Source organism: Methylocystis sp., from assembly GCF_051061225.1.
Classification (GTDB): domain Bacteria; phylum Pseudomonadota; class Alphaproteobacteria; order Rhizobiales; family Beijerinckiaceae; genus Methylocystis.
The window spans coordinates 1-56,145 of sequence record NZ_JBPFEB010000152.1 but is presented as its reverse complement, the minus strand read 5'-3'; the positions used below and the strand labels follow the sequence as shown (position 1 = coordinate 56,145).

Annotated in this window: 53 protein-coding genes, 1 other RNA gene and 1 pseudogene (1 of these 55 only partly in view); 39 read left to right on the top strand and 16 right to left on the bottom strand. The window is 65.9% G+C overall.

Annotated features, from left to right (window positions below):
- The 7 genes from lpxB to ACR652_RS26505 all read left to right on the top strand — a co-directional run.
- On the top strand, positions 1 to 464 hold the 3' end of the coding sequence (lpxB, locus tag ACR652_RS26535; protein WP_434509481.1) for a lipid-A-disaccharide synthase. The gene continues 706 nt to the left of window position 1, outside the view; 464 of the gene's 1,170 nt are visible here — the last part of the coding sequence; its start codon lies beyond the left edge, outside the window; the stop codon is at positions 462 to 464.
- Between the two features lie 163 nt (positions 465 to 627).
- Complete coding sequence (locus ACR652_RS26530) at positions 628 to 2,058, top strand: amino acid permease (RefSeq protein WP_434509480.1); 1,431 nt, start codon at positions 628 to 630, stop codon at positions 2,056 to 2,058.
- A 13-nt stretch (positions 2,059 to 2,071) separates the two neighbouring features.
- Positions 2,072 to 3,502 carry a cryptochrome/photolyase family protein gene (locus ACR652_RS26525; RefSeq protein ID WP_434509479.1) on the top strand — a complete coding sequence of 477 codons (1,431 nt, stop codon included), beginning with the start codon at positions 2,072 to 2,074 and terminating at the stop codon, positions 3,500 to 3,502.
- A gap of 136 nt (positions 3,503 to 3,638) precedes the next feature.
- Complete coding sequence (gene mnmA, locus ACR652_RS26520; RefSeq protein WP_434509478.1) at positions 3,639 to 4,880, top strand: tRNA 2-thiouridine(34) synthase MnmA; 1,242 nt, start codon at positions 3,639 to 3,641, stop codon at positions 4,878 to 4,880.
- Positions 4,877 to 5,599, top strand: coding sequence for a class I SAM-dependent methyltransferase (locus ACR652_RS26515; RefSeq protein ID WP_434509477.1), 723 nt, complete (start codon positions 4,877 to 4,879; stop codon positions 5,597 to 5,599). The genes mnmA and ACR652_RS26515 overlap by 4 nt, the downstream gene beginning before the upstream one ends.
- 41 nt (positions 5,600 to 5,640) lie before the next feature.
- Positions 5,641 to 5,795, top strand: a non-coding RNA gene (ssrS, locus tag ACR652_RS26510) — 6S RNA.
- Positions 5,796 to 5,828: 33 nt separating this feature from the next.
- On the top strand, positions 5,829 to 6,413 hold the full coding sequence (locus ACR652_RS26505) for a 5-formyltetrahydrofolate cyclo-ligase (RefSeq protein WP_434509476.1): 585 nt from the start codon (positions 5,829 to 5,831) through the stop codon (positions 6,411 to 6,413).
- On the opposite strand, the gene ACR652_RS26500 is transcribed toward ACR652_RS26505, so the two are convergent.
- Both ACR652_RS26500 and cobT read right to left on the bottom strand, forming a co-directional pair.
- The gene (locus tag ACR652_RS26500; protein ID WP_434509475.1) at positions 6,400 to 7,311 is read right to left on the bottom strand and encodes a LysM peptidoglycan-binding domain-containing protein; all 912 of its coding nucleotides are present in this window, start codon (positions 7,309 to 7,311) and stop codon (positions 6,400 to 6,402) included. The two genes, ACR652_RS26505 and ACR652_RS26500, sit on opposite strands and share 14 nt — an antisense overlap.
- Before the next feature lie 64 nt (positions 7,312 to 7,375).
- Positions 7,376 to 8,407, bottom strand: coding sequence for a nicotinate-nucleotide--dimethylbenzimidazole phosphoribosyltransferase (cobT, locus tag ACR652_RS26495; RefSeq protein WP_434509474.1), 1,032 nt, complete (start codon positions 8,405 to 8,407; stop codon positions 7,376 to 7,378).
- A 241-nt stretch (positions 8,408 to 8,648) separates the two neighbouring features.
- Between cobT and ACR652_RS26490 the strand changes: the two genes are divergently transcribed.
- The 4 genes from ACR652_RS26490 (at position 8,649) to ACR652_RS26475 (ending at position 13,717) form a co-directional block, all read left to right on the top strand.
- The gene (locus ACR652_RS26490) at positions 8,649 to 9,590 is read left to right on the top strand and encodes a ribose-phosphate pyrophosphokinase (RefSeq protein WP_434509473.1); all 942 of its coding nucleotides are present in this window, start codon (positions 8,649 to 8,651) and stop codon (positions 9,588 to 9,590) included.
- Positions 9,591 to 9,790: 200 nt separating this feature from the next.
- Entirely contained in the window at positions 9,791 to 11,647 is a 1,857-nt protein-coding gene (locus tag ACR652_RS26485) for a GmrSD restriction endonuclease domain-containing protein (RefSeq protein ID WP_434509472.1), read from the top strand.
- 70 nt (positions 11,648 to 11,717) lie between these two features.
- Positions 11,718 to 13,241, top strand: a complete 1,524-nt coding sequence (locus tag ACR652_RS26480) for a class I adenylate-forming enzyme family protein (RefSeq protein ID WP_434509471.1) — start codon at positions 11,718 to 11,720, stop codon at positions 13,239 to 13,241.
- Positions 13,242 to 13,375: 134 nt separating this feature from the next.
- Positions 13,376 to 13,717, top strand: a complete 342-nt coding sequence (locus ACR652_RS26475; protein ID WP_434509470.1) for a hypothetical protein — start codon at positions 13,376 to 13,378, stop codon at positions 13,715 to 13,717.
- Positions 13,718 to 13,847: 130 nt separating this feature from the next.
- On the opposite strand, the gene ACR652_RS26470 is transcribed toward ACR652_RS26475, so the two are convergent.
- Positions 13,848 to 14,213, bottom strand: coding sequence for an AprI/Inh family metalloprotease inhibitor (locus ACR652_RS26470; RefSeq protein ID WP_434509469.1), 366 nt, complete (start codon positions 14,211 to 14,213; stop codon positions 13,848 to 13,850).
- Positions 14,214 to 14,373: 160 nt separating this feature from the next.
- On the opposite strand from ACR652_RS26470, the gene hemN reads away from it, so the two are divergent.
- Positions 14,374 to 15,720 (top strand): oxygen-independent coproporphyrinogen III oxidase, encoded by a 1,347-nt coding sequence (hemN, locus tag ACR652_RS26465; protein WP_434509468.1) that lies wholly within the window; start codon positions 14,374 to 14,376, stop codon positions 15,718 to 15,720.
- Positions 15,721 to 15,750: 30 nt separating this feature from the next.
- On the top strand, positions 15,751 to 16,140 hold the full coding sequence (locus ACR652_RS26460) for a hypothetical protein (protein WP_434509467.1): 390 nt from the start codon (positions 15,751 to 15,753) through the stop codon (positions 16,138 to 16,140).
- On the opposite strand, the gene ACR652_RS26455 is transcribed toward ACR652_RS26460, so the two are convergent.
- A complete protein-coding gene (locus ACR652_RS26455) occupies positions 16,080 to 17,108 on the bottom strand; it encodes a sterol desaturase family protein (protein WP_434509466.1) in 1,029 nt (342 codons plus the stop codon). The genes ACR652_RS26460 and ACR652_RS26455 overlap by 61 nt on opposite strands.
- 129 nt (positions 17,109 to 17,237) lie before the next feature.
- Between ACR652_RS26455 and ACR652_RS26450 the strand changes: the two genes are divergently transcribed.
- From ACR652_RS26450 to ACR652_RS26435, 4 genes are all read left to right on the top strand, one after another.
- Entirely contained in the window at positions 17,238 to 17,366 is a 129-nt protein-coding gene (locus ACR652_RS26450; protein ID WP_434509465.1) for a hypothetical protein, read from the top strand.
- Positions 17,367 to 17,453: 87 nt separating this feature from the next.
- Positions 17,454 to 18,551 (top strand): ATP-dependent DNA helicase, encoded by a 1,098-nt coding sequence (locus tag ACR652_RS26445; protein ID WP_434509464.1) that lies wholly within the window; start codon positions 17,454 to 17,456, stop codon positions 18,549 to 18,551.
- A 24-nt stretch (positions 18,552 to 18,575) separates the two neighbouring features.
- Complete coding sequence (locus ACR652_RS26440) at positions 18,576 to 18,863, top strand: hypothetical protein (RefSeq protein ID WP_434509463.1); 288 nt, start codon at positions 18,576 to 18,578, stop codon at positions 18,861 to 18,863.
- A 386-nt stretch (positions 18,864 to 19,249) separates the two neighbouring features.
- Complete coding sequence (locus ACR652_RS26435; RefSeq protein WP_434509462.1) at positions 19,250 to 20,734, top strand: outer membrane protein; 1,485 nt, start codon at positions 19,250 to 19,252, stop codon at positions 20,732 to 20,734.
- 232 nt (positions 20,735 to 20,966) lie between these two features.
- Here ACR652_RS26435 and ACR652_RS26430 read toward each other — a convergent pair whose 3' ends face one another.
- The 4 genes from ACR652_RS26430 to ACR652_RS26415 all read right to left on the bottom strand — a co-directional run bounded on the left by ACR652_RS26430 (position 20,967) and on the right by ACR652_RS26415 (position 27,419).
- A complete protein-coding gene (locus ACR652_RS26430; protein ID WP_434509461.1) occupies positions 20,967 to 21,917 on the bottom strand; it encodes a DUF3037 domain-containing protein in 951 nt (316 codons plus the stop codon).
- Complete coding sequence (locus ACR652_RS26425) at positions 21,838 to 22,674, bottom strand: HipA family kinase (RefSeq protein WP_434509460.1); 837 nt, start codon at positions 22,672 to 22,674, stop codon at positions 21,838 to 21,840. The genes ACR652_RS26430 and ACR652_RS26425 overlap by 80 nt, the downstream gene beginning before the upstream one ends.
- A gap of 38 nt (positions 22,675 to 22,712) precedes the next feature.
- Entirely contained in the window at positions 22,713 to 26,426 is a 3,714-nt protein-coding gene (locus ACR652_RS26420) for an adenosylcobalamin-dependent ribonucleoside-diphosphate reductase (protein ID WP_434509459.1), read from the bottom strand.
- A gap of 441 nt (positions 26,427 to 26,867) precedes the next feature.
- Entirely contained in the window at positions 26,868 to 27,419 is a 552-nt protein-coding gene (locus ACR652_RS26415; protein ID WP_434509458.1) for a hypothetical protein, read from the bottom strand.
- 132 nt (positions 27,420 to 27,551) lie between these two features.
- Between ACR652_RS26415 and ACR652_RS26410 the strand changes: the two genes are divergently transcribed.
- Positions 27,552 to 28,439, top strand: coding sequence for a GNAT family N-acetyltransferase (locus ACR652_RS26410; RefSeq protein WP_434509457.1), 888 nt, complete (start codon positions 27,552 to 27,554; stop codon positions 28,437 to 28,439).
- Positions 28,440 to 28,442: 3 nt separating this feature from the next.
- Here ACR652_RS26410 and ACR652_RS26405 read toward each other — a convergent pair whose 3' ends face one another.
- A complete protein-coding gene (locus ACR652_RS26405; RefSeq protein WP_434509456.1) occupies positions 28,443 to 29,207 on the bottom strand; it encodes a lysophospholipid acyltransferase family protein in 765 nt (254 codons plus the stop codon).
- 134 nt (positions 29,208 to 29,341) lie between these two features.
- Between ACR652_RS26405 and ACR652_RS26400 the strand changes: the two genes are divergently transcribed.
- From ACR652_RS26400 to ACR652_RS26380, 5 genes are all read left to right on the top strand, one after another.
- Positions 29,342 to 29,893, top strand: coding sequence for an SRPBCC family protein (locus ACR652_RS26400; RefSeq protein ID WP_434509455.1), 552 nt, complete (start codon positions 29,342 to 29,344; stop codon positions 29,891 to 29,893).
- Positions 29,894 to 29,916: 23 nt separating this feature from the next.
- Complete coding sequence (locus ACR652_RS26395; protein ID WP_434509454.1) at positions 29,917 to 30,465, top strand: SRPBCC family protein; 549 nt, start codon at positions 29,917 to 29,919, stop codon at positions 30,463 to 30,465.
- A 56-nt stretch (positions 30,466 to 30,521) separates the two neighbouring features.
- A complete protein-coding gene (locus ACR652_RS26390; RefSeq protein WP_434509453.1) occupies positions 30,522 to 31,529 on the top strand; it encodes a YncE family protein in 1,008 nt (335 codons plus the stop codon).
- Between the two features lie 92 nt (positions 31,530 to 31,621).
- Positions 31,622 to 32,029, top strand: a complete 408-nt coding sequence (locus ACR652_RS26385; protein WP_434509452.1) for an NADH:ubiquinone oxidoreductase subunit NDUFA12 — start codon at positions 31,622 to 31,624, stop codon at positions 32,027 to 32,029.
- A gap of 145 nt (positions 32,030 to 32,174) precedes the next feature.
- Positions 32,175 to 32,951: a DUF2155 domain-containing protein gene (locus ACR652_RS26380; protein WP_434509451.1), complete on the top strand. Its 777-nt coding sequence runs from the start codon at positions 32,175 to 32,177 to the stop codon at positions 32,949 to 32,951.
- Between the two features lie 144 nt (positions 32,952 to 33,095).
- Here ACR652_RS26380 and aat read toward each other — a convergent pair whose 3' ends face one another.
- Positions 33,096 to 33,764, bottom strand: a complete 669-nt coding sequence (aat, locus tag ACR652_RS26375; RefSeq protein ID WP_434509450.1) for a leucyl/phenylalanyl-tRNA--protein transferase — start codon at positions 33,762 to 33,764, stop codon at positions 33,096 to 33,098.
- A gap of 287 nt (positions 33,765 to 34,051) precedes the next feature.
- Here aat and ACR652_RS26370 point away from each other — a divergent pair, with 287 nt between their 5' ends.
- On the top strand, positions 34,052 to 35,206 hold the full coding sequence (locus ACR652_RS26370; protein WP_434509449.1) for a hypothetical protein: 1,155 nt from the start codon (positions 34,052 to 34,054) through the stop codon (positions 35,204 to 35,206).
- 195 nt (positions 35,207 to 35,401) lie between these two features.
- Here ACR652_RS26370 and accC read toward each other — a convergent pair whose 3' ends face one another.
- The 6 genes from accC to lptG all read right to left on the bottom strand — a co-directional run bounded on the left by accC (position 35,402) and on the right by lptG (position 42,567).
- Positions 35,402 to 36,760 carry an acetyl-CoA carboxylase biotin carboxylase subunit gene (gene accC, locus ACR652_RS26365; RefSeq protein ID WP_434509448.1) on the bottom strand — a complete coding sequence of 453 codons (1,359 nt, stop codon included), beginning with the start codon at positions 36,758 to 36,760 and terminating at the stop codon, positions 35,402 to 35,404.
- Positions 36,761 to 36,769: 9 nt separating this feature from the next.
- A complete protein-coding gene (accB, locus tag ACR652_RS26360) occupies positions 36,770 to 37,384 on the bottom strand; it encodes an acetyl-CoA carboxylase biotin carboxyl carrier protein (RefSeq protein ID WP_434509447.1) in 615 nt (204 codons plus the stop codon).
- A 19-nt stretch (positions 37,385 to 37,403) separates the two neighbouring features.
- Positions 37,404 to 37,835 carry a type II 3-dehydroquinate dehydratase gene (aroQ, locus tag ACR652_RS26355; RefSeq protein ID WP_434509446.1) on the bottom strand — a complete coding sequence of 144 codons (432 nt, stop codon included), beginning with the start codon at positions 37,833 to 37,835 and terminating at the stop codon, positions 37,404 to 37,406.
- A 137-nt stretch (positions 37,836 to 37,972) separates the two neighbouring features.
- Positions 37,973 to 38,770, bottom strand: coding sequence for a DsbA family protein (locus tag ACR652_RS26350; protein ID WP_434509445.1), 798 nt, complete (start codon positions 38,768 to 38,770; stop codon positions 37,973 to 37,975).
- 93 nt (positions 38,771 to 38,863) lie between these two features.
- On the bottom strand, positions 38,864 to 41,482 hold the full coding sequence (locus ACR652_RS26345) for an LPS-assembly protein LptD (RefSeq protein ID WP_434509444.1): 2,619 nt from the start codon (positions 41,480 to 41,482) through the stop codon (positions 38,864 to 38,866).
- The gene (lptG, locus tag ACR652_RS26340; protein ID WP_434509443.1) at positions 41,482 to 42,567 is read right to left on the bottom strand and encodes an LPS export ABC transporter permease LptG; all 1,086 of its coding nucleotides are present in this window, start codon (positions 42,565 to 42,567) and stop codon (positions 41,482 to 41,484) included. The genes ACR652_RS26345 and lptG overlap by 1 nt, the downstream gene beginning before the upstream one ends.
- 351 nt (positions 42,568 to 42,918) lie before the next feature.
- Here lptG and ACR652_RS26335 point away from each other — a divergent pair, with 351 nt between their 5' ends.
- The 15 genes and pseudogenes from ACR652_RS26335 to ACR652_RS26265 form a co-directional block, all read left to right on the top strand.
- Entirely contained in the window at positions 42,919 to 44,463 is a 1,545-nt protein-coding gene (locus ACR652_RS26335) for a leucyl aminopeptidase (RefSeq protein WP_434509442.1), read from the top strand.
- Between the two features lie 87 nt (positions 44,464 to 44,550).
- A complete protein-coding gene (gene surE / locus ACR652_RS26330; protein WP_434509441.1) occupies positions 44,551 to 45,324 on the top strand; it encodes a 5'/3'-nucleotidase SurE in 774 nt (257 codons plus the stop codon).
- On the top strand, positions 45,321 to 46,001 hold the full coding sequence (locus tag ACR652_RS26325; RefSeq protein ID WP_434509440.1) for a protein-L-isoaspartate O-methyltransferase family protein: 681 nt from the start codon (positions 45,321 to 45,323) through the stop codon (positions 45,999 to 46,001). Before surE ends, ACR652_RS26325 begins: the two co-directional genes overlap by 4 nt.
- 201 nt (positions 46,002 to 46,202) lie before the next feature.
- Positions 46,203 to 47,600 (top strand): peptidoglycan DD-metalloendopeptidase family protein, encoded by a 1,398-nt coding sequence (locus ACR652_RS26320; protein ID WP_434509439.1) that lies wholly within the window; start codon positions 46,203 to 46,205, stop codon positions 47,598 to 47,600.
- Positions 47,601 to 47,855: 255 nt separating this feature from the next.
- Positions 47,856 to 48,266, top strand: coding sequence for a DUF4383 domain-containing protein (locus ACR652_RS26315; protein WP_434509438.1), 411 nt, complete (start codon positions 47,856 to 47,858; stop codon positions 48,264 to 48,266).
- A 62-nt stretch (positions 48,267 to 48,328) separates the two neighbouring features.
- Entirely contained in the window at positions 48,329 to 48,640 is a 312-nt protein-coding gene (locus ACR652_RS26310) for a BON domain-containing protein (RefSeq protein ID WP_434509437.1), read from the top strand.
- A 108-nt stretch (positions 48,641 to 48,748) separates the two neighbouring features.
- Positions 48,749 to 49,234 carry a DNA polymerase III subunit chi gene (locus tag ACR652_RS26305; RefSeq protein ID WP_434509436.1) on the top strand — a complete coding sequence of 162 codons (486 nt, stop codon included), beginning with the start codon at positions 48,749 to 48,751 and terminating at the stop codon, positions 49,232 to 49,234.
- Positions 49,231 to 49,935: a class I SAM-dependent methyltransferase gene (locus tag ACR652_RS26300; RefSeq protein WP_434509435.1), complete on the top strand. Its 705-nt coding sequence runs from the start codon at positions 49,231 to 49,233 to the stop codon at positions 49,933 to 49,935. The genes ACR652_RS26305 and ACR652_RS26300 overlap by 4 nt, the downstream gene beginning before the upstream one ends.
- Positions 49,932 to 50,972 (top strand): ABC transporter ATP-binding protein, encoded by a 1,041-nt coding sequence (locus ACR652_RS26295; RefSeq protein ID WP_434509434.1) that lies wholly within the window; start codon positions 49,932 to 49,934, stop codon positions 50,970 to 50,972. The genes ACR652_RS26300 and ACR652_RS26295 overlap by 4 nt, the downstream gene beginning before the upstream one ends.
- Positions 50,969 to 51,883 carry an ABC transporter permease gene (locus ACR652_RS26290; RefSeq protein ID WP_434509433.1) on the top strand — a complete coding sequence of 305 codons (915 nt, stop codon included), beginning with the start codon at positions 50,969 to 50,971 and terminating at the stop codon, positions 51,881 to 51,883. The genes ACR652_RS26295 and ACR652_RS26290 overlap by 4 nt, the downstream gene beginning before the upstream one ends.
- Positions 51,880 to 52,671 carry an ABC transporter permease gene (locus tag ACR652_RS26285; RefSeq protein ID WP_434509432.1) on the top strand — a complete coding sequence of 264 codons (792 nt, stop codon included), beginning with the start codon at positions 51,880 to 51,882 and terminating at the stop codon, positions 52,669 to 52,671. The genes ACR652_RS26290 and ACR652_RS26285 overlap by 4 nt, the downstream gene beginning before the upstream one ends.
- Before the next feature lie 29 nt (positions 52,672 to 52,700).
- Positions 52,701 to 53,249, top strand: coding sequence for a CDP-alcohol phosphatidyltransferase family protein (locus ACR652_RS26280; protein WP_434509431.1), 549 nt, complete (start codon positions 52,701 to 52,703; stop codon positions 53,247 to 53,249).
- A gap of 3 nt (positions 53,250 to 53,252) precedes the next feature.
- The gene (locus ACR652_RS26275; protein WP_434509430.1) at positions 53,253 to 54,494 is read left to right on the top strand and encodes an AI-2E family transporter; all 1,242 of its coding nucleotides are present in this window, start codon (positions 53,253 to 53,255) and stop codon (positions 54,492 to 54,494) included.
- Between the two features lie 3 nt (positions 54,495 to 54,497).
- Positions 54,498 to 55,202 carry a hypothetical protein gene (locus ACR652_RS26270; protein ID WP_434509429.1) on the top strand — a complete coding sequence of 235 codons (705 nt, stop codon included), beginning with the start codon at positions 54,498 to 54,500 and terminating at the stop codon, positions 55,200 to 55,202.
- 70 nt (positions 55,203 to 55,272) lie between these two features.
- Positions 55,273 to 56,145: pseudogene (locus tag ACR652_RS26265) on the top strand (RNA degradosome polyphosphate kinase); the annotation flags it as partial.

Here is a 56,145-nt window from a genome sequence, read left to right as displayed (position 1 = left end):
CGAACATGGAGGCGGTGCTGCGGGAGGCGCTGCGCGGCTGGCCGATCACGCCGCGTCTTCTGTCGCAGGAAGAGAAGTATCCGGCGTTCCGGCGCGCGCGGGCGGCGCTCGCCACTTCCGGCGTCGCCACTCTGGAGCTGGCGCTCGCCGGGACGCCCATGGCGGTCGCCTACAGGGTCTCGGCGCCCGAGGCGCTCCTGCGCTTCATGGTGACGGTCCCGTCCATCGTGCTGCCGAATCTCATCGCCGGAGAGAACGCAATTCCCGAGTTCATCCAGGAGGCGGCGACGCCGCGGGCGCTTGCCCAAGCGCTCACGCCGCTTCTGGACGAGACCAGCAAGACCCGCGCCGCCCAGATCGCGGCTTTTGCCCGCATTCGCGCGCGGCTGCTCGGGGCGGGGAGCCATCCAAGCGCGCGGGTGGCGGCCATCGTGCTCGACCATGCGACGCGCGGGCGCATGTGAACCCGGTCTGGAGCCGGCCTGCGGGCGAGTGGGTGAGGTCAGTGACGGTCGAGCCTTTTCGGCTTGTATCTTTTTGCGCTGCAACCATAATCGCAACGTGTTTTCTCCCCGTGGCGGCGCCCCGGCGCGCGCCAAGCGAAAGGGCGATCCCTTGGCTGTCGTCATGGCAAAGAAAGTCTATCTCACCCGCAAATCCGTCCACGCCATCATCGAGGCGCATGAAGCCCGCAATGACGCGGATGGTCTGAAGCGCGCGCTCGGCTGGGCCTCGCTCATGTCGCTCGGCATCGGCGGAATCATCGGCGCGGGCATTTTCGTGCTCACCGGAACGGCGGCGGCGAATTACGCCGGGCCGGGCGTGATGATCTCTTTCGTCCTCTCGGGACTCGCCTGCGCCTTCGTGGCGCTGTGCTATGCGGAGCTTGCCGCGCTGATTCCGGTCTCGGGCAGCACCTACACTTATACTTACATTACGCTCGGCGAGATTTTCGCCTGGATCATCGGCTGGAACCTGATCCTGGAATATGCGGCGGGCGCGGCGACGGTGGCCGTCGGCTGGGGCGGCTATTTCAATCGCGTGATGCAGGGCTTCGGCATTCGCATTCCGCCGGAGTTCACCAACGCCTATTTCGGCACGGCGCAGGATACGCATGGGCTTTTCAATGTCCCGGCCGCGGCGATCATCCTGCTGCTGACGGCGCTGCTCGTTCGCGGCACCTCCGAGTCGAGCACGTTCAACAATGTCATCGTCGCCATCAAGGTGACCGTGGTGCTGATGGTGATCTTCTTCGGCGCCGCGCATGTCAATACGGCCAACTGGACGCCGCTGATTCCCGAGAACACCGGCGATTTCGGCGTCTATGGCTGGAGCGGCGTGGCGCGCGGCGCCTCGGTCGTGTTCTTCGCCTATGTCGGATTCGACTCGGTTTCGACCGCCGCGCAGGAGGCGCATTCGCCGCAACGCGACATTCCCATCGGGATCATCGGCTCGCTCATCATCTGCACGATCCTTTACGTCGCGGTCGCGGCGGTGGCGACAGGCGTCGTGAATTACAAGGAGCTCGGCGTGCCGGACCCGATGGCGCTGGTCATGGATCGCACCGGCGTGGCCTGGCTGGCCTGGGTGGTGAAATTCGGCGCGCTCGCCGGCCTCACCACGGCGATTCTCGTGCTGCTCTACGGGCAGACGCGCATCTTCTTCACCATGGCGCAGGACGGTTTGCTGCCCGCGATCTTCGGGCGCCTGCATCCGCGCTATCGCACGCCGGCCGTCAGCCAGATCCTTGTCGGCGTGGTCGTGGCGCTGGCGGCGGGCCTGTTCCCGATCGACATCCTCGGCGAGATGGTCAGCATCGGCACGCTGGCGGCCTTCGCGCTCGTCTGCCTCTCGGTGCTGTATCTGCGCCGGATGCATCCGGAGCTGGAGCGGCCCTTCCGCGCGCCGGGCATTCCCGTGATGCCGGCGCTCGGCATTCTCTCCTGCGTGGCGCTGATGCTGGCTCTGCCCCTTGACACCTGGCTGCGGCTGCTGATCTGGACGATTGTGGGGATCGCGATCTACGTTTTCTATGGAGTCCGTCACGCGCGGCGATAGCAGGACAGCCCGGATGGCCAGGCCGGTTATCGTCTGGTTTCGCAACGATCTTCGTCTCGACGACAATCCGGCGGTCGTGGCGGTGGCGCGTTCGGGCGCGCCGCTGGTCGCTCTCTACGCGCTCGACGACGACAGCCCCGGGCCGTGGCGCATGGGCGCGGCGAGCCGCTGGTGGCTGCACCATTCCCTGACCGCGCTCGGGGCCGATCTCGCGCGTCTCGGCGTTCCGCTGACGCTGCGGCGAGGCCGCGCGGAATTCGTGCTTGAGGGATTGATCGAGGAGACCGGCGCGGCGGGCGTCTACTGGAACAGGCTTTACGAGCCCTGGGCCATGCGCCGCGACAGCGAGATCAAGGCGAACCTTCGCGCGCGCGGGCTGACGGTCGAGAGTGACAATGGCGCGCTGCTCTTCGAGCCGTCGCGTCTGCGCAATGGGCAGGGCAACGCCTTCAAGGTCTTCTCGCCGTTCTGGCGGGCGTGTCTTGCGACGGGCGGCCCGGCCGCGCCCTTGCCGGCGCCGAAGGCGATGACGGCCGCGCCCGCGCCCGGCGGCGACGCGCTCGCGGACTGGCGGCTGCTGCCGACGAAGCCCGACTGGGCGCAGGGTCTCCGGGAAAGCTGGCGGCCGGGCGAAGCGGACGCGCGCCGGCGGCTCGTCGAATTCGCGGCGACGCGTGTGGGGGCCTACAAGGTCGCGCGCGACTTCCCGGCGGGGGAGGGCGTCTCGCGCCTGTCGCCGCATCTGCATTTCGGCGAGGTCTCGCCGCGTCGCGTCTGGGCGGAGGTCATGGCGGCGGCGGGCGAGGCGGGCCTGCCCTATCTTCGCGAACTCGGCTGGCGCGAGTTCTGCCATCATCTTCTCGTCGCCAACCCGGACATGCCCGAACGCGCGCTCGACAAGCGCTTCGGCGCCTTTCCGTGGCGCGACGATCCGGCCGCGCTCGCGGCCTGGCAAAGGGGCCAGACGGGCTATCCCCTCGTGGACGCCGCCATGCGCGAAGTGTGGCGCACGGGCTACATGCACAATCGCGCGCGCATGGTGGCGGCGAGCTTTCTGGTGAAGCATCTGCTGCTTCCCTGGCAGGTGGGCGAGCGCTGGTTCTGGGACACGCTCGTCGACGCCGATCTCGCCAACAACAGCGGCGGCTGGCAGTGGGTCGCCGGCTGCGGCGCCGACGCGGCTCCCTATTTTCGGGTGTTCAACCCGGTGTTGCAGGGCGAAAAATTCGACCCCGAGGGAGACTATGTCCGCCGCAACGTGCCGGAGCTCGCGAAGTTGGAGGCGCGGTGGATCCACCGACCCTGGGAGGCGCCGGCGGATGTCCTGCGCCGGGCGGGCGTGAGGCTGGGCGAAACCTATCCGGGGCCGATCGTCGACCATGCGCGGGCCCGCGCGCGGGCGCTCGCGGCCTTCGAGGAGATGCGGGCCGCGCCCCCGCCCTGAGGGATGCGCCGGGGTTGTTTCGCAGATGCGATTGCGTCGCGGACGCATCTTGCTCTAAATGTCAGTCTGCCGGCTATGGGGCCCCCCGGGCGGGACTGTCGGATTCGTGTCACTCAAAGGCGTATCCTCCTCGAAAATGACACTCTGCTCTCTAGCTTCGGACGAGTTGCCGACCCTGCCGGCGTCCCGCGGTGAGACGCGCGTCGTCGTCGCTATGTCGGGCGGCGTCGATTCGAGCGTGGTCGCCGCCCTGCTCAAGGAGCAGGGTTACGACGTCGTGGGCGTCACGCTCCAGCTTTACGACCATGGCGAGGCGACCCATCGCAAGGGCGCCTGCTGCGCCGGTCAGGACATTCAGGACGCCCGCGCGGTCGCGGCGCGGCTGGGAATTCCGCATTTCGTCCTCGATTACGAGCGCCAGTTCCAGGAGCGCGTGATCGACGAATTCGCCGCCTCCTACGCCAGCGGCGAGACGCCCGTTCCCTGTATCGCCTGCAACCAGTTCATCAAATTCGCCGACCTGTTCGAGACGGCGAAGGACCTCGGCGCGCATGTGCTCGCGACCGGGCATTACATCTCCTCGCGCGACGACGGGCAGGGCGGCCGCGCCCTCTACCGCGCCAGGGACGCCTCGCGCGACCAGAGCTACTTCCTCTTCGCCACCACGCGCGAACAGTTGAAAATGCTGCGCTTTCCGCTGGGCGACTACACCAAGGCGGAGGTGCGCGAGATGGCGCGCCGCTTCTCCCTGGAGGTCGCCGACAAGCCCGACAGCCAGGACATCTGCTTTGTCCCGAGCGGCCGCTACACGGACGTGGTCCAGAAGCTCGCTCCCGAGTCGGTCGTCCCCGGCGAGATCGTGCATGTCGACGGCCGCGTGCTCGGCCGCCATGCGGGCGTGGTCCATTACACCGTGGGCCAGCGGCGCGGGCTCGGCCTCGGCGCGGCCATCGCGGGCCGCGACGCCCAGCCGCTTTTCGTGGTGCGCATCGACGCCGCCCGCGCGCAGGTCGTGGTTGGCCCGCGCGAGGCGCTCGAAACGCGCGCCGTCGCGCTGCGCGATGTGAACTGGATCGGCCCCGGCGAGTTCTGCCAATTGCCGCCGCAGGGGATCGACATCATGGCCCGCGTCCGCTCGACCCGCCCGCCCGTGCCCGCCCGCCTCATCGCGCGCGAGGGCAGGGAGGCGACCGTGGTGTTCGCCGCAGGCGAGTTTGGCGTTTCGCCGGGGCAGGCCTGTGTGTTTTACGATCGGGCGGATGACCTCGCCCGCGTGCTCGGCGGCGGTTTCATCGCCGCTGTGGAGCCTGCCAGGCAAAGTGTTTCAGTCATGGCGCCGACGCCGCGCGCCGCAACCGCGCGAGGGGCGCCGAGATGAGCGAAGCGAGAGATTACACCCGCGACTCCGAAACGCTCGATAATTGCGATGTCGAGCAGGCCTATGCGCGCTGGGCCCCGATCTACGATCTGACCTTCACGGCGGTGTTCCGGCCTGGCCGCCGCGCCCTCGCCGAAGCGGCGTCGAAATTCGACGGGCCGATTCTGGACGTCGGCGTCGGCACCGGCCTCGAACTGCCGATGTTCGAGCCGCACACCCAGGTTTACGGCGTCGACCTCTCGGAACACATGTTGCGCCGCGCCGCCCAGCGCGTCGAGCGCTCCGGGCTGCGTCACGTCGTTGGCCTCTACAAGATGGACGCCACGCGCATGGGCTTCGCCGACGGCTCCTTCGCCTGCGCGGTTGCGCCCTATGTGCTGACCGTGGTGCCGGAGCCCGAAGCCATGCTCGACGAACTGGCGCGCGTGGTGCGGCCGGGCGGCGAGATCATCCTCGTCAACCATATCAGCCGCAAGGACGATCCCTTCGCCATTCTGGAAACCTGGCTCGACCGCCATGTCGCGCCGCGTCTGGGGTGGCGTCCGCAATTCCCGTGGTCGATCATCGGCGACTGGGTCGACCAGCGCGCGGACATGCAACTCGTCGAACGGCGCCTGCTTCCGCCCTTCGGCCTGTTCACGATGACCCGGATCAAGCGCATGCCGCTGGACATGCGGGCGCAGCCGGAGGAGACGCCGGCGGAGCTCGAATACGCCTGAGCGCGCTGGCGCAACGCCGCGCGCTGCGCTAAATAACGAATGCGGCGCTGCGGGGTGCGTGCAGGACTTTTTTCCCCGGGGCCTTATCGATCCTTAAGGGAGCTGTCCCTGGCCTTGCCCGTGGGCTTGGCCAAATGGCGCCCACCTACGTTGTAGGTTTCCCGGGATCGATGTCCCACGGCTCATGTGGCCCGCGCTTTCACATCTTTCGCTTTCTGGCTTGCTCTCAATGACCGATCCGAAAACCGATCTGCGCCGGCATGCGCTTGCGCGGCGCGATCTCGTGAGTCCGCACGAAGCCCATGAGGCCGCCGTCGCCGTGGCGACACGGGGCCTCGCATTGGTCGAGAGGCTTGCCGGGACGTCTGGCGCCGCGCCGATCGTCTCGGTCTACTGGCCGATTCGCAGCGAACTGAACACGCGCCCGCTGATCGAGGCGCTTGCGGCGCGCGGCTATCACGTGACCCTGCCGGTGATGCACAAGGTGCGGCATCCGCTGGTCTTCCGCGATTTCACGCCCGGCGATGATCTGGTCAAGGGGCCGTTCGGCCTGTCCGAGCCCGCCGAGGACAGGACGGCGCGCGACCCTGATATTCTGTTTTCGCCGCTGGCGGCGTTCGATCGCCATGGCTTCCGGCTCGGCTACGGCGGCGGCATCTATGACGCCACCCTCTCGCAGTTGCGCGCAAGGAAATCCATCGCCGCCATCGGCGTCGCCTATTCCTGCCAGGAGACCGACCGCGTTCCCACCGAGCCGCACGACCAGCGGCTCGATTTCTTGATGACGGAGCGCGAGACGATCACTCCGGCCTGACCTCCGGCGGCGGTGGCAGCTTGATGAGCTGGCCCGCCTTCAGTTTGGCGGACGGCTTCACGCCGGGATTGGCGGCGGCGAGCGTTCGCCAGTTTTCAGCCTTGCCAGAGAGCTTGCGGGCGATCGACCTCAGCGTTTCGCCTGCCGAGGCCGTGTAGGTTTTCGGCGGCGGGGGCGTTTCCGGCGCGGGTTGCGCGGCCGGGGGCGCCGGTTCGGGCTGGGCCTGTGTCGTCGCTTCGGCGCTCTGTTGCGCGTCAGCGGGCGCCGACTGTTCGACGGGCTGTTCAGCGGCGGGCTCGGCCGTGCTGGTCTGTTCCGGGGCAGGCGCGACAACCGGCTGTTTCGCCGTTCCCATCGCAAAGACATAGACCATGGCCGCCGCCGCCGCCGCGAGCGCGAATTCGCGCGCGCCGCGCACGCGCCTGGGCGGAAAGAGGGGCGGGCGGCCGCTCGGCTGGCCAGCGGCGTCTGCGACGACCGGCTCGGAGCCCTTGAGGCGCTGGAGCAGCTCCAGCAGGAAGAAGATCATCAGCAGCGCGGAAAGGGGCGGCTTCCAGAAACGGATAGGCGCGAAGATATAGGCCATCGCGGCCATCTCGATGAGCAGTCCGCGCCACGACGACTCCGCCGCGCGACGCCGCGCGCGCGCCATGAGCGCGGCGGCCGCGACGCCGACAAAGAGCGCCGCGAAAAAGATCATGAGCGCCTCGCGCGGGAGGAAGCTCCAGCCGAAGGCGTTCATGCCGAGCAGGCACAGCAAGCCGGCCGCGGTGGCCGCCTGCGCGAGATGGAGAAAACGGTTCGGCCCGGCGAACTGGCTCAGATGCGCGAGCAGCGCGGCGGCCAGAACGACCATCAAGGCCATGGAGACATTGGCGGACAGCAGGTCCGGATTCATACGGTTAGGCTCCCCCTTTGCGACAACTGGAGCGTGCGCAGGTTCATGTGACAGACGTTTGCAATCACGGCGCTTTTTCGGTCTTGCCGCTGACCCCGGCGCTTTCGAAGGTCGCCATGTCCCGATGGCAGGCGAGCGCGGTCTTGATGAGGGCGATGGCGAGTCCGGCGCCGGAGCCCTCGCCGAGGCGCATGCCGAGATCGAGCAGAGGCTTCTTGCCCATCCGCTCCAGCGCCGCCCCATGCGCGCCCTCGGCCGAGACATGGCCAGCGATGCAATGCGCGATGGCGTCGGGCGTGATGGCGTGGAGCAGGGCGGCCGCGGCGCAGACGACATAGCCATCGAGCACGACCGGCACGCGATTGAGCCGCGCCGCCGTGATCGCCCCCATCATCGCGGCGATCTCGCGCCCGCCGAGCCGCCGCAGAATCTCCAGCGGATCGGACAGGAACGGCCCGTGCAGGGCGAGCGCCGCCTCGATGGCGGCGTTCTTGCGGGCGAGGCCGACATCGTCGACTCCCGTGCCGCGCCCCGTCCAGCGCGAGGCCGGACCGCCATAGAGCGCCGCGTAGATGGCGGCGGCGCTGGTCGTGTTGCCAATGCCCATTTCGCCCGGCGCGAGCAGGTCGATCCCGCCTTCGATCGCCTCGAATCCATAGGCGAAGGTCGCCGCCGCCTCGCGCTCGTCCATGGCCGGCGCCTGGGTGAAGTCCTGGGTCGGCCGCTCCAGCGCGAGCTCGTAGACTTTCAGGCCGATATCGTGGGTCTTGCAGATCTGATTGATCGCCGCGCCGCCCGTCTTGAAGTTTTCGACCATCTGCGCGGTGACGCTCGCCGGGAAGGCGGAGACGCCCTGCGCCACGACCCCGTGATTGCCGGCGTAGACCGCCACGAGCGGCCGGGCGATGGCCGGCTGCGGAACACCCTGCCAGGCGGCGAGCCATTCCACGATCTCTTCGAGCCGGCCCAGCGCCCCCGGCGGCTTGGTGAGCTGCGCGTCCCGCGCCCGCACTGCCGCGACGCTCTTTGCGTCCGGACCCGGCAGGTCGGCGAACAGCATGCGAATTTCCTCGAAGGGTCTGATCTGCGCAGGCATCCAAATTTCCCGGTTTGACGGCCGTCCGTCTTGCGAGCTAAAGCGAGACAGGCGCAAGGACGAAGACATCGCGGCGGAAGGGTTCGCTTCCTCTATCAAAGCGCGGCCTCCCGCGCGAGACCCTGCCAGCCTGGCTGATGCGAAGCCGGTTCCCGATTGGATTACATCGCCATGTCATATTGTTCGCCGGGCGCATGGCTGCTAAGACGCCGCGGTCTGTAGCGGGGTGCGAGGAAAGTCCATGGGCGCGATGAAACTTCTGGCGGGCAACTCGAACCGGGCCCTCGCGGAGGCGATCGCGACGCATCTCAACGTGCCGCTGTGCCGCGCGCATGTGCGCCGCTTCGCCGATCAGGAAATCTGGGTCGAGGTTCTCGAAAACGTTCGCGGGCAGGACACGTTCGTCATTCAGTCGACGTCCTTCCCGGCCAATGACCACATGATGGAGCTGCTCATCATGACCGACGCGCTGCGCCGCGCGTCGGCCCGCCGCATCACGGCGGTGATTCCCTATTTCGGCTACGCGCGTCAGGACCGCAAACAGGGACCGCGCACGCCGATTTCGGCCAAGCTCGTGGCCAATCTGATCACCCGCGCGGGCGCCGACCGCGTGCTTACGGTCGATCTGCACGCCGGGCAGGTACAGGGCTTTTTCGATATCCCCACCGACAATCTCTTCGCCGCGCCGGTCATGGTTTCCGACATCAAGGCGCATCGGCAGCTCAAAAACGCGATGGTGGTTTCGCCCGACGTGGGTGGCGTGGTGCGCGCCCGCGCGCTGGCCAAGCGCATCGAGGCGCCGCTCGCCATCGTCGACAAGCGCCGCGAGCGCGCCGGCGAATCGGAAGTGATGAACATCATCGGCGACGTGCGCGGCCACAATTGCATTCTGGTCGACGACATCGTCGATTCCGGCGGCACGCTGTGCAACGCCGCCGAGGCGCTGCTCGCCGCCGGGGCCGAGTCGGTTCACGCCTACATCACCCACGGCGTGCTGTCCGGCGCCGCCGTCGACCGCATCGCCGCCTCCAAGCTCAAGGAGCTGGTGATCACGGACACCATCCGCGAGACGGAGGCCGTGAAGGCCGCGCACAATATTCGCGTGATTCCCATCGGCCCGCTGATCGGCGAAGCCATCGCCCGCACGGCGCGCGAGGAGAGCGTGTCGAGCCTGTTCGACTGACGCTGGGGTGGCGGCGCCGCCGTGCGCTTGGCGGTTTTTGCCACGATGCAGCCTATCCATAGCGCTGTTTCCTGACGAGGGTCCCGGACCATCGCCTACCACTTGGTCGTCGACATCTCAGCTTAAGCTTGGGATGATGGCTCGGGCGGTGAGGTGATTCTCTCCTAGCCGCAGCCCGTTCCAAAAGTAGATTTTTAGATATGAGCCGCGTCGAATTTGACAGCACGAAAAAGCCTTTGGACGATCTTCTGAAAAAGGCTCGCGATGGCCTGCTTCAGCTCCCGGACTTCCAGCGAGGCTGGGTGTGGGACGACGAGGGCCTCAAGGGATTGCTTGCGTCGATCTCCCGCTCTTTTCCCGTCGGCGCCATCATGACCTTGCAGACCGGCGGCGAGGTCCGGTTCAAGCCCCGCTTGGTCGAGGGGGCTCCAAACGAGAGCGCCAATGTCGTGCCGGAGTCGCTCATACTGGACGGCCAGCAACGCATAACGTCCCTCTATCAGACCACCATGCGCCGGGAGGTTGTCGAGACGAGCAATTCCAAAAAGCAGCGCATCAAACGCTTTTTTTACATCGACATGGCGAAGGCGCTGGATGACAGCGTCGATCGCGCCGAAGCGATTATCGGCATCCCGGAAAATAAAACGGAGACTCGTAATTTCGGCAAGGAGGTCGTGCGTGATCTTTCGACCGAAGAGCAGGAATACGACCAGTGCATGTTTCCCACGAACCGCATATTTGATCCTGATACGTGGCAAATGGGGTTCTACAATCACTGGAAGCACGACGCCGCCGCCAAGATGGATTTCTGGTTTAAGTTTCAAAACGAAATTTTAGGCGCGTTTCGACAATACCAGATGCCTGTCATCCAGCTCGGGAACAAGACCAGCCGGGAGGCCGTTTGCCTCGTCTTCGAAAAGGTCAATACCGGCGGGAAGAAGCTGGACGCTTTCGAACTGCTCACAGCCATCTATGCAGGCGAAAAGCCGGGATTCATGCTGCGTGAGCGTTGGGCAGAATGCGCCAGTAGGCTATCGGGCGCCATCGCGCTGAGGGACCATCCCCTGACCCGGCTCCAGCCGACCGAGTTCTTCCAGGCTTTGGCGCTGCTCTATACTCTCGACCGCCGGAGAGCGGTTATGGCGGCGCATCCTGCAACGGAGCCGCCGCCCGTGACATGCACGCGCGACACGGTTCTTTCTATTCCCCTCGCCGCCTATGAAAACCATGCGGCGCGCCTTGAGGAGGGCTTCAAGAAGGCCGGACAATTTCTTTTCAGCCAACACATCTACTGGTTCAAGGACGTTCCATACCAGTCCCAACTCGTCCCGCTCGCTGCGATCTTGGCCGAACTGGGCGATAAATGGGAGTTTGACGCCGTCCGGTCAAAACTGGCGAAGTGGTATTGGCGCGGCGTGTTCGGCGAACTCTACGGCGGCGCCATCGAGACCAGATTTGCCAAGGATCTAACTGAAGTGCTGGCGTGGATCGAGGGCGGGCCCGAGCCGACGACGATCAAGAGCGCCGCCTTCCGCGCGGAACGATTGGACACGATGACGTCGCGTCTGTCCGCCGCTTACAAGGGCGTGCATGCGCTGCTCATGAGAGAAGGGGCGCGCGACTTCCGTTCTGGCCAGCCCTTCAACCAGGCCAGCTACTTCGAGGAAGCTGTCGACATCCATCACATCTTCCCGCGAGCCTGGTGCGAGAAGGCTAAGCTCACACCGAAGCAATATGACACCGTCGTCAACAAGACACCGCTGAGTTACAAGACAAACCGCATGATCGGCGGCGACGCCCCTTCTCGCGATCTCGCGTATCTCTCGAAGCAGGGTAGCGTATCCGACGACGCGATAGACAGCCATCTCCAATCGCATCTGATCGACGCCGCGCGACTCAGGAGCGACGACTTTGACGCCTTCATCACGGCAAGGCGGGAGGCTTTGCTTGTCCTCATTGAGCGCGCCATGGGCGGGGCGGTCTATCGGGGAGAGCCGGCAGACGAACTCGAAGGCGAGATGGCAGTCGACGAATGGGATGCGGTCGAACTCGCCTAAACCGCGCGATCACGCCGGTCAGCGTCTGTAACTCTCTTGCCCATGCCGGGGCAGGATGCAAAAAGGGGCTGTGCTACAGTCTTCTTTTCGCGAACCCGTTCCCGCCCGTTTCAATCTCGCCCGCTATTGTCTGGCGGAAAACGCCCGGCTGCGCCCCAATGAGACGGCCCTCACCGTCGTCGGCGACGCGGGCGCGCTGCGCTGGTCGCATGCCGAGCTGGATCTCAGGGTGCGCCGCCTCGGCGCGGGGCTGCGCTCGCTTGGGCTCAAGCCCGGCGCGCGGGTGATGATCCGCATGGGCAATGAGGCCAATGCGGCGCTCGCCTATTTCGCCTCGATCGCCGCCGGCTTCGTGCCCCTGCTGGCCTCGTCCCAGCTCACCTTCGAGGAAGCGGATTTCCTGCTCAAGGATTGCGGCGCCGCCGTGCTGGCGCTGGGCGCGGCCTTCGAGGGCGAGGCGCATGGCGGCGACGCCGTCGTCCTGCGCGGGGCCGATCTGGCGCGGCTCGCGGAAAGCGCGCCGCTCGACGATTACGCCGATACGGCCGCCGACGATCCGGCCTATCTCGTCTACACTTCCGGCACGACGAGCCGCCCGAAAGGCGTGCTCCACGCCCATCGCGCCGCCTGGGCGCGCCGCCCGATGCGCGCGCATTGGACCGGCCTCGGGCCGGGCGACGTCATGCTGCACGCAGGGGCCATCAACTGGACCTATACGCTGGGCGTCGGCGTCGTCGATCCGCTGTCGGCGGGCGGGTCCGCCGTGCTCTACAACGGCCATCCGGACCCGAATGTGTGGCCGCGCCTGATCGCCGAGCATCGCGCGACGGTTTTCGCGGCCGTGCCCGGCGTCTACCGGCAAATACTGAAATATGCCGAGCCCGAGCAATATGATCTCTCGACTTTGCGGCACTGCCTCTCCGCCGGCGCCGCGTTGCCGCCGAGCCTGCTCTCCGAGTGGCGCGCCCGCACGGGCAAGGAGATTTACGAAGCGTTCGGCATGAGCGAATGCTCGACCTTCATCTCCAGCGGCCCCTCGACGCCGGTACATCCGGGATCGCCCGGCCGTCCGCAGCCGGGCAGGGTGGTCGCGGCGCTGCCGCCGGAGGGCGGCGAAACGCCGCTGCCGGCGGGCGAAACCGGCGTGCTTGCGGTGCGGCGCGACGAGCCGGGCCTCATGCTCGGTTACTGGAACAGGCCCGATGAGGAGCGCGAGGCCTTTCGCGGCGACTGGTTCGTCTCCGGCGATCTCGTGGAGTTCGACGCCGACGGCTACATGCACCACCACGGCCGCGCCGACGAGGTGATGAACGCCGGCGGTTATCGCGTCTCGCCGGCGGAGGTGGAGAAATGCCTGCTCGGCTTCGACCATGTCGCCGAGGCGGCGGCCGCCGAACGGCCCGGCCGCGACGCCGACACGACGATCATCAAGGCCTATGTCGTGATGCGCGACGGGGCCGCGCATGACGAAGCGGCGCTTCTCGCGCATTGCCACGCGCATCTCGCCGCCTACAAGCGCCCGCGCGGCGTGGTGTTTCTCGACGCGCTCCCGCGCAACGCCAACGGCAAGCTGAACCGGCGCGCCTTGCCCTGACGAGCGCCCCCTCGGCGGCTCCCGAAGCTGACGGGAAGATGAACGGCGTGGACATGTCCCGTTCAGGCGCGGCGCGCCATTATCGCGTCATGAGGCCGGATTGAGCGACGGCCTCCCGCGAATGGAGAGCCGCCATGCCCGTTCACTTCAGAAAGACAATCGCCATCGCCGTCGTGGCTGGCGTTCTGGGGTCCGGCCTCGCGCCCGCCATGGCCGCCGACTGGGACGACGCCGATTATGGCTGGGGCCAGCACGGCCGGGGTGATGGCCACTGGCGCCAGGGCGGCTGGAACCGTGGCGATTGGGATGATGACGGCCCTGCCGCCGCCGCTGCCGCCGTGGGTGGTTTTGCGCTCGGCGCGGCCGCCGGCGCCGCTTACCAGCCTCGCTACGGCGGCTGTTACGCCGTCACCCGGCCAATCTATGATTACTGGGGAAATGTCGTCGATTACCGCCGCGTCGAAGTCTGCGAGTAGCGCGCCCCGCATTCAGCTTTCCGCCGCCTCCTCCCCGCCCCTCTCTGGCGGCGGATAACGAGCCTCCCGGAGAAATCCGGGAGGCTCTATTTCTGTCGGGACGCTCAGATCGACGTCCCGGCCCCGGTTCTCAGGGGATCGGCTTGAACGCAAGCGCCGCCTTGCCGCCTTCCTTTGCGTCGCGGCGCCAGACGCCGGCGTCGTCCTTCTCGAAATGGGCCTTGTGCCCCTTGCGGGCGGTGAGCGCCAGACGGCCATGATCAATGGCCCATTTCACGGGATCGAACACGACGATGCCATTGTCCCGGCAGGCCGGGGCAAGCTGCGCGCTGCCGCCGCCCTTCAGGGTCAGCATGCAGCCCGTGTCCTTGTCGTCGCGCAGCACCGAGTAGCGTCCGGCGATCTCGCCGGCGGCGAACGCGCCCGCAAGCGGCGCAAGAACGAACGCCGCAGCCGCGCAGAGGCCAAGCCGCACGCTCGAAGGGGTTGTCGACATCGACGCTAGCTCCCTGGGACAGACAGAATCGAATCAAGTCTGCCCTTTTCGGGGCCGGGTTGCAAAACCCAAAGCTCGCGGGCGCGGTAATGTGAAGCAGTGCGCGGGAAAGGCCCGCGCGTTAAGGTCCCGCAACTCAGCCCCACAGGAACATTGGGTCATGGATCGGGCCTCTCTCGCTCTCGCCGAACGCTCCGCGCCGCGTTACACGAGCTATCCGACCGCGCCGCATTTCTCGAAGGAGATTGGCGACGCCGAGATGCGCGGCTGGCTGGGGGCGCTCGATCCGCACGCGTCGCTGTCGCTTTATTTCCACGTGCCCTTCTGCCGTGACATCTGCGCCTATTGCGCCTGCCACACCAAGGCCGTGCGCCAGGAGGCGCCGCTCACCGCCTATAAGGAAACGTTGCTGCGCGAAGTCGAGATGACCGCGCAGGCGACCCGCGCCCGCGGCGTCGTCAGCATTCACTGGGGCGGGGGCACGCCCAGCATTCTCGGCCCGTCGCGCTTCGGCGAAATCGTCGAGCGGCTGCGCGACCTGTTCGAGGTCACCCCCGAAACCGAACACGCCATCGAGCTCGATCCGCGTCTTCTCGACGCGCCGATGGTAGAGGCGCTGGCGAAGGCGGGGATCAACCGCGCCTCCTTCGGCGTGCAGGACCTCAACGAACATGTGCAGGAGGCGGCGGGCCGCATCCAGCCCTTCGAGGTCGTGGCGCGGGCCGTCGCCATGATGCGCGCCGCCGGCGTCACCGCGATCAATCTGGACCTCATGTATGGCTTGCCCGGCCAGAGCGTCGAGGACGTGTCGCGCACCGCGGCGATGGCCGCCTCCCTCGAGCCGCAGCGACTCGCCGTGTTCGGCTATGCCCATGTGCCGTGGTTCAAGGCCAACCAGAAGCTGATCGACGCCTCGGCGCTCCCCGGCGCCGCCGAGCGGCTCGCCCAGGCGGCGGCGGTGCGCCGCGCGCTGGAGCGCGAGAGCTATGAGGCAATCGGACTCGACCATTTCGCGCGGCCGCACGACCCGCTCGCCGTGGCGGCGCGCGAAGGCCGGATGCGGCGCAATTTCCAGGGCTATACGATCGACAGCGCCACGGCGTTGCTGCCGTTTGGCGTCTCCGCCATCGGACGCCTGCCGCAGGGCTTCGTCGGCAATGCGACCGATCTCGCCGGCTGGCGCCGCGCCATCGAGGCGGATCGCTTCCCTGTCACGCGGGGCCTTGCCTTTTCGGTCGAGGACCTCGCGCGCGGCGACGTGATCGAGCGGCTGATGTGCGATTTCTCGGTGGACTTCGGCGCCGTCGCGCAGGAGCATGGGTTCGCGGCGGACGCCTTCGACGACGCCCGCGTGGCGCTGCGCCATCTCGAGGCCGATGGGGTCGTGACCCTCGAGGCGCGGCGCGTCACGGTGACGGAGCGCGGCAGACCTTTCGTGCGCCTTGCCGCTGCGGCCTTCGACGCCTATCTGGAAGGCTCCGCCGCACGCCATTCCGCGGCGGTCTGATCGCCGGGCAGGGGGCGGACAGGAGGGCGCATGTCCCCGTCGACGCTCTATCTCGCCAAGCTCATGGGCGCCTATTCGCTTTTCGCGGCGGCGTGGATGTTCTGGCGCCGCGAGGCGGCGCTGGCGCTCGTCGACCGTATTTCCAACGATCCCGTTTTCGAGTCGATGATCGGCACGCTGCGGCTCGTGGTGGGGCTGGCCATCGTGATCGGCCACAATCGCTGGGATGGATGGGTCGAGGCGCTGGTGTCGCTCCTCGGCTGGATCGCCGTGGCCAGCGGGCTCGCGACCATGTTCCTCCCGACGGGGACTTTGCGGGATATGGTGGCCTGGTTGCGCTTCAAGGAAAAGCTGCCGCTCTACGCGCTGGTCTCGACGCTGCTCGGCGCGGCGCTGTTCATCGGCGGAGTCGCCGCCTGACGAGCGCCGCGCGCCGGCGCCAGGGCGCGGACGACATTCCCGAACGGCGCCAGGAACAGCTCGGTGAGGGCATGGGGGTCCGCCTCCTTTTCGAGCACGCCGAATGTCAGGCGCGGGGATTCGCGCTCGGGGAGGATCAGCGTCCCGAACAGCCAGTCGAACAGCGCCAGGCAATTCCCCAGATTGCTGTTGTAGTGCGCCGGATTGATCGAGTGGTGAAGCTGGTGATGCGCGGGGCTCATCAGCAGGCGGCCCGGAAGGCCGCGCAGGGGCAGCCAGACCTCCGAATGCTGGAGATTGGCGAACGTATAAAAGAATGCCGCCACAAGTATATTCGTGCCGGCGACGGAGAAGCTCTCCGGCGTTCCCCCCAGCGCGTATCGGGTCGCGCCCAGCGCCAGCCCGACGGAGAGCGCAACGATATTCGAGAACAGGAGCGAATCGAGCGGATGGACGCGCCAGACGGTGAAGGGCGTCAGCCGTTCGGCTGTGTGGTGCGTCTTGTGCGTCTCCCACAGGACGGGGATGCGATGCTTGAGGTAATGGTCGAGCCAGTAGCCGAATTCCATGGCGAGAAAGACGACCAGGGTGACGAGGCCGCGCGCCGCCCATTCGGGCGCGGCCGTCGCCGTGCGCGCGCCAAAGGCGCCGGTGAGCGCGTCCTGCACCGCGTCGACGACCTCCACGCTCGTCAGGCAGGCCCAGCCGATCAGGAAGACGGTCACGAACACATTGACGAAGAAATACAGGATGTCCGCGCGGGTGGAGCGGTGCGTGAGCAGCCGGCGCGAGAGAAAGGCCCGCGCCAGCGGCTTCAGCCCCACATGGCCGCGCCGGCGTTTCCGGCTCCAGGCGAGATAGCTGAAACCCAGCAGGAAGCCGGCGGCAAGCGCATAGACTGAAAAATGCGACCCGGGCGCCAGCAGTTGGGCCTGCAACTTCGCGGCGAGGTAGGCAGAAAGGTCCATATCCGCCGCTCATTGTCTGATTTCCGGCTTTTTCGAACCTAGGCGCGAAGCGTAAATTTCCGGCCAATGCGTCCGGGGGGCTGCCGGCGTTGCGAAAAGGCGGTGGGGGCCGCGCGCGGGAGATTGGCCATGGACGAAAAAGAACTCCTGAAAAACCCGCGCTTCGTCGCGATCTGGATCGCCATCTGGGTCGGCATGCTGCTCGCGATCGAGAACATCATCACCAAAATCAATCTGTTGATGCAGCTCGGAGACTGAGCCGCCCGAGTTTTCACGCCGTCTTGTGACGGCGGGCGGCCTCCGGCATCGTGCATGTTCACGATTCGATCCCTATCTCGAGGAACAATGCCCGTCTGGACCCCCGAGCAGGATAATGCGCTGAACGCCGTCGCCCGCTGGCTCGAGACGCCGCGCGGGCCGCAGGTGTTCCGCCTGTTCGGCTATGCGGGCACGGGCAAGTCGACGCTCGCGCTGCATCTCGCCGAACATGTGGACGGCGACGTGGCCTTCGCCGCCTTCACGGGCAAGGCCGCGCTGGTCATGCGCTCCAAGGGCTGCAAGGACGCGCGCACCATTCACAGCCTGATCTACCGCGCCACCGACACCGAAACGGAGGAGCCGTCCTTCGTGCTGAACGACGACAGCGACGCGGCCCACGCCAAACTCATCGTCATCGACGAATGTTCGATGGTCGACGAGGAACTCGGCCGCGATCTCCTCTCATTCGGCAAGAAGGTGCTGGTGCTCGGCGATCCGGCGCAGTTGCCGCCGGTGACGGGCGGCGGATTCTTCACCGAGGCCGAGCCGGACGTCATGCTCACGCACGTCCATCGACAGGCGGCGGACAACCCCATCATCCGCCTGTCCATGACGATCCGCGAGGGCGGGGTCCTCGCGCGCGGCGTTTATGGCGAGACGCGCGTCGTCGGCCGCGCCGACCTCGATCCGGCGCTCGTGACCGGCGCCGATCAGGTGCTCGTCGGCCGCAACAAGACGCGGCGCGCCTATAACGGCCGGCTGCGCGAGCTGCGCGGATTCACCGGCGTGTTTCCGCAATCCGGCGAGAAGCTCGTGTGCCTGCGGAACAATCGCAAGAAGGGCCTGCTCAACGGCGCGCTGTTCACCGTGAAAAGCGCCGGCGCGCTGCGGCGGGGCAAGATCAGAATGCTGGTGACGCCGGAGGAGGGTGAAGCGGGGAAATTCCAGCGCGTCTCGGTCATTCCGCAATTCTTCGAGGGCGGGGAGGGGGAGATTCCCTATGCGCTGCGCAAGGACTCGGATGAATTCGATTTCGGTTATGCGCTCACCGTGCACAAGGCGCAGGGGTCGCAATGGGACAGTGTCACGCTGTTTGACGAGTCGTTCGCCTTCCGTGAACATCGGGCGCGCTGGCTTTATACGGGCGTGACACGCGCTGCAAAGCAGTTGACTCTCGTTACATGAGATATTCCCTGACGGAGACGTCCGTTGCCCTGTATTGAAATGCATCGGTTGAGCGACGGCGCCGTCTATCGCTTCCTGCCACAGGCGCCCGCGGCCGATGGCTCCCCGCGCTATCGTCGGGCCGACAAGGACATCTGGATTTTGCGGGACCCCGATTTCGGCTGGATCGTCTGGGACGCCGGCGAACAGGCGCTCATGGGGCGGCCCTGGGCGGTTGCGCTTAAGGATCAGGGCGCCGCGCCGCCGGAATGCGTCTGGGTGAGCCGGAAGGACGCCAACGCCTTCGTGTATCGGCTGGTGAACGTGGCGTGACGCCCGGCGCGCGCCAGGAAGCTGGCGCGAGCGTGACAATTTCGTCAAATGCCGAATATCGAGCCCGTAATGGCGGCGAGACGCCCCAACAGCGCGTCCGCCGAGCGCAGAATCACTGGCTGATTCTCGCGCCCGACTGAGCCCTTCCTGTCAAATGGCAAGCGCGCGCCGCGTGTTTTTTCCACAGCGCGCCGCGTCCTGAACGCCGACCTTGCCCCGGTTTGGCTAATTTGAGGCCGAATTTGTGACTTTCGGATCACAGGTAACGGTCAATGCAAAATCATGGTTACATTTCTTTTGACTGTACGCACCGTTTTCAATCCTGATGTGTGACAGAAGCGCCGCATGGAGCTTCCGGCCCTCTTTCGAACCCGGTGCGTTCACCAATGAAAAAGCTTTTCTCATCGGTCGCCTCGCTGGCGATTCTCGCGAATTCCGCGTTTGCGGCGGATCTTCCCTACCGCAAGGCTCCCCCGCCGCCCCCGCCGCCGCCGCCGCCGCTCTGGAGCGGCCTGTATGGCGGTCTCAACGCCGGCTATAATTTCGGAACCAACGACGCCATCCGCAACACGGCCTATGGCGTTCCCGTCGGCGTGCCGGGCACGCCTTGCCCGCCCAAGCCCCCGGGCCCGCCGAAGCCCCAGGCCAGCAACGTGCTCGGCGGCGTGAGCGACCAGCTCGCCGCGATGGGCGTCGACGGCACGGCCAGCGCCCGTGTCCACACCGGAGAGCGCTACGCCGCGAACGACTTTTTCCAGAACGACGGCGACTCCCACTTCAAGTTCGGCAAGGGCTTCAAGAAGATTGGCGAGGAGCTCGGCGAGGTCATCGGCAAGACCGATCTCGGCCATGACGATTGGGGCATGGGCCACGACCACGGCGACAAGGATCACGGCCACGGCGATCACGATCATGATCACGGCGACAAGGATCACGGCCACGGCGATCATGATCACGACCACGGTGACAAGGATCACGGCCATGGCGACCATGACCATGATCACGGCCATGGCGATCACGATCACGGGCATGGCGACCATGACCACGGCCACGGCGATCACGATCACGATCATGGCCACGGCGATCACGATCACGGCCGTGGCGACCATGATCACGGCCACGGCGGCGGCGATCACGGCGGTGGCGGCGATCACGGCGGCGGCGGCTGCTCCAGCCTCGCGAACACGATCCTGTTCAACACCGCGGCTCTGTCGCAGACCAGCACGATCAACAACACGCAGTCCGGCTTCATGGGCGGCGGACAGATCGGCTACAACTATCAGTGGGGTCAGTTCGTCCTCGGTGTGGAGACCGACATTCAGGGTTCGGGGACCCGTGGCGGCGGCTTTGGCGCCGGAACCGGCTTGGCGTCCGGGACGGGCGTGCAGCAGGCCGCCATTGGCGGCGTGACGGTCAACGCGGGCGTCGATTATCTCGGAACCGTGCGTGGCCGCGTCGGCTACCTCGTGATGCCGACGATGCTCGTCTACGCGACCGGCGGTTACACCTACGGCGGCGTTTACGCCAATGTGAACACCTTCTCCAACGTCGCCTGGAATGTTGGGCCGCAGGGCTTCAACCAGAGCTTCTTCGGCGGCGGCCGGCAGAACCAGATCCTGTCCGGCTGGAACGTCGGCGGCGGTGTGGAATGGCTGTTCACGCCCAACTGGTCGGTCAAGGCGGAAGCGATCTACTGGAACCTCGGCAACCTGAATTGCCAGACGGCGTCCTGGGGCGCTTCGCCGACGGGCGGCGTGGGCAGCATGAATATCGGCTCCACCAACGTGAACTATCAGGGCGTGATTGCGCGCGTCGGCGTGAACTATCACCTCAACTGGGCGCCGATGGCGCCGGTGATGGCGAGCTACTGATCAGGCGCCGCCTGATCGGTTGACTGCCGAACATGAGAAAAGCCCGGCCGCACGCGGCCGGGCTTTTTTGTTTTGAGGAACGTAGTACGGCGGAGCCGCTCGGCCGTCGGTGGAGTGTGCGCGGGCGGTGTTCCGCGCGTTTTACAGGCGCCGAAGGCTATCCCCCGCGCACGGGCACGGGCACGGGCACGGAGTTGCAGCCCCGCTATGGTTGCACTCACATCAAGGGAGGTTAGTGGAAAAAACTCTCTCCAGGCGTAGAGAAAAACTTTGTCCTTCGCTTCGTTTCAATAGGCGTCGCCAATATGGAGAGGGCGTGCACGAATCGCAATCGGTCCTGCTCACTTGCCCAATTGACCAGCTCAGCTCCCTGATGGGCCGCAGCTTCAAGTGATGGCTTAGCAATGTTCTCAAGTGCAGCAGAAGCTGAATAAACCAAGCGTCCCTTAGTCTGTTCGCTGCCGAATCGCATCCGGGCGCGTTCGAGAACAAGTGCAGAAACCGCAATTTCAGAAACGGCCTTGCGAAACGCGTTTTCTCCACCGGAAGCGTCAACTGTTTCTACCACGTGATAAGATCCGTTTCGGAGGACCATATCGGCAATCAAACCTTCGTCGAGTTCGACGCCTGTAACAATACGATGAGATTCTAGATTTTCGCCCTTCTTGGCGAGGACGCGCTGCTTTTTGAACACGTTCCGAATCTGAGTTAACAGCTTCGATTTCTTGGGGCGGGCTCGCACATGACCGGGTTCCGGTTCCACAAAGCGTTGCAAGATCGAAGAAATACGGTCTTCGTAAGTGCCCGCATCTTCTGCTTGGAATGAGCCAAGCCGAGAAAACGAAAGCGTATCGGTTTTTGCTAGGAGGTCGAAACGTTGTTCAAAAGTCAGATTGCCTTGCCGACGATTGCTCTCGTCAACCCTTGTAAGGTTAATGAGCAAGTCGGAAAGTGCGTCTAAATCCAACGCTTGGGAAATGACCTTGACGCGCTCAAGTCGCTTGCAAGCGCGGATGTCAACACCAGAGTGACTCATCACTGCGACGCCAACATTCAAGCTCTCGCCACGGAACTCGTCGGGCGAGAATCGAATAATTGCGAAGTTATAAGAGTGAGCCATCGCATAAGCCGTTACGTAGCCGTTCCATTTTTCTGGCTCTCCCGCCATTGACCCACCAGTCAACGAACTGCTCCTTTTCTACTGGTGGCAGCCAATTATCGGGGGTGGAATCGAGAATCCGGGTTATCGATCCCCGAGCAACTCTTTCGAGCTTATCGACTAGCGCAAGAGCGGCAGGGAGATCAAATCCGTGCCGTTCTCGAATGCGGCGGGCTGTGAATATCGTCCCATATCCACCTACCGGGGGAAAAACGTCATATCCTCTTGAAAACAAAGCCCTTGCGTGGTCAATCAAGTAGAGCCGGTAGCGCCCATCGTGTCTGCAACACATGAAATTTTTTTCGTGGCGGTCCACGTTATTGATGAACAGGTCAAAGGCGTAAGATTCTGCTAACACCTGCCGAAGGCCCGGGATTGGAAAGCCAGAGGGAGGAAGTGACATCGAAGTTAGAATAGCGGCTGTATCAACTTTTTCGCCAATCGTAGCAATTTGGCGAGACCCGAAAACGAGGGTGCCCCTCTGCAGGCGCACGATTTTCGGAGTCGGCACGGGGAGGTTAATTAGCTCTGCAAGTTGCGCAGAAACTAATTCAGAGGCGGCGACGCGGGGTTCTGGATCGTTACCTTTCACAAAATAATAGTGCGTGTCATCTCCCTGCACTTCCGCGAGAATATCCGCGCCTTCCTCCGAAGCAGGAAGCTCCAGGACGGCGTTTATAGGGAAGAAAAAGGCGCGCTCACCATAAGGGTCACCCGAAACAATCGTCCGGGAGAGATATGGCGACGGAGCCTTTACGTGGTCGGTGTTGTGCTCATTCATGGAGACCACCACTGCGCCTTAGCATAGGGCTCGGTCTCTCAACTACACCCCGTCGTGCTCCCGCAGGTCTCGCACTTCAGACACGTCCCGTTCCGCACCAGCGTGAAATTCGCGCATTCGGGGCAGGCCTCGCCGACATAGCCCTTCATCCGCGCCTCGGCGCGCTTCTCCGCGACGCCCTGCACGCTCTTCGTCGGCTCGGTCCAGCCGAGCGTCGAAAGCGCGTCCTCCTCATGCACGACGTCAGGCGTCTCGCGCAGCGCCACCGCGCCGCCCTGCACCACCATCAGCTTGTCTGTCTTGGAGCGCAGCAGGCCGCGCGACACGATCGAATTCGCCTCCGGCGCCTTGCCCTCATGCTCGCCCTTGCCGAGCACGTCGTGGCCGATGTCGTCGGGCGACACATGCGCCAGATCGTTGCGGCCGAGATAGGACACGGCAAGCTCGCGGAACACATAGTCGAGGATCGACGTCGCGTTCTTGATCGCGTCATTGCCCTGGACCGGACCGGCGGGTTCGAAGCGGGTGAAGGTGAAGGCGTCGACATATTCCTCGAGCGGCACGCCATATTGCAGGCCGAGCGAAATCGCGATGGCGAAATTGTTCATCAAGGAGCGGAACGCCGCGCCTTCCTTGTGCATGTCGATGAAGATCTCGCCCAGACGCCCGTCGGCGTATTCGCCCGTGCGCAGATAGACCTTGTGGCCGCCGACGGCCGCCTTCTGCGTATAGCCCTTGCGGCGATCCGGCAGCTTCTCGCGCTCGCGCACCAACTGGTGAATGACGCGCTCGACGATGCGCTCGGACACGCTGGCGGCGCGCGCCGGCATGCTTTGCGCCACAAGCTCCTCGACCTTGTCCTCGTCCTCTTCGTCGCCCTGAATGAGCTGCGCGGAAAGCGGCTGCGACAGTTTCGAGCCGTCGCGATAGAGCGCATTGGCCTTGAGGCCGAGGCGCCAGGACAGGAGATAGGCCTGCTCGCAATCCTCCACGGTCGCGTCATTCGGCATGTTGATGGTCTTGGAGATCGCGCCCGTAATGAAGGGCTGCGCCGCCGCCATCATGCGGATGTGGGAGTCGACCGAGAGATAACGCTTGCCCGTGCGACCGCAGGGATTGGCGCAATCGAACACCGGATAATGTTCGCCCTTCAGGAACGGCGCGCCTTCGAGCGTCATCGCGCCGCAGACATGCACATTCGCCGCCTCGATCTCCTGCTTCGAAAAGCCGAGATGCGTCAGCAGATCGAAATTGCGGTCGTCGAGCTGCTCGGGCGAGACCTTCAGCGCGCCGGTGAGGAAGTCGGCGCCGAGCGTCCATTTGTTGAAGACGAACTTGATGTCGAAGGCCGAGGGCAAAGCGGCCTCGATCGCCGCGATCTTGTCGTCGGTAAAGCCCCTGGCGCGCAGGGACGCCGTGTTGATCGCCGGCGCATTGGCGAGCGACGCATGGCCGACGGCATAAGCCTCGATCTCGGCGATCTCGCTCTCACGATAGCCGAGCGCGCGCAGGCCCTCCGGCACGGCGCGGTTGACGATCTTCAGATAGCCGCCGCCCGCGAGCTTCTTGAACTTCACCAGGGCGAAGTCGGGCTCGATGCCGGTCGTGTCGCAATCCATCACGAGGCCGATGGTGCCGGTCGGCGCGACGACCGTGACCTGCGCGTTACGGAAGCCGTAAAGCTCGCCCTGCGCCAGCGCCTTGTCCCAGGCCGCCGCGGCGCGCTCCATCAGCAGCGGATCGGGGCAGGCCGGATAATCCAGCGGAACCGGGGGCACATGCAGGCCCTCGTAACCCGCGCGCTCGCCATGCGCGGCGCGACGATGGTTGCGGATCACGCGCAGCATCGCCTCGCGGTTTTCCATGAAGCGGGCGAAGGGGCCGCGCTCCTTCGCCATCTCGGCGGAGGTGGCGTAGCAGACGCCCGTCATGATCGCCGACAGCGCGCCCGCGATGGCGCGTCCGGCCTCGCTGTCATAGGCGACGCCGGACGACATCAGCAGGCCGCCGACATTGGCGTAGCCGAGGCCGAGCGTGCGGTAGTCATAGGAGAGCTGCGCAATTTCCTTCGAGGGGAACTGCGCCATCAGCACCGAGATTTCCAGCACGATGGTCCACAGCCGCACGGCGTGCTCGTAGGAGTCAACGTCGAAGCGGAAGCCGGACCCCCACCCTGACCCTCCCCCTTGCTGGGGGAGGGAATGGGCGCCGCCGTCTTTGCTCCCTCCCCCTGCAAGGGGGAGGGCCGGGGTGGGGGTTCTGAACTGCAACAGGTTCAGCGACGCCAGATTACAGGCCGTGTCGTCGAGGAACATATATTCCGAGCACGGATTGGAGGCGCGAATCTCGCCGCCGGCGGGGCAGGTGTGCCAGTCGTTGATCGTCGTGTGAAACTGGATGCCCGGATCGGCGGAGGCCCAGGCGGCGTAGCCGATCTTGTCCCACAGCGCGCGCGCCTTCACCGTGCGCGCGACCTTGCCGTCGAGACGCTTGATGAGGCTCCAGTCGCCGTCATTCTCCACAGCGTGCAGGAATTCATCCGTCACGCGCACGGAGTTGTTCGAGTTCTGGCCGGAAACGGTCAGATAGGCCTCGCTGTCCCAGTCCGTGTCATAGGTGTCGAACTGGATGTCCTTGTAGCCCTGCCTGGCGAACTGAATGACGCGCTTGATGTAGTTGTCCGCGACCTCATTGCGGCGCGCGAGCTTGATCTCGCGCTTGAGCGCGGGGTTCTTTTCCGGATTGAAGCAGTCGTCGCCGGGACCTTCGCAATTCACGCAGGCGCGCAGGATCGCCTTGAGATGCTTCTTGACGATCTTGGAGCCGGTGACGAGGGACGCGACCTTCTCCTCTTCCTTCACCTTCCAGCCGATGAAGGCTTCAATGTCGGGATGGTCGATATCGACGACCACCATCTTGGCCGCGCGGCGCGTGGTGCCGCCCGACTTGATCGCGCCCGCCGCGCGGTCGCCGATCTTGAGGAAGGACATCAGGCCCGAGGACGAACCGCCGCCGGAGAGCTTCTCCTTCTCGCCGCGCAGTTTCGAGAAATTCGTGCCGGTGCCGGAGCCGTATTTGAACAGCCGCGCCTCGCGCACCCATAGATCCATGATGCCGCCGTCGTTGACGAGATCGTCCTCGATCGACTGGATGAAGCAGGCGTGCGGCTGCGGATGCTCATAGGCCGACTTCGACTTCACCATCTTGCCATTGGCGTAGTCGACGTAGAAATGGCCCTGGCTCGGCCCGTCGACGCCATAGGCCCAGTGCAGGCCGGTGTTGAACCACTGCGGCGAATTGGGCGCCGCCATCTGCGTCGCCAGCATGTAGCGCAGCTCGTCGCTGAAAGCCTGCGCGTCATCCTCGCTGTCGAAATAGCCGCCCTTCCAGCCCCAATAGGTCCAGGCGCCGGCGAGGCGGTCGAAGACCTGCCGCGCGGAAATCTCAGAGGTGTAGCGCTCCGCTTTCGGCAGTTCGGCGAGCGCCTCCGTATCGGCGATGGAGCGCCACAGGAAGGAGGGGAGGCTCGTCTCCTCGACCTTTTTCAGCCGAGCCGGTACGCCCGCCTTGCGGAAATATTTCTGCGCGAGCACATCGGCCGCGACCTGGCTCCACTGGGCGGGAACCTCGATGTTGTCGAGCGAAAACACGACGGACCCGTCGGGATTGCGGATCTCGCTCTTCGTCGTCTTGAACTCGATAGACGCGTAAGGAGACTCGCCCGCCGTGGTGTAACGCCGCTCGATCTTCATCTCATCAATCTCCTCAAGGCGCGGGACCAAAAACCCGCGCGAAGCCGTTCGCCGGCCAAGCGACGCCGTGATCGCCGAAAATCAAACTCGAAGGAGGCGCGCCGTCCACGCGCGAACCAGAGGGACGCGCGACGGGTACGCCGAAACCGAGGATTACACGCAGGAAAAGCGACGCTCACGTCCGGCTCACGCCCCAGACGGCCGCACGTCCCTAAGAACGTCCGCCGTTGCGCCATTTCCTGTTCCTCCAAACTGCGCGAGTCTCGACCCAGCGTCAAGATATTGTGTCGGATATTAACAGGCAGACAATATGTGGAGAAACTAGTGGATATTGGGGACAAGTCCAGCCATCGGCTCGCGCCATGCCCTCAAGGGAGGCTCAACCAGAGAGCGAGATTCGGCAAGCCGCCTTTTGCGGCGAAAGGCGCCTCTTTCAAGGGCTTACCGGCAGGCGGCGTCCGGCGCCGGCTGGAGCAGGAAGCTGCGGTTCTCGGCGTTGTCCGGGCTCAGATAGAGAAAGGTCCGTCCGTCGGTCGGGCCGGGCAGCTCCAGCCGCTCCCTGACCGTCAGCATGAGGCCGGCGCTTTTCTGGGCGATTTCAAAGGCGCCGGGGTCCGTCTGCGACAGGCGGCAGGCGCGCGGGCCGTCCTCGCCGCTTTTGCACAGGGGCGCCTTGACCGCCGAGAGCGAGGCGTTGCAGGCGAGCCCGATCTTGTCCCAATAGCAGGCGCCGATGGTGCTGAAGGCCGTTTCGTCCGCCCACATGACCAGCAGGGCGTCGGCGAGAACGGGCCGCTGTTCGCCCGGCGTTTCGGGCACGTTGGTCTTGGTCACGAGCAGGGTGGCGCGGCGCACGATCTGCCCGCGATGGGCCTTCAGCCAGCCGGCGTCATAGACGCGCTCATAGCAGCCGGCGAGGGGAACAATCTCCTCGGCGCCGGCGGGCGGCGCCAGAAACGCCAGACAAGCCGCCGCAAGGACCATACGCCGCAAATTCATCATCGCCTCCGGAATCGGCGCGAAACTAGTGGCTTGCCGCCACGCTGTCGACCGCGCGCCGCGTCACAAAAGTTTTGCCCAGACGTGGTGAATGCTTATCCAGCAGCGCGGGAGAGAGAATTGCGGATGTGGACCAGCTCGGGCATGAACCGGACGATCGCCGCCTTGACGAATCTGCAACCGCCGTCGCCGCAAACCGCGTTTCTCGACGAAACGCTCGGCCGCATGGGCTCGCTCGAGGCGCGCCTGGCGCGCGGCAAGAAGGAAATCCGCAAGGCGCAGCGCCTCCGCTATGACGTCTTCTACAAGGAAGGCGGCGCGATCCCCGACCCCAAAACCGCCTTCACGCGGCGCGACGCGGATCGCTTCGACAAATATTGCGAACATCTGATCGTCATCGACCATGCCTGGACAAACAGATTCGGCAAGGTGAAGCCGAAGATCGTCGGCGCCTATCGCCTTCTTCGCGGCGACATGGCGCAGAAGGCCGGCGGCTTCTATTCGGCTGGCGAATACGACATCGCGCCGCTGCTCGCGCGCCACGCCGGCAAGCGCATTCTGGAACTTGGCCGCTCCTGTGTTCTCGAGTCTCACCGCAGCAAGCGCGCCATCGAGCTGCTGTGGCGCGGGCTGCTGGCCTATATCCGCGCGCATCGCATCGACGTGCTGATCGGCTGCGCGAGCTTTCCCGGCGTCAGCCCGCGCGCCCATGCGGAGGCGCTGAGCTATCTCGCGCATTACGCCGGGGCCGAAGGCGAATGGCGGGTGCGGGCGCACAGCGATCTCTATCTGCCCATGGCGATGATCGCCAAGGACGCGCTCGACGAAAAGAGCGCGCGCGAAGCGCTGTCGCCGTTGATCAAGGGCTATCTGCGGCTGGGCGCGCGCTTCGGCGACGGCGCCGTGGTGGACATCAAGTTCAATACGACGGATGTCTTCGTGGTGATGCCGGTCGATCGGATCGGCGCGCGCTACATCGAGCATTTCAGCGCGCCCGAGCGACGCGCCGCTTAGCGATCAGCCTCGCAGCGTCTCCAGAAGCGCCCGCACCTGCGTCTCCGCCTCGGAAGCGAGGGTCTTGCGATCCTTGCCGTTCGCAGCGATCGGCGCGCCGAAGGCGATGCGGCAGGTCACGCCGCCGCGCCTCATCAGGCTCCACAGATGCGGCAGGAAGGTCATGTCGCCATACCAGCCGACATCGACCGGCCGCGCGCCGTCCGTATAGAGAATGGCCGCCGGCGCGACGGTCGCTCCGCCCTCGAACTGTTGCAGCGCATCGAAATGCGCTGGCCTGAAGCCGAGAACGCCGCTTCCGTCGCTCGACGTCCCTTCCGGAAAGACGACAAGGTCGCGGCCCTCGCGCAGCGCGCTGCAGAGCGCGGCGTTGACGCGGGGAATATCCTTTCGCGAGCCGCGCGGCACGAAGACCGTCCCCTGAAGTCGCGCGAGGAACCCAAGAACCGGCCAATGCGCCACCTCGCTTTTCGCCAGAAAGACGAAGGGTGCGACGCTCGCCAGCGCGATGATGTCGGTCCATGAGACATGGTTGGACACGACGAAGCGGGGCGCCGCCGCGGGGAGGGCGCCTTGCGGTTCGACCCTGACGCCGATGGTCGCGCAGATCAGGCGGCAGAAGCCGGTCTGGATGGCGTGCTGGATCGCCCATCCCCGCCGCCGCGCGAGCGCCTGAACCGGAACGAGGAACAGGAAGGCGGCCGACAGGGTGGCAAGAAAGGCGAGGGCGCGGATATAGGGCATGCCGGGCTGATCGCGCCCCGACAAGACGGCCGTGTGACAGCGGCAAGGAGGGGCGTGAGCAAATCCCTCCCGGCCGCCCTTGACGCCGTCCCCGTGGGCGCCCTTATGTGCACAGCCGCCGCGCTGGCGGCACGATAAGAGGTTCAGGAGATTTTCCCATGTCCTTTGTGATTGCGCGCCGCGCTGTCGTCGTAGCGGCCCTGTCGCTCGTTTCCGCCGGGTTCGCGTCGGCCCCGGCCTTCGCGCATGGTCCCTCGCGCCAGAAGGTCGTCGAAAAGATCGAGATCGACGCGCCGGCCGACAAGGTGTGGGCCATCGTCGGCAATTTCCAGGACATGAGCTGGCTCCCCGGCGTGACCAAGACCGAGGGAACGGGCGGCAATGACGTCGGCGCCAAGCGGACGCTGACCCTCAAGGACGGCGGCAAGATCGAGGAATCGGTCACGAAATACGACGCGGCCGGCAAGTCGATCGCCTACAAGATCGACAATGTCGACGTGAAGGTGCTGCCGGTGAACAATTACGCCGCCACCATCACGGTGAAGGACGCCGGCGGCAAGAGCGAAGTCGAATGGAAGGGCGCCTTTTATCGCGGTTTCATGAACAACGACCCGCCGCCGGAACTCTCCGACGAAGCGGCGCTGAAGGCCGTCACCGATATCTACAAGGCCGGCCTCGCCTCACTCAAGGCCAAGGCCGAAGGCAAGTAATCCAGCCGCAGGGGGGAAAGGTCATGGCCGTTCTGGCGCGCCGCGCCTTTCTCCTTGCCGCTGTCGCCCTTTGCGCGAGTCTGCCGCGCGCCGCCTGCGCCGCTCATGCGGCGTCGGTGCTCAAGGCCGTCGAGGAGGGCGCCATCGACGCGCCGCCCGAAAAGGTCTGGGCGATCCTGAGCGACTTCGCCCATGCCGACTGGTTGCCGGGCGTCGCGCGCGTCGAGGCCGAGGGCGACAATACGCCCGACAAGGCGATCCGCCGCCTGTTCATGGCCGATGGCGGCGTCGTCACCGAGACGCTGACCCGCTGGGACGCTGAAAAAAGGATGGTGGGCGTGCATCGCGAGCGCGATGACGTGAAGCGTCTGCCGGCGGTGAACGTCACCACGATCGCGACCCTGCGTCCCGCGGAGGGCGGGAAGACGGTCGTGGAATGGAAAGCCCGCTTCTATCGCGGCTTCCCCAATCCAAATCCCCCGCCGGAGCTCAACGACGACGTCGCCATCGCCGCCGTGACGGCGTTGCTGAAGGCGAATATCGCCGCGCTGAAGGCAAAGGCGACGCCCTGATTCCCTCTCCCCGCTTGCGGGGAGAGGGTTAGGGTGAGGGGCAAGGAGATACACGAATGTTTCCACATCTTCCCGCCATCGCCACGCGCGGCCTTGCCCCTCGCCCCAGCCCTCTCCCCGTGAGCGCAGAGAGGGGGAGGGCGGCGCTGCTCGCTCTGACTCTCGTCCTCGCCGCGCCCGCGCTGGCCGACGAGGCCTATGTCACGGCCCAGAGCGCCGACGCGGTCAGCGTCGTCGACCTGACCGCCATGAAGACCGTCGCGACGCTGCCGGTCGGCGGCAAGCCTGCGGGGGTCGCGGTCAGTCCAGACGGAGCGCGGGTCTATGTGTCGAGCCCGGACGGCCAGTTCGTATCTGTCATCGACGCCCGTGCACGCGCGGTTGTCAGGAAAATCCCACTCAAGGGCGCGCCTCTGGGCCTCGCCGTGTCGCCGGACGGCAAGCGGCTCTACGCGACGCTCGCCTATGACCGGCTGCTGGTCGAGATCGATCCGGAGAGCGGTCCGACGCGCGAAGTCGCCGTGGGCGCCATGGCCTCCGGCGTGGCCGCCACGCCGGACGGCAAGACCCTGCTTGTCGCCGACCGTGACGACAATGCGGTCTCCTTCGTCGACGCGGCGACCTTCGTGCGGGTGGCGACGGTTCCCGTCGGCAAGCATCCCTTCGGCGTGACCATCGACTCCGTGGGGGCGCGCGCCTACACGGCCAATGTGGAATCGGACGACGTCAGCGTGATCGACCTCGCCCGGCGCCAGGTGATCGGATCGATGAAAACCGCGAGCCGCCCCTATACGGTGGCGCTGGCGTCGGGCCGCATTTTCGTGGCGGACCAACACGCCGACGCGGTCAGCGTGTTCGACGCCGCAAGCCTCGCCCCGGCGGGAGAGGTCAAGGTGGGGGAATATCCGGAGGGAATCGCCGCGAGCTCCGACGGCGCCCGGGTCTATGTCGCCAACTGGTTCTCCAACGAACTCTGGGCCATTGACGCCAGAACCCTGCAGGTGACCGGAAAGGCGGAGACCGGCGACGGACCCCGCGCGTTTGGGTCCTTCATCTCCAGATAGACTGGACTTCGCCGCCCGGCGACGCCATAAGGGGCGCAACGACGCCGACGGGCCGGCGCGTCGCGCGCCGCAAGCAAGAGGCCGATCACTGCATGTCCTACATCGTCCGTTTCTTCACCTGGTGGAACAAGGCGACCCTCTCCACGGGGTTGTGGACCATCCTTTATGGCGAGCGCGTGGGGACCGACGAGTTCGGCAATGTCTATTACCGCCGCCGCGGCGGGAAGAAGGACAAGGCGCTCGGCGTCGAACGCCGCTGGGTCATCTTCAACGGCTATTGCGAAGGCTCGGCCGTTCCGCAGGGCTGGTATGGCTGGCTGCACCACACGGTGGACACCCCTCCGACGCAGGAAAACTACGTCCGAAGGGAGTGGGAGTTGCCGCATCAGCCCAACATGACCGGCACGCCGCTGGCCTACCGCCCCCCGGGCTCGCAGCTTTCGACCGGCGAGCGCACGCCCACCGGCGGCGATTACGTGGCCTGGCGTCCGGAGGGTTGATCCTCCGGAGCGCTTTCCGCCCAGGCAGGCGCCGGTCCGGCGAGGGAAAGCGCGAGATTGTCCGCGTCCATGGAAAGGCCTTTCTTCTTTGATTTACAGTCGCCAGTCCTTTCCTCTGGCCGCCCTGGCGCGGCGTGGTGAGTCAATGGTCCTTTCGCTTCGTTACGGTCTGGCGCTCGGCGCCTGTGCGGCGGCGCTCTCCGGCGCCGCTTTCGCCGAGCCCATCCGCCATCCGACCGCCGTCTTCGCCGGGCTCGACAAGACGACCGGCCGCATCATCAACTTCGACGTCGCCATCGACGAGACGGTGCAGTTCGGCTCGCTCAACGTGACGCCGCGCGTCTGCAACACGCGCCCCCAGACCGAGGCGCCGCAGACGACGAGCTTCGTCGAGGTCGACGAGACGATTCCCAAGCAGGAGCGGCAGGCCCGGCTGGAGGTCAAGGAGCAGGGCAAACCGGACGCCGCCCGGCAGGAAGCCAAGCGGATTTTCTCGGGCTGGATGTTCGCCGCGAGCCCGGGCCTGCATGGCGTCGAGCACCCGGTCTATGACGTGTGGCTGATCGACTGCAAGGGCGGCAAGGAAGCCGCCCCCGTGGCCGCCGCGGCGCCCGCCCAGCCGGCGGCCCACGCCGCAGCCTCGGCCCCGGCCCCGGCGGACGCCGCCGTAGCGCCCGACAGCGGCAAGAAGAAGAAATCCCGCAAGGTCGAGCCGAAGGCGCCGACGCCTGTGGAGAACGCTCCGATCGGCCCGGCGGATTCCGCGCCGCCGCAGCCCGCCGTCGAAGCCGCGCCCGCGCCGGCGGACGCCGCAACGGGCGACGCCGCGCAACCCGCGCCGGGCCGGAAAAAGAAGCGCCGCGCCGCGCCCGTCGCGCCGCCGGCGGAACCGCAGGGCGGAGGCGGATTCTTCCCGTTCTGATAGAGGTTTCGGGTGGGTTGACCCCCTCCCCAACCCTTCCCCGCTGCGCGGGAGAGGGGGCAGATGCGGGCCTTCATCGAGCGCGCTGATCGTGAGCGTCCGCTCTCCCGTGAAACGGGGGAGGGACAGGGACGGGGCGTCGGCCTAATCCTCCAGCGCCTCCAGCGCCTGACGGCCGCTCACCTGCGCGTCCCGGTCCCAGACAAAATAGTTCGCCTGGACCACCAGCGCCTCCTCGAGCAAGCGATGGTAGGCTTCACGCGAAATCTCGATCGCGCCCAGCGTGGCGAGGTGGCTTGTCATGAACTGTGTGTCGAGCAACTGGAAACCGCCCGCCCGCAGCCGCGCGACGAGATGGGTCAGCGCGACCTTGGAGGCGTCGCGCTCGCGATGGAACATGCTCTCGCCGAAAAAGGCGCCGCGCAGCGCCACGCCATAGAGGCCGCCAACCAGCCGTCCGTCGCGGCGGCATTCGACCGTATGGGCGAAGCCCATGTCGAACAGCTCACGATAGAGGCGGCGGATTTCGGTGTTGATCCAGGTTTTTTCCCGCTCCGGCGCCGGGGCGGCGCAGGCGTCGATGACGGCGTCGAAGTCGCGGTCGACCGTCACCTCGAAGCGGTCGGACCGCACCGTCTTGGCCAGAGACCGCGAGACGATGAACGTCTCCAGCGGAAAAATCGCGCGCTTTTCCGGATCGACCCAGAACAACTGGTCGTCCTCCGCGCTCTCCGCCATGGGAAAGAGCCCGATGGAGTAGGCCCGCAGCAGGAGATGCGGCGTGATGGCGTAAGGGGCGCCCGGACGAGACATAAGGGCAGAATAGCGCAGGAGCGCAATTTGGCGAGCGTTTAGACGCCTGAGGGATGCCGCTTCTCCGTTCGTGGCGCCGCTCCCAAAAACCGAATCACGATCCGGTCTGGTTCGAATATTTGGCTTCATCGCCGATTCCGGGAAAAGGGGGCCTGCGGCTTTTCGCCCGAGCGCGCGCTTTGCCGTTTATAGTTAAGTTTAAGAAGCGTTGGGGACGACAAGGGAGCGGGTTCGCGAGTTACGAATCCGCCGATCGTTTTTTGACGTGCAATAATCGAAGTGAGGATATGATGAAGACGATTTTCAAAGCTGCGGCAATCGCCGCAACCTTATGCGTCGCAGCGGCGGACGGCGCCGGCGCCGCCCAGACGAGTATAGGCACAGTCTCCGTCCCCAGCGGCTATTCGATCACGGGGTGGTCGGATGACACGTTCATCACAACATCCGAGTGCCCCGGGAAGGACCCCAGTTACGCGCCACTCGTCCTGTATTTCCTGGGAAACGAGGGCATGCTCGATGTTCCGGATCTCACGGCCGACGCCAACAAGACATTGCGGGGCCAGGTTGACAATTTAGGCAAACGCCTGGGCCAGCTTTGCGTCCGAATGATTACCATTGTCGGCAATTCTCACTATCTGACCGGCGTCAGTAGCACGGCGACGCCGGAGGGGCGCCTCTCTTTCGGCGCCCAAAACGTTCACGATGTGATTGACAAGATTTTGAATTTTTACAAACGCACGGATAAAACACTTCCAAGATATGCCTATCTCGGCGGAAGCGCCGGCGCCCTGTTTGGCGCCAAGATGATCGACATATATCCGCTGGTTGACACTGATCCAGTTCTCGCAAATTTGGCGCGTGCGCTTCTGGTTGCCGGACCCGCTGGCGGCAACGCGTATGAGTCTTGCACGCACTCGACGCAAGGCAGCTTGGTCCGGCAGGTCTCGTCTTCCCTCTTCGACAAACGTTGCGATGGCGTGACTCAACCCGCTAACTCCAATCATCTCACCACGCCCTGGGCGAATGAGGCGATCATGTCAGACAAGACGACGAATGTTGCATACTTCGTCAATAAGACCGACAACTTCAACAAGTTCGTAAATTCGGGCAGGCCAATCAACATTGCGGTTGGGACCGCGGATGATATTTTTGGGCCCTCCAGCTCGACGGTCTGGACAGGGCCACAATATATCACCGCCTTCCTGAAATCCGTAAATCTAGCGACAGACCTAACGACTTCCTGCACAACGCCGGCTTATAACGCCGCTCTTGGAAGCGAGAAATGTTCGTACTTTCCGCTCAACGGAGCTACGCATTCCAACATCTGGGATCAGACAAATCCGAACTTCATGTTCGGCCTCTGTCAATTGATCGCCTACACCCGGTATCCCAATCCATATTGGACGCAGGCGACCCGCGACGCAAAGTGCACGACTCCGTAAGGCCTGTTGCACGGCGGGGCTTCGGTCCCGCCGGGTGGCTGGAGAAGGCTCCCGTTCTTTGGAGCCTTCTCTTTTTTGCCCTTCGTGTCCGGGGAGGATGCGCTTCGTAGGCTAGCGGTCTCGCCGCGCCCTCAGGACAAGGGCGCATCTGCGTGCGCTCATCCCTCCCCTTTACGGGGAGGTCGGCGGCAGATGTCAAAACCCCGGCTCGATCCCGCCCGTGGCCAGGAAATGCTCCAGCCAGTGGATGTCATAGACGCCGTTCTGCACGTCGGCGTTGCGGACCAGCGTGCGGAACAGCGGCAGGGTCGTGTCGATGCCGTCGACGATGAATTCGTCCAGCGTCCGCCGCAGGCGCATCAGCGCCTCCGTCCGGTTGCGGCCGTGCACGATCAGCTTGCCGATGAGCGAGTCGTAATTCGGCGGGATCGAATAGCCCTGGTAAACCGCCGAATCCACGCGCACGCCGACGCCGCCGGGCGGGTGGTAATAGGCGATGCGGCCCGGCGAGGGACGGAAGGTCGTGGGGTGCTCGGCGTTGACGCGACATTCGATGGCGTGGCCGTAGAACACCACGTCTTCCTGCTTCATCGACAGCGGCGACCCGGCGGCCACGCGAATCTGCTCACACACCAGATCGACTCCGGTGATGGCTTCCGTGACCGGGTGCTCCACCTGAATGCGCGTGTTCATTTCGATGAAATAGAACTCGCCGTTCTCGTAGAGAAATTCGATCGTGCCCGCGCCGGAATATTGCAGTTCGCGCATCGCCTTGGCGCAGACCTCGCCGGTCTCGCGGCGCTGCGTGTCATTGAGCGCCGGGGAGGGGCTTTCCTCGAACACCTTCTGGTGGCGGCGCTGGAGCGAACAGTCGCGCTCGCCCAGATGGATCGCCGCGCCCCTGCCGTCGCCGAACACCTGGAACTCGATATGCCGCGGCTTTTCGAGATATTTCTCGATATAGACCGTGTCGTCGCCGAAGGCCGCCTTCGCCTCGGTGCGGGCGGTGGCCATGGCCACGCCCAGATCGGCCGCGTCGCGCGCCACCTTCATGCCGCGCCCACCGCCGCCGGACGCCGCCTTCACCAGAACCGGGAAGCCGATTTTCTGGGCGACCTTGAGCGCCTCCTTTTCCCCCAGCACCGGCCCGTCTGAGCCGGGAACGCAGGGGATGCCGAGCCGCTTGGCCGTGGCCTTGGCTTCGATCTTGTCGCCCATCAGCCGGATGTGTTCGGACTTCGGGCCGATGAAGGTGATGTTGTGCTCTTCGAGGATCTCGGCGAAGCGCGCGTTCTCGGAGAGAAAGCCGTAACCCGGATGCACGGCGTCGGCGCCGGTGATCTCGCAGGCGGAGAGCAGCGCGGGGATGTTGAGGTAGGAGTCGCGCGCGGCCGGCGGGCCGATGCAGACCGACTCGTCGGCGAGCTTCACATGCATCGCGTCCGCGTCCGCCGTGGAATGCACGGCGACGGTCGAGATGCCCAGCTCTTTCGCCGCCCGCAGGATGCGCAGGGCGATTTCGCCTCGATTGGCGATGAGGATCTTGTCGAACATCCGCGACCCTTATTCGATCACGAGGAGAGGTTCGCCATATTCAACCGGCTGTCCGTCCTCGACCATGATGGCGGTCACGACGCCCGACTTCGGCGCGACGATGTCGTTGAAGGTCTTCATCGCCTCGATCAGCAGCAGCTTGTCGCCGGCCGAAACCCGCGCGCCAATCTCGACGAACGGCTTGGCGTCGGGATTTGGCCGCAGATAGGCGGTGCCGACCATCGGAGATTTCACGGCGCCCGGATGATCGGCGGGCGATTCCTCGATGACCGGCGCGGCGGGCGCCGGTCTCGACGCGGCGAGGGCGGGCGCGTGGGCCGCGAGCGGCGCCGGGGCATAGGCCGGCGCGACGGGCGGCGCGGCGATGGTCACCGTCGTGGGAAGGGCGGGCGCGGGGGTGCGGGCGGCGCGAATGCGCAGATCGCCCTTGGAGACCTCGAACTCGGTCAGATCGCTGGCGGCGACGAGTTCCGCGATGGTGCGCAGCAGCGCCGGGTCGATCAGCGGCGCCGCGGCGCTCGCCGGGGAGCCATTGCCGTCGGACTCGGCGACGACCGCGGTGCGGGGCTTGGCCGAGGGGCGGCCGCGCGTGGGTTTGGAAGGCGTGTTTGCTTTGCGCGCCATGGCGTTTCTCAGGTCTTTCTCAGATGCTGGCGAGAATGGCCTCGAGGGCCAGAAAATACGAAAGGGGGCCAAAGCCCGCGATGATTCCCCGCGCCGCGGGAGAAACATAGGAGTGGTGGCGGAAGCTCTCCCGCGCATGGATGTTGGAGAGATGGACTTCGATCACCGACGCCTCGGCGCCCTTGATCGCGTCATAGAGCGCGATGGAGGTATGGGTCAGGGCGCCGGGGTTGAGAATGACCGGCGCGCCGGCGGCGCCGGCCTCCTGAATCCAGGTGATCACATCGCCCTCGCAGTTCGATTGCCGGAACACCAGGTCGACGCCGCGCGCCTTGCAGCGGGCGTCGAGTTCGGCGCGAATATCGTCGAGAGTCGCCGTGCCGTAGATGGCGGGTTCGCGCTTGCCCAGGAGGTTGAGATTCGGACCGTTGAGGACGTGTACGGCTGGCATTGCGTTCCTGAAAAACGACCGGGAAACCTCAAAGCGCGAGGCGCCGTCTCTCTTAGCCTCATTATGGGCTCAAAGGAAGCCCGCCGCGCGTTTCCGCGGGCGGGCTCATCGGGCGGATCATTCCGGTTTCGCGGCCGTCAGCAGGCGGTTTTGCCGCATTTGCGCACGTTGTCGATCTTGGTCTTGAGCTGCGTATAGGGCACGCCGCCGACGATCGCCTCCCTGCCGATGACCCAGGAGGGCGTTCCGTCGAATTTGAGCTGCTCGGCGAGCGTCGCGACTTCCTTCAGCGCGGCCTGGGTCTCGGCGCTGTTCGCGTCCTTCTCCAGACGGTCCATGTCGGCGCCCACTTCCTTTGCGGCGGCGACGGCCTGCGCCTTGCCGATGTGACCACGCGTCGAGAGCAGCTTCTTGTGGAACTCCCAGAACTTGTCCCGCGACAACTGCATGCGGGCGGCGGTGGCGACATGGGCGGCCTCGACCGAATCGGGGCCGAGGATCGGGAAGTCCTTCAGCACCACGCGCAGCTTGGGGTCGCCCTCGATCAGCTTGGCGACCGAGGCCAGCGACTGCTTGCAGTAGCCGCAGTTGTAATCGAAGAATTCGACGAGCGTGACGTCGCCTTCCGGATTGCCGACGACCGCCTGGTTGGCCGAATTGGTGATGGCCGATCCATTCTCGTTGACGGCCTTCTCGCGCATGGCGAGTTCCGCGGCGTCCTCCCGCTTCTTCAGCTCGTCGATCGCCTCGCGGATCACTTCGGGGTTGGCGACGAGATAGTCGTGGACGATCTTCTCGACCCCCGCCTTCTGCGGGGCCGTGAAGACGTCGGCGGCGGGCGCCGGCAGGGGCGCCGCGACAGCGACGCCCGCGGCGACGCCCGCGAGCGCAAGCGCCCGCCGGGCGGCGGCGACCGGGATGAGGGGAAGGCGCATTATTTTCTCCTTGATGCGCGTGAAATTGCGTGACGCGCTTCTATCAGACGTCCGGGCGCCTGTCATTGACGCCCGCCGATTGGCGGCGACGCGTCAATGAATGGCGGAGCTGGCGCCGATGCTGCCCGTGTTCACGCTGCCCGCGCCCATGCCTGTGGGGTTGCGCACGCCGTCGTTCACGAGCGTCGAGCCGAGGCCGTAGTTGAAGCGCGCTTCGCCCAGCGTGCGGAACTGCACGGAGAGCATGACGGCCTGATTACGCGCCGGCAGGCCCGTATTCGCCTGCGGCTGGTAGAGCTGTGAATAGTTGATCGCGACCGTGGTGCATTCGTCGTGGTAGCCGATCCCCGCGCCGAGCGCCGCCACCGAGAAGACCGGCGCCGTGCCGGTCAGATTGGTGCCGGTGTAGGTTGAGAACAGCACCGGATTCGCGGTCAGGCCATTGTAGAGATAACGGCTCATGTCGAAGGTCACCGAGCCGCTCAGGAAGTAATTCTTGGTGATGTCGTAACGGCCGCTCGCCCAGAGACCCTGGCGCCGCACGTCGAAGCCGATGGCCGGCTGCGAGGCGTAATTGGCGTATTGGAACTGAAGCGTCAGCGGATCGAATTTGAAGGTCGAGACCAGATCGATGCGCTTCGCGACCATGTTGTCCTTGTCGAACCGTCCCTTCGCGATGAAGCTGACGCGAGATGTCGGCGCGAAGGCGAAGCGTCCGACGATGTCCGAGACGCGTGAATCCAGACCGGAGTTCAGGCCCACATTGGCGGCGTCGGCAGTGGAATAGGGGTTGGCGCCCGCGAGCTGGCTGGACTGGCCGACCATGGCGTTGACGAAGCCGCCATTGGCGAAGGACATCGTCGCCTGACCGCCGTAATTGAGGCGCGTGCCGGTCTCGAAGCGGTCATAGCCCGAGAATTTGCTCCACTCGAACAGGGTCGAGTCGTCGAAGACGAGGCTCTGCGCGTCCATGTTGACGAGCGAGGGGATCGACGTCGCGTTGGGACGCGCGACGATCTGCACGATCGGCTCGACCACGACGCCGCCCAGCGGCGTGTGGGCCAGGATCGGGTAGCGCCATTCGGCGCCCATCCCCGGCAGCGCCTGGCCGCGGAATCGCTGATCCTGCCCGTCGAAGAACAGGCCCTGATTGCCGTTCGGAATCGGCTGCCAGAAGCTGTTGTAGATCGGATATTGGCCCTGGCGGTCGAAATCGAGATAACTGCCGACGAAGCGCGAGAAGGCGAACGCCGTCCACACGCCGCCGACCGGGTCGATCACCTTGCGCTTCCAGGCGCCGCTCAGAGTCGCGTGCTGATAATCGCCGCCGACGCCGCGCAGCAGGCACTGGCTGTTCGCCGGAATGGTGCTGCGCTGGTAGAGCTGGCAGACATTGTAGAGGCCGTAGATCGAGTCGAGCGTGCGCGGATTGATCGACTCGTACATCGCGACCGCCGCGGAGGTGCTGGTCACATTGCCGTCGACCTCGACCTGACCGCCGATCCCGGCGGTCTTCGCCGGATCGATGTCGAAGACGCGGTTGTAATCCAGAACCGGATGCACGACCGCCTGCTGCGCCTGCACGTCGCTGGGCGAGAGAACCTGGAAATAATAGCCGCGCAGGTCGAAATAGCTGCGCGGTCCCTGGCCGGTCAGGAAGATCGTCGAGGACGATTCACGGAAGTAGTAGTTCTGCAGCAGGTAATTGTACTGCTTGTAGTCCTGCAGGTAGAAGCGGTCCGACAGGGCGGTGATGTCCCAGCCGGCCCGCCACCGGTCGTTGAGCCAGAAGTCGCCCGTCGTTTGCAGGGCGCCGCGCCAGCGGCGATCGCCGGCGCCATAGGGCGCCGGGGCGAAGGCGCCCGGATTGCCGACATGCGTGCCCTCGGCGCGGAACGTCATCACGCCGTTCTCGAAGCGCTTGCGGAACTCGCCCGTGAGATAGGGGCCCTGCCGCGAGAAATAGGTGGGCGTGATCGTGAGATCGGTATCGGGCGCGATGTTCAGGAAGTAGGGGACGCCGACCCCGGCGCCCAGCGCCTGGCGGAAGCTGAGCACCGGCGTGAGAAAGCCGGATTTGCGCCGCACGGTCGGGTCCGCCGAGGACCAGAACGGCACATAGGCGATCGGAACCCCGAGAAGATCGAAGGTCGCGTCCTCGTAATAGATGGTCTTTTCGGCGTTGTCGTGAATGATCCGCTTGGCTTTCAACTGCCAGGTGCGCGGCTTCGACGGGTCGTCCTTACAGGCGTCGCAGGCCGTGTAGGAGCCCATGTCGAAGGTCGTGATGTCCTCCGCGCGCTCGGCCCGCGGCGCGCTGAAATGGGTGTCGTTGGCGGCGTCGACCTGGAGGCTCTCGATGAAGCCGTTCCGGAAGTCGTCCGTCAGATCGAACCGGTCCGCGCGCGCGACCGTGCCGTCCCGCTCGGTGAGCTGGGCGTGGCCCTCCGCGTAAACGCGCGAGGTGTTGCGGTCATAGACGACCCGATCGGCCTCCAGCAGCCGGCCCTTGTAGAGGATCTGGACCTGGCCCTGCGCGGTGACGATGTTCTTCTTCTCGTCGTAAACCATCTCCTTGGCTTCGACGACCATGCGCGCGCCGGGGTCCTGCGGCGCGACGCCCGTCGACGCGGCGAGGACGGAGGAGCCGCCGAACAGAACGGCGGCGCTCGACATCAGCGCTGAGATGAAGCGGAGGCGGCGATCCCGCATCAGCCGTCCTCCGAATAGAGCAGAGTAAGCGTGCCCAACATGCTCCCGACAAGCGCAGGCGACCAGGCGGCCACAAGGGGACTGATCATGCCCGCGCCACCGAGATCTGAAAGGACTTTCGTAACGATGTAGAGCACGAAGCCAGCCACGACGCCACCGGAAAGGGTTTTGGCGACCCCGCCGAATCGAAAGAACCTTAACGAAAAGCTAGCAGACACCAGCACCATCGCGATGAGCAGCAGCGGCCGCGCCAGAAGCGTCTGGAATTGCAGCCTGTATTCGGTCGCGTCGAGGCCCGCTTCGGCGGTGCGTTCGGCGACGCCGGGCAGATCCCAGAATGGCGTGCCCTGGGCCGGCGTCGCGGCGGCGGCGGCCTGCTCGGGCGTCATGTCCGTGGCGAGCAGATAGGAGCCGACCCGCCGCGCCGGCTCGCCGGGCGCGCTGACCATGGCTTCCTCGAGAACCCAGACTCCGGGCTCCAGATGCGCCTTGTCGGCTTCGATGCGCTCGACGAAGGCGCCGCTTGGCGCATAGACGTTGACGCTGACGCCGGCCAGAGTGGTTCCGGCGTTGACGGCCTGCATGGCGTGGAGCACCGCCGCCCCGTCGACTCCATGCTGGCGCAGCCAGACGCCGTGATCGACCCGCACGCTGCCAGGCCGGCCGAACAGCTCGAACTCCATCTGGTCGGAGCGCAGCTTCATCTCGGCGGAGAGCGGATTGTAGATCGTCACCGATACCAGGCCGATCACCAGCGCCGTGAGCGCCGCCGGCATGATGAACTGCCACACGGACATGCCCGCCGCGCGCGCCACGATCAGCTCCAGCTTGCGGGTGAGATCGACGAAGGTCGCCATGGAGCCGAAAAGGACCGCGAAGGGAAGAATCATCTCGGCCGCCGCCGGCACCTTCATCGCGGTCATCAGCGCCACCACGCCCGCCCCGGCCGCCGGATTGTCGCTCGCGCGACGGAGCATCTCGACGAAGACGACGACGAAGGTGAGGCAGAAGATCGTGAAGAAGATGGCGAGAATCGTGCGCATGAAGCGCATGGCGAAATAGCGGGTTATCGTCACGCCGATCATGGCCGCGCTCCGGCGGCGGGACAGGCCGGACCGAGCGGCGCGCAGCTTCGCCTCATCGTCGCCATCGGCCTCCGGCTGTCCCTTTCCAAGATGACTCGCGAACGCCGCACTTCAGCATTCCTTAAGGAATGGCTAGACGTTTGCGGCGGTCCAGGCAAGCGGCCGATGACCGGCGGAGCCGCAGTCAAGGCATTCAATTTTCAAGCGTTGCTTTTGGGCAACGCTGGCATATATCCGGCCGATTCCGGCGATTTGGGGGCGCGAATTGACCCGCGCCCTTGGCCGGGATATTGCGCGCCCAATGTCCCTATAGCGCGGCCAGTCGCCGGGCCGCCCCACACGAGGCTCTTCATGTCGCTCAACGCCAAATTCGAGGTTCTGTCCTTCGACGACGCCGAAGCCGCGCTCGGCGCGCCGGAGGACGCCGCCCGGCCGCGCACGCTCGTCGTCTTCGCCGGGAAGGAGCTCGCGCTGGGCGCGCGCGCCAAGGCGGTGGTCAAGGACGCGCAGGGCCAGATCGAGCGCGCCGCCGCGGCCGCCAAATTCAAGGGCAAGGCCGGTTCGTCTCTGGAGATTTTGGCGCCGGCCGGTCTGGCCGTGAGCCGGCTGCTGGTCATCGGCGTCGGGGCCGGCGGCTCCGACGAGGCCGACAAGCCCGTGAAGTTCGAGGACTATCTCGGCCTTGGCGGCCAGACCGCGGCCAAGATCGGGACGGGCGCGTCGGCGATCGTGCTGCTGGACCTGCCGGAGGCGCCCGCCGAACCGGCCGAGGCGGCGGCGCAGTTCGCGCTCGGCGGCTGGCTGCGCGCCTATAAGTTCGACCAGTACAAGACGAAAAAGAAGGACGACGAGAAGGACGGGCCGATCGAGGTCAAGCTTGCCGTCGCCGATGCGGACAGCGCCCGCGCCCTCGTCTCGGGGGCCGGCCAGACGGCCGAGGCGGTCGTTCTCGCCCGCACGCTCGTCAATGAACCGGCCAATGTGCTGTCGCCGGCCGAATTCGCCCGCCGCGCCTCCGAACTGATGAAGCTCGGCGTCGAAGTCGAGATTCTCGACGAAAAGGCGATGGCCGAGCTTGGCATGCGCGCGTTGCTGGGCGTCGGGCAGGGGTCCGAGAACGAGAGCCGGCTCGTCGTGCTGCGCTGGAACGGCGGCGCGCCCGACGCCGCGCCGATCGCGTTCGTCGGCAAGGGCGTGGTGTTCGACACCGGCGGCATCTCGATCAAGCCCTCGGCCTCCATGGAGGACATGAAGGGCGACATGGCCGGCGCCGCCGCCGTGACGGGCGCGCTCTACGCCATTGCGGCGCGCAAGGCCAAGGCCAATGTCGTGGGCGTGCTGGGCCTGGTGGAAAACATGCCGGACGGCAAGGCACAGCGTCCCGGCGACATCGTCAGGTCCATGTCGGGCCAGACGATCGAGGTGATCAACACCGACGCGGAAGGTCGTCTGGTCCTCGCCGACGCGCTGACCTATGTGATCGAGAAGCACAAGCCGGCGGCGATCGTCGATCTGGCGACGCTGACAGGCGCGATCCTCGTGGCGCTCGGCCAGGAGTATGGCGGCCTGTTCTCCAACAACGACGAACTCTCCGAGCGCCTCACCAAAGCGGGAACCGCGACCGGCGAGAAGCTGTGGCGATTCCCGATGGGGCCGGCCTACGACAAGCTCGTCGACTCGAAATTCGCGGATATGAAGAACACCGGCGGGCGCCACGCGGGGTCCATCACCGCCGCGCAATTCCTGCAACGCTTCGTCGGCAAGACCCCGTGGGCGCATCTCGACATCGCCGGCACGGGCATGGGCTCGCCAGCGAGCGACATCAATCAGAGCTGGGGCTCCGGTTGGGGCGTCCGCCTGCTGGATCGTCTGGTGAAGGACAATTACGAAGCCTAGTCAGCATCGGGCGGCCGGGCGTAAGTCATCCCTCCCCGCGAAGGGGAGGGGCGGGGTTGTGTCGGTCGCCCGGAGAGAGCCGTCTGCATGCGCATTCTGATCACCAATGACGACGGAATTCACGCCCCGGGCCTCGCTGTGGCCGAAAAGATCGCTCGGGCGTTCACCGATGACGTGTTCGTCATCGCGCCCGAGTTCGAGCAGTCCGGCGTCGCACACTCGTTGTCCCTCAACGACCCCCTGCGCCTGCGCGAAATCTCGCCGCGTCATTTCGCGGTGAAAGGCACGCCGACCGACTGCGTGATCATGGGCGTCCGCAAGATCATGCTCAACCACCCGCCGGACCTTGTGATCTCCGGCGTCAACAGCGGTCAGAACATTGCGGAGGACGTCACCTATTCCGGCACCATCGCCGGCGCCATGGAGGCGACGATTCTCGGCATCCCCGCCATCGCTTTGTCGCAGGTCTATGATTTCTTCGCCGGGCGTCGCACGATTCACTGGGAATGCGCGGAGGCGCATGGCGTGGCCATCGTGCGCCGGCTGCTCGAGGCGGGCATCCCCCGCAATGTGCTCATGAACGTGAATTTTCCGAATTGCCTGCCTGATGAGGTCAAGGGGATCGCCGTGACGATGCAGGGGCGGCGCAGCAACGATCTGATGACGATCGACGACCGCAAGGACGGTCGCGGCAACGCCTATCACTGGATTTCCTTTCAGCGCGGGAATTTCACGCCGGGACCGGGAAGCGATCTCCTCGCCATCGACGAGAAGAAGATTTCCATCACGCCGCTGCAACTCGATCTCACCGATCATCCCACCGTGACGCGGCTCGCGGCTGTCTTCGAGGATCATCCGTGACCGAGCCGGTCGAGGTGAGCGCCGCCGCCGAGGAGCGCGCCGCGCTGCTCCTCGCGATGCGCCGGGCGGGCGTGCGGGACATCGCCGTGATGCGCGCCTTCGAGGCCGTTCCGCGCGAGGCTTTCGCGCCCTTCAGATTCCGCGATCTCGCCAATCACAACATGTCGCTGCCGCTCCCCTGCGGGCAGACCATGGCCCGCCCCTCCGGTCTCGCGCGCCGCATCGAGGCGCTGCGGATCGGCCGCGGCCATCGCGTGCTGGAGGTCGGGACCGGCTCCGGCTATGGGACCGCCATTCTTGCGAGGCTGGCGCGCGAGGTGGTGACGCTCGAACGGTTCTCGACGCTCGCGATCGAGGCGGCGCGGCGGCTGGCGGGGCTCGGCGTCGACAATGCCGTCGTGCGCCACGCCGACGGGCTCGCCCCCGACCCGGATCTCGGCGATTTCGACCGCATCATTCTCCATGCCGCTCTGGAGGAGGCGCCCGGCGCGCTGACGCGGCGGCTCGCGCCGGGCGGCGCGCTCGTTTACGTTTCGAGCGAGAAAAAGGCGGGTGAGAAGCGTCCGCGACAACGCTTGATTAAGCTTGATTTGACGGAAAGCGGCGAGCTGCGGGAGACCAATCTCGGCCCGGACAGCCTTGGCTTTGCGGCCATGGGCCTCGCCAAGGCGCTGTAATCGTTGATTGCCGGGACGCGCAAGTTTTTCATCGAAGCGAAGAAGGCGGATTCATCTTAAACGGCTCCTTAACTCCCCGTCGCGTAGAACCGAGTTCGTTGTCGGTGCGTGCGAGTGGGTCGCGTCATGTTTACTCAGCGTCAGATTGCTTTTTCGCGGGTCGCGGTGCGACTTATGATGGCTGCCGGAGCGGCGGCGCTCATGGCGGGTTGTTCGGACGCCTCGCGCTTTTCCGATCCCTTCTCCGATCCATTCTCTTCAGGGTCGGCGACCAAGGTCGCCAGACGCGGGGTGGATCGTGCGCCAACCGGCTCGATCGCCGCGCCGGCGGATGGCGGGGAGGCGGCTCCGGCCCCCTTGCCGGGTCGCGTCGAGTCGCGACCGCTTCCGGCCACGAACGCGCCTGTCGCCTCGGCCCAGCCGCAGCCCCAGCCCACGGCGCCCCGCGCCGCGACGCCGGTGGCGTCCGCCCCGGCGTCCGGCGGCGCCGGCCTCTCGCACTGGACCTCTGACGGCGGCACGCCCGTCACCGTCGGCCCCGGCGAAACCGCGACCATGCTCGCCACCCGTTACGGCGTTCCCCCGGACGCGCTGCTGCGCGCCAATGGCTACAGCAACGCCGCGCAGGTCCAGCCGGGCGCGCGCCTGATCATCCCGGTCTATCGCGCCGGCGCCGTCGCGTCGTCGACCCCCGCCGCGCCGGCCCGGGTCGCCGCGCCGGTCGCCGCCGCGCCCGTGGCCAAGCCGGAACCGAAGGTCGCGTCCGCGTCCGAGAAGACGAAGGCGGCCGAGGACGCCAAGTCCAGGAAAGCGGAAGCGCTGACGAGGGAACAGGACGCCAAGCGCGCCAAGAAGGCGGAAGCCGACAAGGCGGCCGAGGAGGCGCGCGTCGCCGCCGCGACCAAGGCGGTTGATCCCAAAAAGCTCGCCGAGGCGAAGCAGGCGGACGCAAAGGCCGCCAAAGCCGAGGCCAAATCCAAGGCCGATATGACGGCCAAGGCCGACGCCGCAAAGGCGGAAAAGCAGGCTAAGGCCGACGCCGCCAAGGCTGAAAAGCTGGCCAAGGCCGAAGAGGCCGCGCCGGTGGCGAAAACCGAGAAGCCGGCGAAGACCGCCGCCGCGGAGAAGCCTGCCGAACCGGCGCGCAGCGTCGAGAAGACGACGGCGGCCGCGAGCCCGGCTCCGGCGCAGGCGGAGGAGGCGACCAAGGTTTCGACCAGCGACCCGGATCGTCCGGAATTCCGCTGGCCGGCGAAGGGCCGCATCATTCAGGGCTTCTCGTCCGGCGGCAACGACGGCATCAACATCGCCGTGCCGGAGGGCACGCCGGTGAAGGCCGCGGAAGGCGGGCAGGTGGCCTATGCCGGCAGCGAGCTGAAGGGCTATGGCAATCTCGTTCTGATCCGCCACCCCAACGGCTTCGTCACGGCCTATGCCCATAATGGCGAGCTGGAGGTGAAACGCGGCGACACGGTCAAGCGCGGCCAGACGATCGCCAAATCCGGCCAGAGCGGCAACGTCGGCTCGCCGCAGCTCCACTTCGAGCTGCGCAAGGGAGCCACCCCTGTCGATCCGACGAGCTATCTCGCCGGTCTCTGAACACATCGCGCGAAATTCTCCGGCGTTCGCGAGACACTTACGCTGTGAGATGCAGGGCGGCGGGTCCCAGGAAAGGCCCGCCGCCTGTTATTTTGAAGGTCTTCGCGCGGCTTCGCCCAAGCACCTGAAATTTATTTGAAAACCCTTCGCTGCGTCCCACCTGTAGGCGTTGTGGACGCAAGGGGATTGCGCGCGCGTCCCCTCATGATCGGCCCCGCGCAGGGGGCCGGAGCGCAGCAGCGAAAGGAACCTCCCATGGAACGCAGCTATGCCGTCAGGGGCTGGAACGCCGACGCCATCGCGAAAACCCTTGGCGTGATCTTCATCATTGTCGGCATTCTCGGCTTCATCCCGAACCCGCTGATCTCCTATCGCGGCCTGTTCGAGGTCAACACCTTCCACAACATCGTGCACATTGTGACGGGCGGCATTCTGCTCGCCAGCCCCTATTACAATGCGCCGGTGATCACCCTGCGGGTCCTCGGCGTGATCTACGCCATCATCACCATCTTCGGCTTCATCTCGCTCAATTCGCTGGCGGCGATGGGCATGGCGGCCAATCACCCCGACAACTGGCTCCATCTGATTCTGGCGATCATCATGCTGTGGGCGGGCTTTGCCCTGATGACGGAGGACACCGACCGGGTGACGACCGCGCATATGTAGACGAGCGAAACAACCATGCGCCGCGCGTCCCTCGACCGCGGCGCATGCGTCAGGAGGACCCCATGAGCGCGTTGCTACATGATGTGACGACAGCCCTGCGGGAGGCCTTGCAGGAAAGCGGAGTCGACGTCTCGCGCGTGCTGATGGAAGTCCATGGCGAGGAGGTCGTGATAAAGGGCGCCGTCAACAGCGCGGAGGAGATGGGGCAGGCCGAGCAGGTGGTGAAGCGGCTGTCGCGCCGCGCGCGCATCCGCTGTGAGCTCGAGGTTGCGCTCATCTATGAGGCGGGCGAGGACGCGGTCTATGAGGCCGGCGTCGAATCCTTCCCGGCCAGCGATCCGCCGGCCTGGGCGTCCGGCTTCGGGCGTCTCTGAGAATTTCCGCCAGCGCCTCACGGCCCTTGTGACCCGCTCGCCCAGGGTCTTGCGCGCCGGCGAGAGATTGGCCATCAAAGGCTTCGCCGCCGTTCGGAGGGCGCGCCGATGGTCGAAATCTCCTTTTTTCACCTCAAGACACGCAGCGTCGAGGATGCGCTTCCGACTCTTCTGGAGCGCTCGCTGTCGCGCGGGTGGCGTGTCGCCGTGCAGGCGGCGACGGAGGCGCGGTTGCGCGCCCTCGACGACCATCTCTGGCGGTACAGGCCGGAGAGCTTCCTCCCTCATGGCACAAAGGCCGATCCCGCGCCCGAAACGCAGCCGATTTATCTGACCACCACTGACGAGAATCCCAACGCCGCCGATGTTCGCATCTTTGTCGAAGGCGTCGACATGGCGCCGCTGCTCGCGGGACATGCGGCCCCGCGTCTGCGCGCCGTGCTGCTGTTCAACGGCGAAGACCCCGACGAATTGCTGAACGCCCGCGCGCAATGGAAGGCGTTGCGCGACGCCGGGGAGACGCTTGTCTATCAGCAGCAGGACGAGTCGGGGCGCTGGGTCGAAAAGGCGCGCGAACCGAAGGCTCCATCATGACCGACGCTGATTTTCCCGCTCGTCGCGCCCGTGCGCGGGAGCGGCTCGACGCCATCGATCCGCACAAGCGCCCCGGCGGCGCGGAGGCCGACCCGCATCGGCGCGAATGGTTCGAGGCGGTCTATGATCTGGCCGACGAGGATCCGGCGGGCGTGCCCTGGGCCGGCCTCGCGCCGCATCCCCTGCTTCTGGAATGGCTCGCGAGCCGGTCGCTCGCCGGCCTGCGCGCGCTCGACGTCGGCTGCGGTCTCGGCGACAACGCCGAGGCGCTCGCGGCGGCGGGCGCGGCGGTGACCGCTTTCGACCTCGTTCCGCGCGCCGTCCACTGGGCGCAGCGGCGCTTTCCGCAGAGCGCCGTGACCTGGCGCGCCGCCGATCTCTTCCACGCGCCGCCGGAATGGCGCGGCGCCTTCGACCTCGTGCACGAGCTGTACACCCTTCAGGCGTTGCCCGACACGCTGCTCGCCGATGCCGCGCGCGCGCTGGCGTCGTTCGTGGCGCCGGGCGGCGCGCTGCTCGTCATTTCCCGCGCCCGTGATGAGGCGCAGAGGATCGACGGCCCGCCCTGGCCGCTGACGCGGGCGCAGATCGAGGCGCTGGCGGTCGACGGCCTGCGGCTCGAAACGCTGGAAGACGTTCCCGCGAGCGACAGCCTGGTGCGCCATTGGCGCGCCCTGTTGCGCCGGGAGGGCGGCAGGTGAGCGCGCCGCTACTCTCGGTCGTCGAGGCGCGCAAACGCTATGGCGCGGTCTCCGCGCTGGACGGCGTCTCCCTCGACGTGGCGGCGGGGGAGTTCTTCGCGCTGCTCGGCCCGTCGGGCTGCGGGAAGACGACGCTGATGCGCTGCATCGCCGGTTTCGAGACGCCCGACAGCGGGCGCGTGACGCTCAATGGCGCCGATCTTTCCGGCGTGCCGCCCTACCGGCGGCCGGTCAACATGATGTTCCAGTCCTATGCGCTGTTCCCGCATCTGAACGTCTTCGAGAATGTCGCCTTCGGCCTGCGCCGCAAGGGCGAGGCCAGGGACGCCATCCAGTCGCGCGTCGCCGAGCTTCTGGAGATGACGCAGCTGTCCGCCTTCGCGACGCGGCGCGTCAACGAGCTGTCGGGCGGCCAGCGCCAGCGCGTCGCGCTCGCCCGCGCCCTGGCGCCGCGGCCCGCGCTGCTGTTGCTCGACGAGCCGCTCGGCGCGCTCGATCGCAAGCTGCGGGAAGAGACGCAGTTCCAACTGAAGGAAATCCAGCGCAAGACGCGCACGAGCTTCGTCATCGTCACCCATGATCAGGACGAGGCGCTGGCGCTCGCCGACCGCATCGCGGTCATGCGCGCCGGCAGAGTGGAACAGATCGCCTCGCCGGTCGACATCTATGAACGGCCGGCCACGCGTTTCGTGGCGGATTTCGTCGGCGAGACCAATTTCATCGCCGGCCGCGTGCGGGAGGGCGCGCTCGAGACGGCCTTTGGTCTGCTGCCGCGCGCGGTCTGCGATCTGCCCGACGGCGCGCGCGCGACGCTGAGCGTCCGGCCCGAGCGCATTGGCGTGTCGCGCGCGGGCGGAGGAATCGCGGGGCGTGTCGAGGACTTCGTTTTTCGCGGCGAATATACGCTGCTGCGTGTCCGCGTGGCGCCGGATGTGGCGCTGCGCGTCGGCTCTTATGACGAGCGTTTCTCAATTGGCGACGATGTGCGGCTGACCATCGCGCCCGACGCCGGCGCGCTGTTTGCGGAGGGCGCATGAGCGCGCCGCGCCGGCTTTCGCTCGGCCAGCGGCTGACGCTGGCGATCCCCTATGTGTGGATCGCCGCCTTCTTCCTGGCGCCGATGCTGCTGATCGCGAAAATCTCGCTGTCGCATTCGGTGCTGGCGCGGCCGCCCTACGAGCCGCGCTTCCTGCCGTCCGACTCGCTTGCGCAGATGTGGGCGAAGGCGCAGACGCTGACGTTTGAAAACTACCGCGCGCTCGTCGTCGACAGCCTCTACTTCGACTCCTACGTCAATTCGCTGTGGATCGCGGCGGTCTCGACGCTCTTCACATTGCTCGTCGCCTATCCCTTCGCACTGGCCATGGCGCGTAGTCCGATACGATGGCGTCCCTTTCTCATCGGACTCGCCGCCGCGCCCTTCTGGACGAGCTTCCTGATCCGCGTCTACGCCTGGATCGCGCTGCTGAAGGACGAGGGGCTCATCAACAATGCGCTGATGGCGCTCGGGCTGATCGACGCGCCGCTTCAGATGTTCGCGACCAATGGCGCGGTCGTTGTCGGGATCGTCTATTCCTATCTGCCCTTCATGTTGCTGCCGATCTACGCCGCGCTCGAAGGGCAGGACCCGAGCCTCCGAGAAGCCGCCGCCGATCTGGGCGCGTCGCCGTTCGAGGTCTTTCTGCGCGTGACGCTGCCGCTGTCGCGTGACGGCGTCATCGCGGGGGCGCTGCTGGTCTTCATTCCGGCGGTCGGCGAATTCGTCATCCCCGATCTCCTCGGCGGTTCCGACTCGCTGATGATCGGCCGCACGATGTGGAATGATTTCTTCGCCAATCACGACTGGCCGTCCGCTTCGGCCGTCGCCATTGCGCTGGTTTCCATTCTGCTGGTTCCGCTCCTGTTGTGGGAGCGGGCGCGGCTGCGGGACGAGGAGGGGCGCCGGTGAGCCGCTCCGCCAATATGCTGCGTCTGCTGACGCTGGCCGTGGGCTTTGTCTTCCTCTACGCGCCCATCGTCATACTGGCGACGATGAGCTTCAACGCCTCGCGGCTCGTCTCCGTCTGGGGCGGCTTCTCGATCAAATGGTATGCGGCGCTGCTCGAAAATGGTCTGCTGATCGAATCCGCCAAAATCAGCCTCGCCGCCGCTCTTCTCTCCGGCGCCGTCGCCACCGTTCTCGGCCTGCTGGCGGCGGTGGCGCTGGCGCGTTTCGGTAGCTTCCGCTCGCGCATGCTCTTCTTCGGCGCGGTCCACGCGCCGCTCGTGCTTCCAGAGGTGGTGCTCGGCCTCGCGCTGCTGTCCTGTTTCGTGGCGCTCGGCGTCGGTCGCGGCTTTGCGACGCTGGTCATCGGCCATGTGACGCTCACCATGTGCTTCACCACGGTCGCGCTACTCTCCGCGTTGCGCGGCTGCGATCCCTCGCTGGAGGAAGCGGCGATGGACCTCGGCGCCACGCCGCTGCAAGCCTTCGTCCTTGTCGCCCTGCCGCAGATGGCGCCGGCGCTGGCAAGCGCGTTCATGCTGGCCTTCACGCTGTCGCTCGACGATCTCGTCATCGCGAGCTTCGCCACGGGGCCGGGCGCCACGACCCTGCCGATGCGCATCTATTCGCAGGTGAGGCTCGGGGTTTCGCCGCAGATCAACGCCATTTCGACGATTTTGCTGGGCTTCGTGGCGCTGGCGCTGGGCCTGTCCGCGCTCGCCATGCAGACGGGCAGGCGCCGGGGATTGTGAAAGGGCCGGGGGTGCGCCAGATAGCCTGCATGGCCTCCCGCTGGTTCGCCTCCCTGCCGAATTTCATCACGATCGCCAGGCTTCTGCTCACGCCTGTCGCGATTGTCATGGTGTCCGAGGAAAACTGGCGGACGGCGTTCTTCATCTTCGTCCTGGCGGGGGTGTCCGACGCCGTCGACGGTTGGCTGGCGAAAACCTTCAGCCTTCAGTCGGAGCTTGGCGCGGTGCTCGATCCGCTGGCGGACAAGGCGCTGATCATCTCCATCTTCGTGACGCTCGCGATCATGGGGCAGGCGCCCGTCTGGCTGGCGATCCTCATCGTCTCCCGCGACGCCCTGATTGTCGGCGGCGTCAGCGTGTCCTGGTTCCTCGGGCGGCCGATGAAGGTGCGGCCACATGTGGCCTCCAAGATCACGACCGCCGCGCAGCTCGCGCTCGCGGCCGTCATTCTCGGCGGAGCGGCCTTCGGTTTTCGGTTGACGATGATCGAAACGCTGCTGATCGCGAGCGTCGCCGCATTGACCATCATCTCCGCAACCGTCTATCTGTTGCTCTGGGTCCAGCATATGAGGCCTTGAGCAATGGCGAAGCAGCAGCACACCGCCGCTCCCTCGGGCGGAGCGGCGCGACACGCCGTGGATTTGTCCTCAGCCGCCGCGAAGGCGGCGCCCGCGCTTCAGCCGCGCGTGGTCACGGTGAAATGGGCCGGCCTCAGCCTCGAGCGGCAGCTCATGCTCTGGGGGCTGACGATCGCGCTGCTCGCGGCCGCGCTCTATCTGCTCAGCCCGGTGCTGGCGCCCTTCGTGGCAGGCACGGCGCTGGGCTACCTGCTCGATCCGGTCGCCGACCGGCTGCAACGCCTGGGCGCGTCGCGGCTGGGCGCCGCGTTGCTGCTGCTTTCGGTCTTCATCGCCGTTGTCGTGACGGCGCTGGTGGTGCTGCTGCCGATCCTCACCCATCAGCTTGCCGGCTTCCTCACCGCGCTGCCGGGCTATCTGCAAACGCTGCACGGCCTCGTCATCGAGTGGAGCGAGCGTTTCTCGGGGGATTTTTTCAAGGATTTCCTCGAAAAATACGGAATTGGCGTGCCGGCGGTGAACCTCGACGTCGAGAAATATTTCAACGATCTCGCCAGCCAGGGCGCGGCGCTCGTCGGCGATTTCCTGAAGTCGCTGGTCTGGCGCGGCTATGCGCTGATCAATGTCATCTCGCTGATCGTCATCACGCCGGTCGTGGCCTTCTACATGCTGCTCGACTGGGATCACATGATGCAGATCATCGACGATCTCATCCCGCCGCGCCACCGCGAAGACGTGCGCATGCTGGCCCGCGACATCGACCGCGCGCTCGCCGGTTTCGTGCGCGGGCAGTCGCTGGTGTGCCTGTTCCTGGGGGTCTGGTATGCGGTCGGCCTCTCGGCCATCGGGCTGAACTTCGGCTTTCTGATCGGTGTGATCGCGGGCTTTCTGAGCTTCATCCCTTATGTCGGTTCGCTGACGGCCTTCGTGCTCTCCATCATCATCGCCATCGTGCAGGCGTGGCCGCATGTCAATTTGCCGATAGAGGCCATCGCCATCGTCACCACGGGCCTGATCATGGACGGCTATGTCCTGTCGCCGCGCCTCGTCGGCGCCTCGGTGGGGCTGCATCCTGTGTGGATCATGTTCGCCTTGCTGGCCTTTGGCGCGCTGTTCGGCTTCACCGGCCTGATCGTCGCCGTTCCGGCCGCCGCGGCGCTCGGGGCGCTGATGCGCTTTCTCGCCAGCCGCTATCGCGCGAGCGCGCTGTATCGCGAGCAGCGCTACGCGCGCGACCGGGCCTGACCCATGGGGGAGGGCGTGCGCGCGCCCGCTCAGCTGCCGCTGGAGCTGCCGCTGGCGCCTCGTTTCGGCCGGGAGGATTTTCTCGCGGCGCCGTCCAACGCGGCCGCGCTGGCGATGGTGGAACGCTGGCCCGACTGGCCGGCCCCGATCCTGACGCTCATCGGCCCCGCCGGGAGCGGCAAGAGCCATCTGCTGGCGATTTTCGCGGAACGGGCGCGGGCGCTTCGGGCCGACGCCTCGGAGTTGCCGGCGCTCCCGGCGCTCGTCGACGCGGCTCCGGGAGCCATCGCGCTGGACGACGTCGACCGCGCGCTGGACGAGACGGCGCTGTTTCATCTTCTCAATTTCGCGGTGGAGCACCGCGTCTTCCTGCTGATGAGCGCCCGGCGGCGGGCGACCGCCGCCGATGTGACGCTCCCCGATCTTCTGTCACGCTTGCGTCGCGCGCCGGTCGTAGAAATTGGCGCCCCGGACGACGAGCTGATGCGCGCGGTGCTGGAGAAGCTTTTCCGCGATCGTCAATTGCTGGTGGAGCCTCCCGCGCTGGCCTACGCCGCCTTGCGTCTGGAGCGGTCGTTCGACGCGGCGCGCGCATTTGTCGCGGCGCTAGACCGGGAGGCGCTGGCCCAGCGGCGCCCGGTGACAAGGGCGTTGGCCGCGCAGGTTCTGGAGGCTTTCGCCGGCGCGGGGGACGCGGCGGAGGAGTGAGGCGGCGGGTGATTTCTGACGTGCCGACCGCGGGGCCGCTGTGGCATGATGGGGAAAACGGGAAAGCGGCATGACGGCCAATCTGAAAGAAAAAAGCACGCGCGGCGCGACCGGGATCGAGGTCGCCGCGATCGAGGTGATGGACCCGGCGGGAGAAATTCTGGAGCATCCGGAAGAACTCGCGGACTCTCCCCGCCGCTTCATCAACCGGGAGCTGTCCTGGCTGGAGTTCAACCGCCGCGTGCTGGAGGAGGCGTCGAACAAGAATCACCCGCTGCTCGAACAACTGCGCTTCCTGTCGATTTCGGCCAATAACCTCGATGAATTCTTCATGGTGCGCGTCGCCGGCCTGCGCGGGCAGATCCGTTCCGGCCTCACGGCGGTGTCGCAGGACGGCCTGACGCCCTCCGAACAACTCGCCAAGATCAACGAACGCGTCGTGCTCCTCACCAATGAGCAACTGCGCCGCTGGCGTGACTTGCGCCGGGAGATCGAGGACGTCGGCATTGCGATCGTCGAGCCGTCGGATGTCTCGAAGGCGGACCGCGAATGGCTGGAGGACCACTTTCTCAGCCGCATCTTCCCGGTGCTGACGCCGCTTGCCGTCGATCCCGCGCATCCGTTCCCCTTCATTCCCAATTTCGGCTTCACGCTGGGGCTCGAGCTCGTGCGCGAGGGGTCGTTGCGCACCATGCACGCTCTGATGCCGATCCCCTCGCAGCTCACGCGCTTCATCCAACTGCCTTCGGGCGGAGGGAGCGAGGGCGCGATCAGGTTCATCAGGCTCGAAACCGTGGTCGGCATTTTCGTCTCGCGCCTGTTCCCGGGCTACCGGGTCAGGAGCCAGGGCGCGTTCCGCGTGCTGCGCGACAGCGAAGTCGAGGTGCAGGAAGAGGCTGAGGATCTCGTGCGCCTGTTCGAATCGGCGCTGAAGAAGAGGCGC

Bases quoted from the DNA above. Each gene is read 5' to 3' on its own strand.
- ACR652_RS26530 (WP_434509480.1), top strand. From the start codon at position 628: ATGGCAAAGAAAGTCTATCTCACCCGCAAATCCGTCCACGCCATCATC.
- ACR652_RS26525 (WP_434509479.1), top strand. From the start codon at position 2,072: ATGGCCAGGCCGGTTATCGTCTGGTTTCGCAACGATCTTCGTCTCGAC.
- mnmA (WP_434509478.1), top strand. From the start codon at position 3,639: ATGACACTCTGCTCTCTAGCTTCGGACGAGTTGCCGACCCTGCCGGCG.
- ACR652_RS26515 (WP_434509477.1), top strand. From the start codon at position 4,877: ATGAGCGAAGCGAGAGATTACACCCGCGACTCCGAAACGCTCGATAAT.
- ACR652_RS26505 (WP_434509476.1), top strand. From the start codon at position 5,829: ATGACCGATCCGAAAACCGATCTGCGCCGGCATGCGCTTGCGCGGCGC.
- ACR652_RS26500 (WP_434509475.1), bottom strand. From the start codon at position 7,311: ATGAATCCGGACCTGCTGTCCGCCAATGTCTCCATGGCCTTGATGGTC.
- cobT (WP_434509474.1), bottom strand. From the start codon at position 8,407: ATGCCTGCGCAGATCAGACCCTTCGAGGAAATTCGCATGCTGTTCGCC.
- ACR652_RS26490 (WP_434509473.1), top strand. From the start codon at position 8,649: ATGGGCGCGATGAAACTTCTGGCGGGCAACTCGAACCGGGCCCTCGCG.
- ACR652_RS26485 (WP_434509472.1), top strand. From the start codon at position 9,791: ATGAGCCGCGTCGAATTTGACAGCACGAAAAAGCCTTTGGACGATCTT.
- ACR652_RS26475 (WP_434509470.1), top strand. From the start codon at position 13,376: ATGCCCGTTCACTTCAGAAAGACAATCGCCATCGCCGTCGTGGCTGGC.
- ACR652_RS26470 (WP_434509469.1), bottom strand. From the start codon at position 14,213: ATGTCGACAACCCCTTCGAGCGTGCGGCTTGGCCTCTGCGCGGCTGCG.
- hemN (WP_434509468.1), top strand. From the start codon at position 14,374: ATGGATCGGGCCTCTCTCGCTCTCGCCGAACGCTCCGCGCCGCGTTAC.
- ACR652_RS26460 (WP_434509467.1), top strand. From the start codon at position 15,751: ATGTCCCCGTCGACGCTCTATCTCGCCAAGCTCATGGGCGCCTATTCG.
- ACR652_RS26455 (WP_434509466.1), bottom strand. From the start codon at position 17,108: ATGGACCTTTCTGCCTACCTCGCCGCGAAGTTGCAGGCCCAACTGCTG.
- ACR652_RS26450 (WP_434509465.1), top strand. From the start codon at position 17,238: ATGGACGAAAAAGAACTCCTGAAAAACCCGCGCTTCGTCGCGATCTGG.
- ACR652_RS26445 (WP_434509464.1), top strand. From the start codon at position 17,454: ATGCCCGTCTGGACCCCCGAGCAGGATAATGCGCTGAACGCCGTCGCC.
- ACR652_RS26435 (WP_434509462.1), top strand. From the start codon at position 19,250: ATGAAAAAGCTTTTCTCATCGGTCGCCTCGCTGGCGATTCTCGCGAAT.
- ACR652_RS26425 (WP_434509460.1), bottom strand. From the start codon at position 22,674: ATGAATGAGCACAACACCGACCACGTAAAGGCTCCGTCGCCATATCTC.
- ACR652_RS26420 (WP_434509459.1), bottom strand. From the start codon at position 26,426: ATGAAGATCGAGCGGCGTTACACCACGGCGGGCGAGTCTCCTTACGCG.
- ACR652_RS26410 (WP_434509457.1), top strand. From the start codon at position 27,552: ATGTGGACCAGCTCGGGCATGAACCGGACGATCGCCGCCTTGACGAAT.
- ACR652_RS26400 (WP_434509455.1), top strand. From the start codon at position 29,342: ATGTCCTTTGTGATTGCGCGCCGCGCTGTCGTCGTAGCGGCCCTGTCG.
- ACR652_RS26395 (WP_434509454.1), top strand. From the start codon at position 29,917: ATGGCCGTTCTGGCGCGCCGCGCCTTTCTCCTTGCCGCTGTCGCCCTT.
- ACR652_RS26390 (WP_434509453.1), top strand. From the start codon at position 30,522: ATGTTTCCACATCTTCCCGCCATCGCCACGCGCGGCCTTGCCCCTCGC.
- ACR652_RS26385 (WP_434509452.1), top strand. From the start codon at position 31,622: ATGTCCTACATCGTCCGTTTCTTCACCTGGTGGAACAAGGCGACCCTC.
- ACR652_RS26380 (WP_434509451.1), top strand. From the start codon at position 32,175: ATGGTCCTTTCGCTTCGTTACGGTCTGGCGCTCGGCGCCTGTGCGGCG.
- aat (WP_434509450.1), bottom strand. From the start codon at position 33,764: ATGTCTCGTCCGGGCGCCCCTTACGCCATCACGCCGCATCTCCTGCTG.
- ACR652_RS26370 (WP_434509449.1), top strand. From the start codon at position 34,052: ATGATGAAGACGATTTTCAAAGCTGCGGCAATCGCCGCAACCTTATGC.
- accC (WP_434509448.1), bottom strand. From the start codon at position 36,760: ATGTTCGACAAGATCCTCATCGCCAATCGAGGCGAAATCGCCCTGCGC.
- accB (WP_434509447.1), bottom strand. From the start codon at position 37,384: ATGGCGCGCAAAGCAAACACGCCTTCCAAACCCACGCGCGGCCGCCCC.
- aroQ (WP_434509446.1), bottom strand. From the start codon at position 37,835: ATGCCAGCCGTACACGTCCTCAACGGTCCGAATCTCAACCTCCTGGGC.
- ACR652_RS26350 (WP_434509445.1), bottom strand. From the start codon at position 38,770: ATGCGCCTTCCCCTCATCCCGGTCGCCGCCGCCCGGCGGGCGCTTGCG.
- ACR652_RS26345 (WP_434509444.1), bottom strand. From the start codon at position 41,482: ATGCGGGATCGCCGCCTCCGCTTCATCTCAGCGCTGATGTCGAGCGCC.
- lptG (WP_434509443.1), bottom strand. From the start codon at position 42,567: ATGATCGGCGTGACGATAACCCGCTATTTCGCCATGCGCTTCATGCGC.
- ACR652_RS26335 (WP_434509442.1), top strand. From the start codon at position 42,919: ATGTCGCTCAACGCCAAATTCGAGGTTCTGTCCTTCGACGACGCCGAA.
- surE (WP_434509441.1), top strand. From the start codon at position 44,551: ATGCGCATTCTGATCACCAATGACGACGGAATTCACGCCCCGGGCCTC.
- ACR652_RS26320 (WP_434509439.1), top strand. From the start codon at position 46,203: ATGGCGGGTTGTTCGGACGCCTCGCGCTTTTCCGATCCCTTCTCCGAT.
- ACR652_RS26315 (WP_434509438.1), top strand. From the start codon at position 47,856: ATGGAACGCAGCTATGCCGTCAGGGGCTGGAACGCCGACGCCATCGCG.
- ACR652_RS26310 (WP_434509437.1), top strand. From the start codon at position 48,329: ATGAGCGCGTTGCTACATGATGTGACGACAGCCCTGCGGGAGGCCTTG.
- ACR652_RS26305 (WP_434509436.1), top strand. From the start codon at position 48,749: ATGGTCGAAATCTCCTTTTTTCACCTCAAGACACGCAGCGTCGAGGAT.
- ACR652_RS26300 (WP_434509435.1), top strand. From the start codon at position 49,231: ATGACCGACGCTGATTTTCCCGCTCGTCGCGCCCGTGCGCGGGAGCGG.
- ACR652_RS26290 (WP_434509433.1), top strand. From the start codon at position 50,969: ATGAGCGCGCCGCGCCGGCTTTCGCTCGGCCAGCGGCTGACGCTGGCG.
- ACR652_RS26280 (WP_434509431.1), top strand. From the start codon at position 52,701: ATGGCCTCCCGCTGGTTCGCCTCCCTGCCGAATTTCATCACGATCGCC.
- ACR652_RS26275 (WP_434509430.1), top strand. From the start codon at position 53,253: ATGGCGAAGCAGCAGCACACCGCCGCTCCCTCGGGCGGAGCGGCGCGA.
- ACR652_RS26270 (WP_434509429.1), top strand. From the start codon at position 54,498: ATGGGGGAGGGCGTGCGCGCGCCCGCTCAGCTGCCGCTGGAGCTGCCG.